The 56,028-nt window shown below is 65.7% G+C and carries 54 protein-coding genes and 2 tRNA genes (1 of these 56 only partly in view); 23 read left to right on the forward strand and 33 right to left on the reverse strand.

What is annotated here, in order from left to right:
- The coding region (locus tag ACREB7_RS05600) for an aminotransferase class I/II-fold pyridoxal phosphate-dependent enzyme (protein ID WP_431591304.1) at window positions 1–506 on the forward strand (506 nt) is incomplete at its 5' end.
- Window positions 507–512: 6 nt separating this feature from the next.
- Window positions 513–1,991 (forward strand): aldehyde dehydrogenase family protein, encoded by a 1,479-nt coding sequence (locus tag ACREB7_RS05605; RefSeq protein ID WP_431591305.1) that lies wholly within the window; start codon window positions 513–515, stop codon window positions 1,989–1,991.
- Here ACREB7_RS05605 and gcvA read toward each other — a convergent pair.
- Window positions 1,975–2,895, reverse strand: a complete 921-nt coding sequence (gene gcvA / locus ACREB7_RS05610; protein WP_431591306.1) for a transcriptional regulator GcvA — start codon at window positions 2,893–2,895, stop codon at window positions 1,975–1,977. The genes ACREB7_RS05605 and gcvA overlap by 17 nt on opposite strands.
- Before the next feature lie 47 nt (window positions 2,896–2,942).
- On the opposite strand from gcvA, the gene manD reads away from it, so the two are divergent.
- The gene (gene manD, locus ACREB7_RS05615; RefSeq protein WP_431591307.1) at window positions 2,943–4,217 is read left to right on the forward strand and encodes a D-mannonate dehydratase ManD; all 1,275 of its coding nucleotides are present in this window, start codon (window positions 2,943–2,945) and stop codon (window positions 4,215–4,217) included.
- 133 nt (window positions 4,218–4,350) lie between these two features.
- Here the strand turns inward: manD and ACREB7_RS05620 are convergent, their stop codons facing one another.
- The 4 genes from ACREB7_RS05620 to ACREB7_RS05635 are packed head-to-tail and all read right to left on the reverse strand — an operon-like array spanning window position 4,351 to window position 8,408.
- Complete coding sequence (locus tag ACREB7_RS05620; protein ID WP_431591308.1) at window positions 4,351–5,295, reverse strand: sugar kinase; 945 nt, start codon at window positions 5,293–5,295, stop codon at window positions 4,351–4,353.
- 13 nt (window positions 5,296–5,308) lie between these two features.
- On the reverse strand, window positions 5,309–5,593 hold the full coding sequence (locus ACREB7_RS05625) for a hypothetical protein (RefSeq protein ID WP_431591309.1): 285 nt from the start codon (window positions 5,591–5,593) through the stop codon (window positions 5,309–5,311).
- A gap of 19 nt (window positions 5,594–5,612) precedes the next feature.
- Window positions 5,613–6,773, reverse strand: coding sequence for a nitrilase-related carbon-nitrogen hydrolase (locus ACREB7_RS05630; protein ID WP_431591310.1), 1,161 nt, complete (start codon window positions 6,771–6,773; stop codon window positions 5,613–5,615).
- 21 nt (window positions 6,774–6,794) lie between these two features.
- Window positions 6,795–8,408, reverse strand: a complete 1,614-nt coding sequence (locus ACREB7_RS05635; protein ID WP_431591311.1) for a phytoene desaturase family protein — start codon at window positions 8,406–8,408, stop codon at window positions 6,795–6,797.
- 157 nt (window positions 8,409–8,565) lie between these two features.
- On the opposite strand from ACREB7_RS05635, the gene ACREB7_RS05640 reads away from it, so the two are divergent.
- Together ACREB7_RS05640 and ACREB7_RS05645 are read left to right on the forward strand one after the other, a co-directional pair.
- Window positions 8,566–9,285: an SDR family NAD(P)-dependent oxidoreductase gene (locus ACREB7_RS05640; protein ID WP_431591312.1), complete on the forward strand. Its 720-nt coding sequence runs from the start codon at window positions 8,566–8,568 to the stop codon at window positions 9,283–9,285.
- A gap of 30 nt (window positions 9,286–9,315) precedes the next feature.
- Window positions 9,316–10,443 (forward strand): DUF819 family protein, encoded by a 1,128-nt coding sequence (locus tag ACREB7_RS05645; RefSeq protein ID WP_431591313.1) that lies wholly within the window; start codon window positions 9,316–9,318, stop codon window positions 10,441–10,443.
- A gap of 375 nt (window positions 10,444–10,818) precedes the next feature.
- Here ACREB7_RS05645 and ACREB7_RS05650 read toward each other — a convergent pair.
- The 6 genes from ACREB7_RS05650 to ACREB7_RS05675 all read right to left on the reverse strand — a co-directional run bounded on the left by ACREB7_RS05650 (window position 10,819) and on the right by ACREB7_RS05675 (window position 16,522).
- Window positions 10,819–10,894: transfer RNA gene (locus ACREB7_RS05650), tRNA-Lys, on the reverse strand.
- A 123-nt stretch (window positions 10,895–11,017) separates the two neighbouring features.
- The gene (rodA, locus tag ACREB7_RS05655) at window positions 11,018–12,124 is read right to left on the reverse strand and encodes a rod shape-determining protein RodA (protein WP_431591314.1); all 1,107 of its coding nucleotides are present in this window, start codon (window positions 12,122–12,124) and stop codon (window positions 11,018–11,020) included.
- Window positions 12,121–14,040 carry a penicillin-binding protein 2 gene (gene mrdA, locus ACREB7_RS05660; RefSeq protein WP_431591315.1) on the reverse strand — a complete coding sequence of 640 codons (1,920 nt, stop codon included), beginning with the start codon at window positions 14,038–14,040 and terminating at the stop codon, window positions 12,121–12,123. The genes rodA and mrdA overlap by 4 nt, the downstream gene beginning before the upstream one ends.
- Before the next feature lie 6 nt (window positions 14,041–14,046).
- On the reverse strand, window positions 14,047–14,571 hold the full coding sequence (locus ACREB7_RS05665) for a rod shape-determining protein MreD (RefSeq protein ID WP_431591316.1): 525 nt from the start codon (window positions 14,569–14,571) through the stop codon (window positions 14,047–14,049).
- The gene (gene mreC, locus ACREB7_RS05670) at window positions 14,568–15,455 is read right to left on the reverse strand and encodes a rod shape-determining protein MreC (protein ID WP_431591317.1); all 888 of its coding nucleotides are present in this window, start codon (window positions 15,453–15,455) and stop codon (window positions 14,568–14,570) included. Before mreC ends, ACREB7_RS05665 begins: the two co-directional genes overlap by 4 nt.
- Window positions 15,456–15,475: 20 nt before the next feature.
- Window positions 15,476–16,522 (reverse strand): rod shape-determining protein, encoded by a 1,047-nt coding sequence (locus ACREB7_RS05675; RefSeq protein ID WP_431591318.1) that lies wholly within the window; start codon window positions 16,520–16,522, stop codon window positions 15,476–15,478.
- A 188-nt stretch (window positions 16,523–16,710) separates the two neighbouring features.
- Here ACREB7_RS05675 and mutL point away from each other — a divergent pair, with 188 nt between their 5' ends.
- Window positions 16,711–18,531, forward strand: a complete 1,821-nt coding sequence (gene mutL, locus ACREB7_RS05680; protein WP_431591319.1) for a DNA mismatch repair endonuclease MutL — start codon at window positions 16,711–16,713, stop codon at window positions 18,529–18,531.
- A gap of 69 nt (window positions 18,532–18,600) precedes the next feature.
- Window positions 18,601–19,074 (forward strand): hypothetical protein, encoded by a 474-nt coding sequence (locus tag ACREB7_RS05685; protein WP_431591320.1) that lies wholly within the window; start codon window positions 18,601–18,603, stop codon window positions 19,072–19,074.
- Between the two features lie 6 nt (window positions 19,075–19,080).
- Here the strand turns inward: ACREB7_RS05685 and ACREB7_RS05690 are convergent, their stop codons facing one another.
- Window positions 19,081–20,646: an alkaline phosphatase D family protein gene (locus ACREB7_RS05690; RefSeq protein WP_431591321.1), complete on the reverse strand. Its 1,566-nt coding sequence runs from the start codon at window positions 20,644–20,646 to the stop codon at window positions 19,081–19,083.
- A 168-nt stretch (window positions 20,647–20,814) separates the two neighbouring features.
- Between ACREB7_RS05690 and ACREB7_RS05695 the strand changes: the two genes are divergently transcribed.
- The gene (locus tag ACREB7_RS05695) at window positions 20,815–21,852 is read left to right on the forward strand and encodes a DUF2167 domain-containing protein (RefSeq protein ID WP_431591322.1); all 1,038 of its coding nucleotides are present in this window, start codon (window positions 20,815–20,817) and stop codon (window positions 21,850–21,852) included.
- Between the two features lie 6 nt (window positions 21,853–21,858).
- Here the strand turns inward: ACREB7_RS05695 and ACREB7_RS05700 are convergent, their stop codons facing one another.
- Entirely contained in the window at window positions 21,859–22,590 is a 732-nt protein-coding gene (locus tag ACREB7_RS05700; protein WP_431591323.1) for a MauE/DoxX family redox-associated membrane protein, read from the reverse strand.
- 41 nt (window positions 22,591–22,631) lie between these two features.
- Between ACREB7_RS05700 and ACREB7_RS05705 the strand changes: the two genes are divergently transcribed.
- On the forward strand, window positions 22,632–23,036 hold the full coding sequence (locus ACREB7_RS05705) for a MerR family transcriptional regulator (protein WP_431591324.1): 405 nt from the start codon (window positions 22,632–22,634) through the stop codon (window positions 23,034–23,036).
- A gap of 27 nt (window positions 23,037–23,063) precedes the next feature.
- Here ACREB7_RS05705 and ychF read toward each other — a convergent pair whose 3' ends face one another.
- Window positions 23,064–24,161, reverse strand: a complete 1,098-nt coding sequence (ychF, locus tag ACREB7_RS05710) for a redox-regulated ATPase YchF (RefSeq protein WP_431591325.1) — start codon at window positions 24,159–24,161, stop codon at window positions 23,064–23,066.
- 146 nt (window positions 24,162–24,307) lie between these two features.
- On the opposite strand from ychF, the gene ACREB7_RS05715 reads away from it, so the two are divergent.
- Window positions 24,308–24,976: a CAP domain-containing protein gene (locus ACREB7_RS05715; RefSeq protein ID WP_431591326.1), complete on the forward strand. Its 669-nt coding sequence runs from the start codon at window positions 24,308–24,310 to the stop codon at window positions 24,974–24,976.
- A 48-nt stretch (window positions 24,977–25,024) separates the two neighbouring features.
- Here ACREB7_RS05715 and ACREB7_RS05720 read toward each other — a convergent pair whose 3' ends face one another.
- The 9 genes from ACREB7_RS05720 to ACREB7_RS05760 form a co-directional block, all read right to left on the reverse strand.
- Window positions 25,025–26,908, reverse strand: coding sequence for a PhoX family protein (locus ACREB7_RS05720; protein WP_431591327.1), 1,884 nt, complete (start codon window positions 26,906–26,908; stop codon window positions 25,025–25,027).
- Between the two features lie 162 nt (window positions 26,909–27,070).
- On the reverse strand, window positions 27,071–27,583 hold the full coding sequence (locus ACREB7_RS05725) for a topology modulation protein (protein WP_431591328.1): 513 nt from the start codon (window positions 27,581–27,583) through the stop codon (window positions 27,071–27,073).
- Window positions 27,584–27,589: 6 nt separating this feature from the next.
- Window positions 27,590–28,159, reverse strand: a complete 570-nt coding sequence (gene pth, locus ACREB7_RS05730) for an aminoacyl-tRNA hydrolase (RefSeq protein ID WP_431591329.1) — start codon at window positions 28,157–28,159, stop codon at window positions 27,590–27,592.
- 63 nt (window positions 28,160–28,222) lie between these two features.
- A complete protein-coding gene (locus ACREB7_RS05735) occupies window positions 28,223–28,849 on the reverse strand; it encodes a 50S ribosomal protein L25/general stress protein Ctc (protein WP_431591330.1) in 627 nt (208 codons plus the stop codon).
- A gap of 109 nt (window positions 28,850–28,958) precedes the next feature.
- Entirely contained in the window at window positions 28,959–29,864 is a 906-nt protein-coding gene (locus ACREB7_RS05740) for a TraB/GumN family protein (RefSeq protein WP_431591331.1), read from the reverse strand.
- Complete coding sequence (locus tag ACREB7_RS05745; RefSeq protein ID WP_431591332.1) at window positions 29,861–30,784, reverse strand: TraB/GumN family protein; 924 nt, start codon at window positions 30,782–30,784, stop codon at window positions 29,861–29,863. The genes ACREB7_RS05740 and ACREB7_RS05745 overlap by 4 nt, the downstream gene beginning before the upstream one ends.
- Before the next feature lie 65 nt (window positions 30,785–30,849).
- On the reverse strand, window positions 30,850–31,290 hold the full coding sequence (locus ACREB7_RS05750) for a hypothetical protein (RefSeq protein WP_431591333.1): 441 nt from the start codon (window positions 31,288–31,290) through the stop codon (window positions 30,850–30,852).
- Window positions 31,283–31,495 (reverse strand): helix-turn-helix transcriptional regulator, encoded by a 213-nt coding sequence (locus ACREB7_RS05755; protein ID WP_431591334.1) that lies wholly within the window; start codon window positions 31,493–31,495, stop codon window positions 31,283–31,285. The genes ACREB7_RS05750 and ACREB7_RS05755 overlap by 8 nt, the downstream gene beginning before the upstream one ends.
- A gap of 205 nt (window positions 31,496–31,700) precedes the next feature.
- Window positions 31,701–32,024: a UrcA family protein gene (locus ACREB7_RS05760; RefSeq protein WP_431591335.1), complete on the reverse strand. Its 324-nt coding sequence runs from the start codon at window positions 32,022–32,024 to the stop codon at window positions 31,701–31,703.
- A 234-nt stretch (window positions 32,025–32,258) separates the two neighbouring features.
- On the opposite strand from ACREB7_RS05760, the gene ACREB7_RS05765 reads away from it, so the two are divergent.
- From ACREB7_RS05765 to ACREB7_RS05790, 6 genes are all read left to right on the forward strand, one after another.
- The gene (locus tag ACREB7_RS05765) at window positions 32,259–33,182 is read left to right on the forward strand and encodes a glycine--tRNA ligase subunit alpha (RefSeq protein WP_431591336.1); all 924 of its coding nucleotides are present in this window, start codon (window positions 32,259–32,261) and stop codon (window positions 33,180–33,182) included.
- 112 nt (window positions 33,183–33,294) lie between these two features.
- On the forward strand, window positions 33,295–35,565 hold the full coding sequence (gene glyS / locus ACREB7_RS05770) for a glycine--tRNA ligase subunit beta (protein ID WP_431591337.1): 2,271 nt from the start codon (window positions 33,295–33,297) through the stop codon (window positions 35,563–35,565).
- Window positions 35,566–35,677: 112 nt separating this feature from the next.
- On the forward strand, window positions 35,678–38,338 hold the full coding sequence (gene ppdK / locus ACREB7_RS05775; protein ID WP_431591338.1) for a pyruvate, phosphate dikinase: 2,661 nt from the start codon (window positions 35,678–35,680) through the stop codon (window positions 38,336–38,338).
- 22 nt (window positions 38,339–38,360) lie between these two features.
- The gene (locus ACREB7_RS05780; protein WP_431591339.1) at window positions 38,361–38,936 is read left to right on the forward strand and encodes a DUF1214 domain-containing protein; all 576 of its coding nucleotides are present in this window, start codon (window positions 38,361–38,363) and stop codon (window positions 38,934–38,936) included.
- Window position 38,937: 1 nt separating this feature from the next.
- Window positions 38,938–39,465 carry a DUF1254 domain-containing protein gene (locus ACREB7_RS05785; RefSeq protein ID WP_431591340.1) on the forward strand — a complete coding sequence of 176 codons (528 nt, stop codon included), beginning with the start codon at window positions 38,938–38,940 and terminating at the stop codon, window positions 39,463–39,465.
- A 44-nt stretch (window positions 39,466–39,509) separates the two neighbouring features.
- Window positions 39,510–39,586: transfer RNA gene (locus ACREB7_RS05790), tRNA-Arg, on the forward strand.
- 256 nt (window positions 39,587–39,842) lie between these two features.
- On the opposite strand, the gene ACREB7_RS05795 is transcribed toward ACREB7_RS05790, so the two are convergent.
- Entirely contained in the window at window positions 39,843–40,700 is an 858-nt protein-coding gene (locus ACREB7_RS05795; protein WP_431591341.1) for a class I SAM-dependent methyltransferase, read from the reverse strand.
- Between the two features lie 147 nt (window positions 40,701–40,847).
- Between ACREB7_RS05795 and ACREB7_RS05800 the strand changes: the two genes are divergently transcribed.
- The 3 genes from ACREB7_RS05800 to ACREB7_RS05810 all read left to right on the forward strand — a co-directional run bounded on the left by ACREB7_RS05800 (window position 40,848) and on the right by ACREB7_RS05810 (window position 44,174).
- Window positions 40,848–41,819 carry a glucokinase gene (locus ACREB7_RS05800; RefSeq protein ID WP_431591342.1) on the forward strand — a complete coding sequence of 324 codons (972 nt, stop codon included), beginning with the start codon at window positions 40,848–40,850 and terminating at the stop codon, window positions 41,817–41,819.
- Between the two features lie 76 nt (window positions 41,820–41,895).
- Entirely contained in the window at window positions 41,896–42,837 is a 942-nt protein-coding gene (locus ACREB7_RS05805; RefSeq protein WP_431591343.1) for a DUF808 domain-containing protein, read from the forward strand.
- 20 nt (window positions 42,838–42,857) lie between these two features.
- A complete protein-coding gene (locus tag ACREB7_RS05810) occupies window positions 42,858–44,174 on the forward strand; it encodes an aspartate aminotransferase family protein (RefSeq protein WP_431591344.1) in 1,317 nt (438 codons plus the stop codon).
- On the opposite strand, the gene ACREB7_RS05815 is transcribed toward ACREB7_RS05810, so the two are convergent.
- Window positions 44,171–45,400, reverse strand: a complete 1,230-nt coding sequence (locus tag ACREB7_RS05815) for an ATP-binding protein (RefSeq protein ID WP_431591345.1) — start codon at window positions 45,398–45,400, stop codon at window positions 44,171–44,173. The genes ACREB7_RS05810 and ACREB7_RS05815 overlap by 4 nt on opposite strands.
- A gap of 149 nt (window positions 45,401–45,549) precedes the next feature.
- Here ACREB7_RS05815 and ACREB7_RS05820 point away from each other — a divergent pair, with 149 nt between their 5' ends.
- Together ACREB7_RS05820 and ACREB7_RS05825 are read left to right on the forward strand one after the other, a co-directional pair.
- Window positions 45,550–45,975, forward strand: a complete 426-nt coding sequence (locus ACREB7_RS05820) for a hypothetical protein (protein WP_431591346.1) — start codon at window positions 45,550–45,552, stop codon at window positions 45,973–45,975.
- 61 nt (window positions 45,976–46,036) lie between these two features.
- Window positions 46,037–47,038, forward strand: coding sequence for a fumarylacetoacetate hydrolase family protein (locus ACREB7_RS05825; protein WP_431591347.1), 1,002 nt, complete (start codon window positions 46,037–46,039; stop codon window positions 47,036–47,038).
- A 60-nt stretch (window positions 47,039–47,098) separates the two neighbouring features.
- Here the strand turns inward: ACREB7_RS05825 and ACREB7_RS05830 are convergent, their stop codons facing one another.
- From ACREB7_RS05830 to ACREB7_RS05860, 7 genes are all read right to left on the reverse strand, one after another.
- Window positions 47,099–48,124: a type II secretion system F family protein gene (locus ACREB7_RS05830; protein WP_431591348.1), complete on the reverse strand. Its 1,026-nt coding sequence runs from the start codon at window positions 48,122–48,124 to the stop codon at window positions 47,099–47,101.
- A 13-nt stretch (window positions 48,125–48,137) separates the two neighbouring features.
- A complete protein-coding gene (locus tag ACREB7_RS05835; RefSeq protein ID WP_431591349.1) occupies window positions 48,138–49,106 on the reverse strand; it encodes a type II secretion system F family protein in 969 nt (322 codons plus the stop codon).
- Between the two features lie 66 nt (window positions 49,107–49,172).
- A complete protein-coding gene (locus ACREB7_RS05840; protein WP_431591350.1) occupies window positions 49,173–50,450 on the reverse strand; it encodes a pilus assembly protein CpaE in 1,278 nt (425 codons plus the stop codon).
- Window positions 50,447–51,091: a CpaD family pilus assembly protein gene (locus ACREB7_RS05845; RefSeq protein WP_431591351.1), complete on the reverse strand. Its 645-nt coding sequence runs from the start codon at window positions 51,089–51,091 to the stop codon at window positions 50,447–50,449. The genes ACREB7_RS05840 and ACREB7_RS05845 overlap by 4 nt, the downstream gene beginning before the upstream one ends.
- A 25-nt stretch (window positions 51,092–51,116) precedes the next feature.
- The gene (locus ACREB7_RS05850) at window positions 51,117–52,595 is read right to left on the reverse strand and encodes a type II and III secretion system protein family protein (protein WP_431591352.1); all 1,479 of its coding nucleotides are present in this window, start codon (window positions 52,593–52,595) and stop codon (window positions 51,117–51,119) included.
- A 1-nt stretch (window position 52,596) separates the two neighbouring features.
- Window positions 52,597–53,634, reverse strand: coding sequence for a Flp pilus assembly protein CpaB (gene cpaB / locus ACREB7_RS05855; RefSeq protein WP_431591353.1), 1,038 nt, complete (start codon window positions 53,632–53,634; stop codon window positions 52,597–52,599).
- A 47-nt stretch (window positions 53,635–53,681) separates the two neighbouring features.
- Window positions 53,682–54,170: an A24 family peptidase gene (locus ACREB7_RS05860; protein WP_431591354.1), complete on the reverse strand. Its 489-nt coding sequence runs from the start codon at window positions 54,168–54,170 to the stop codon at window positions 53,682–53,684.
- Window positions 54,171–54,265: 95 nt separating this feature from the next.
- Between ACREB7_RS05860 and ACREB7_RS05865 the strand changes: the two genes are divergently transcribed.
- Together ACREB7_RS05865 and ACREB7_RS05870 are read left to right on the forward strand one after the other, a co-directional pair.
- On the forward strand, window positions 54,266–55,396 hold the full coding sequence (locus ACREB7_RS05865) for an NAD(P)/FAD-dependent oxidoreductase (RefSeq protein WP_431591355.1): 1,131 nt from the start codon (window positions 54,266–54,268) through the stop codon (window positions 55,394–55,396).
- Between the two features lie 89 nt (window positions 55,397–55,485).
- Window positions 55,486–55,662 (forward strand): YegP family protein, encoded by a 177-nt coding sequence (locus ACREB7_RS05870; protein ID WP_082545046.1) that lies wholly within the window; start codon window positions 55,486–55,488, stop codon window positions 55,660–55,662.
- A gap of 18 nt (window positions 55,663–55,680) precedes the next feature.
- On the opposite strand, the gene rnhA is transcribed toward ACREB7_RS05870, so the two are convergent.
- Window positions 55,681–56,028, reverse strand: the 3' portion of a protein-coding gene (rnhA, locus tag ACREB7_RS05875) for a ribonuclease HI (protein ID WP_431591356.1). The gene runs 120 nt beyond the window's last position; 348 of the gene's 468 nt are visible here — the last part of the coding sequence; its start codon lies beyond the right edge, outside the window; its stop codon occupies window positions 55,681–55,683.

A 56,028-nucleotide genomic window follows, 5' to 3' on the forward strand; every position in this document is an offset into this window, starting at 1 on the left:
ATGCGGATGATTTTGACGCTGGCGAGCATCTGGTCGAAACGCGCGCGAACGTGGTAATGACGCGCACCTTCTCGAAGCTCTACGGCCTCGCCGGGCTGCGGATCGGCTGGATGTACGCGCCGCCCGGCGTCGTCGATGCGGTGCAGCGGATCAGGACGCCGTTCAACGCCAACGCTGCGGCTCTCGCGGCGGCGGAGGCGGCTGTGCGCGATACGGCGCACGCCGATTTCGTGCGGCGCGAGAATGGTATCGAGCTGTCGCGGATCGCCGCCGCCTTCGCGGGCAGCGGGATCGAGTTCATCCCCTCGGCGGCCAATTTCTATCTCCTGCGCTTTGCGGGCGAGGGGCATGATGCTGCCGGTGCGGCGGCTTTTCTGGAAGCGAACGGCATCATCCCGCGCCCGGTTCATGCCGGCGGCCCCGCCGGATGCTTGCGCATCACCGTCGGACGGCCGCATCAGAACGACAGGGTGATTGCCTCGTTGCTCTCCTACATGCAGGATTGATCGCATATGCACCAGTTGTCCGCGTCGACGATCGACTTTCTCGCTTCGACCCGCCCGTTCCTCGTGAACGGGCGATGGCAGGCGGGGCGGCAAGGCGGCCTGCTGCCCTGTTTCGATCCGGCGACCGGGGATCGGATGGGCGAGGTGCACATGGCGACCGCTGCCGATGCGAATGACGCGGTCGGCGCGGCGCGCGCGGCGTTCGACGACCGCCGCTGGCGGGGCAAGACCCCGGCCGAGCGGCAGGCGATCCTGTTGAAGGTCGCCGACCTGATGATGCGCGACGCGCAGATTCTCGCCGAACTGGAAACCGCCAATGGCGGCAAGCTCTATGGCGGGGCGCTGCACGGCGAGATCCCGCATGCCGCCGAAACCTTCCGCTATTATGCCGGCTGGGTGACCAAGATCGGCGGGCAGCTATTCGAGCCATCGGTGCCGGGGCGCCAATATCATGGGTTTGTGCGCGACGATCCGGTCGGCGTCGCCGCGCTGATCACGCCGTGGAATGGCGCGCTGGTCTCGGCGGCGTGGAAACTTGCCCCTGCGCTGGCTGCGGGCTGTTCGTGCATCCTGAAGCCTGCCGAACTGACGCCGCTTTCCTCGCTGTATCTGGGCGCTCTGCTACAGGAAGCAGGGGTTCCGGACGGCGTCGTCAATATCCTGCCCGGGGCGGGGCGCGACGTCGGTGCGGCGCTCGTTCGCGATCCGGGGGTCGCGAAGGTTTCGTTCACCGGGTCAACCGCCGTCGGGCGTGGCCTGCTCGCCGACAGCGCCCAGAATGTGACGCGCCTGTCGCTCGAACTCGGCGGCAAATCGCCTTTTATCATCTTCGCCGACGCCGATCTCGACGCGGCGCTGCCGGCGGCGGCCGAGGCGATCTTCTCCAACGCCGGACAGGTCTGCGTCGCGGGTTCGCGCATCTATGCCGAGCGCGCGATATTCGACCGCGTGGTCGAGGCGCTTCGCGCCGCAGCCGACGGCTATCGGCTGGGGCCGGGCTTCGACCCCGCCAGCACGATGGGCCCGCTGATCAGCGGTGCGCATCGCAGCCGCGTCGATGCCATGGTCGGGCAGGCACGGGCGGACGGCGCCGACGTGGTGACCGGCGGGCGGCCGGTCGGCGAGTGCGGATATTTCTATGCTCCGACCGTCATCGTCGGCGCGGCGCAGGACAGCGCGATCGTGCAGGAAGAGGTGTTCGGACCCGTTGTGGTCGTGGCGCCGTTCGACGGCGACAGGGAAGCGATCGCGCTTGCCAACGACAGCGGCTATGGCCTCGCCGCGAGCCTGTGGACGCGCGACACCAGTCGCGCCCTGCGCCTCGCGGGAGAGATCGAAGCCGGGATCATCTGGATCAACGACCATGGCATTCCCGAACTGGCGATGCCGATCGGCGGCGTCAAACGCTCGGGAATCGGGCGCGAGCATGGGCTCGAAGGATTGAAGGCCTTTACCGAGCCACGCTCGGTCATGCTGCGGCTGTGATCGCCTTCGCCCCCAGCGTTTCGACCTCGTCCATCAACCAATAGGAAAAGGCCTTCACCGCCGCCGTGTCGGCGTCGTCGTGCCGGCAGACGATGTAATAGGACTGGTCGGACGGCATAGCTTCCGTGAAGGGCCGCACCAGCTCTCCGCGTTCGAGCGGTCCGCTAACCAGCGCCTCGCGACCGAGCGCGAAGCCGTTGCCCGCGATGCAGGCCTGGATCACCAGATGCGAGTGGCTGAAACCGAAGCCGCGCCGGACGTTGATCGAGGTGACGCCGAAATTCGCCAGGAAATGCTGCCAGTCGATCGCCATGACATCGTGCAGCAGGTCGAAGCGCGCGAGGTCGGCCAACCCGACCGGCGGGTCGCATCCCTCGAGGATCGAGGGGCTGCACACCGGAAAAATATCCTCACGCAGAAATTCGTAGACATGCATTCCGGGCCAATGCCCCTGACCGTAGCGGATCTCGACATCGGCATCACCCGCTGCCAGGGCATCCTCCTCCATCGGTCGCGCGACGAAGCGCAGATCGATGTCGGGAAAGCGCTGGTGGAAATTGGCGAGCCGCGGAAGAATCCACGCGCTGGCGAAGCTGTCGAGAACCGCGACGTTCAGCACCTGTCGATCGTCGCCAGCCGCGACGTCGGCGGTGACGTCGGCCATCGAGTCAAAGGCACTGGTTAACGGCCCGACCAGCCTTTCGCCGGCTTCGGTGAGCTTGAGCGCGCGGTTGAGGCGGCGGAACAGCGGCTGACCGAACCATTCCTCGAGCGCGCGGATCTGGTGGCTGACGGCGGCCTGCGTGACGCACAATTCCTCCGCCGCGCGCGTGAAGCTCAGGTGACGCGCAGCGCATTCGAACACGCGGAGCGCCAGCAGGGGAGGGAGTTTTCTCGACACCATTCAACCGTCCATGAGGGGAGCTAATTGCCCCGATAAATAACTGCCGTTTGTCAACGCCACGGTGGCTTCATAGGCATCGGAAATCGTCATACACAAAGTGGTCGGAGCGTCCCATGAAAATTACTCGCGCGAGCGTCATCGTCACCTGTCCCGGACGCAATTTCGTGACCCTGAAGATCGAGACAGACGACGGTGTGTATGGCATCGGCGATGCGACGGTGAACGGGCGCGAGCTGGCCGTGGTGTCCTATCTTGAGGACCATGTCATCCCCTGCCTGATCGGGCGCGATGCGCATCAGATCGAGGATATCTGGCACTATCTCTATCGCGGGGCCTATTGGCGCCGCGGGCCGATCACGATGGCGGCGATCGCGGCGGTCGATACCGCGTTGTGGGACATCAAGGCGAAGGCGGCGGGGATGCCGCTCTATCAGCTTCTCGGCGGCAAGAGCCGCGAGGCGGTGATGGTCTATGGTCATGCGAACGGTCGCGACATCGAGGAAACCTGCGACGAGGTCGCGAAATATATCGACCTGGGTTACAAGGCGATCCGCGCCCAGTCGGGCATTCCGGGCCTCGCCTCCACCTATGGCGTTGCCAAGGACAAAATGTATTATGAGCCCGCCGACGCCGCGCTGCCGACCGAAAATATCTGGTCGACTGAAAAATATCTCGATCATACGCCCAAGCTGTTCGAGGAACTGCGCAGCCGCTTTGGCTTCGACCATCATCTGCTGCACGATGTCCATCACCGCCTGACTCCGATCGAGGCGGCGCGGCTTGGCAAGTCGCTCGAACCCTATCGCCTGTTCTGGATGGAGGACGCGACCCCGGCAGAAAATCAGGAGGCGTTCCGCCTGATCCGTCAGCATACCGTCACGCCGCTCGCGGTCGGCGAGATTTTCAATACGATCTGGGACTGCAAGGACCTGATCCAGAACCAACTCATCGATTATATCCGCGCAACGGTCGTTCATGCCGGCGGGATCACGCATCTGCGGCGGATCGCTGATCTGGCGTCGCTCTATCAGGTGCGGACCGGTTGCCACGGCGCCACCGACCTGTCGCCGGTGTGCATGGGCGCGGCGCTGCACTTCGACATATGGGTGCCGAACTTCGGGGTTCAGGAATATATGCGCCACACCGAGGAAACCGACGCGGTCTTCCCGCATGCCTATCGCTTCGACAAGGGCATGCTCTATCCCGGTGACGTGCCCGGCCACGGTGTCGATATCGACGAGACGCTGGCTGCCAAATATCCGTACCAGCCGGCCTATCTGCCCGTGAACCGGCTGGCGGACGGAACGCTCTGGCATTGGTGATGGTGAACGGCACGCGATAGGTGCCCATCGCGTGAGCGGCCGCGCTCTATGCGGTGCCGGATAATCCGGACGCGATGGTGTTCCTCGTCATGCTCGCCTTTCGGCGATGGCGACCCGACGGGCGGCTGGCCCGTCAGCTGGCCCCCACAACCTCGCGTTCGGTCAGGGTGCTGAAATCGCCTGGAATGCCATGTTTCAGCTGACAGGCCCGATGCGCGAAGCGAAGCGCGTCAGCGTCATCCCATCCGCGCGCGAGCCCATGGAGCAGGCCGGCGGCAAAAGCGTCGCCGGCCCCGACCCGGTCGACAAAGGGCGTAATCGGGCTCGGCGCGATCCTATTCATCCCGTTGCGGGTGGCGAGCACTCCACCGAGATGGTCGGTATCGCCGTGCCGGGTGCGATCGGTCGAGGCGACCCATTGCACCGACGGGAGCGCGCAAAGCAGGTCGTTCGCTGTCGCCTCACCGCCCAGAAGAAGCCGGGCGTCCCAGTCGCTTGCAAAGAGGAGGTGGGAGGCTCCGGCGAACTCGCGAAGCAAGGACGCGGCCTCATCGTCGCGGCCCTGCCACAGCAGCGGGCGGAAGTTGCAGTCGAAGGAGATGGGCAGGCCATGTCTTCTTGCGCCAGCAACGGCGTTGCGCATCGCTGCCACCGCGCCATCGCCGAGCGCTGCCGTCAATCCCGACAGGTGCAGCCATGTCGCACCGGCGAGCGCGCGGTCCCAGTCGAGCGCGGCCGCTTCGCGGGCGAAGGCCGATCCCGCCCGGTCATAGAAGAACCCGCCTTCTCGTCCCGCGCGCGGCGATTCGATATAGAACAGCCCCATGCGCCCGGGCCGCCGAAGGCAGGCGGTGGTGTCGACCCCGTACCGGGTCAGCGTGTGCAGCGCCCGCGTTCCGAGCGCATTGTCCGGTAACACGGTCGCCATGCGCGCTGCAGTTCCGAGCGAAGCCAGCGAAATCGCGACATTCGCTTCGGCACCGGCGACGTGCAGCGTCAGGCCATCGGCTTCGCCCAGCGCCGTGCCGCCAGCGGGAGCAAGGCGCAGCAGCATCTCGCCAAAGCAGACGATCGTCATGCCGCCGCCCGGATTACCACGGCTTGTTGAGGCCCGTGCGGCGGCGCCTTTCTGCCCAGGCGTCACCCTGGCCGGGCGCAGCGCGCCGGGACGACGCGAAGGGCAATGTCACGAGGAAGCGCCAGACTGAGGGACTGGTCAGCAACGCCCCGATCGAACGCCGCGCGTCGGCCGGGGTGACCGTGACCTTGGTCGCGATGGTGCTGTCCTCGCTGCTTTCGATGACCAGGTCGCCCCCGGCGCGCGCGATGCGGCCGATGGCGAAATCGATGTCGGCGAGCGAACTGACGACGCGCATGAACAATCCTCCCTTGCCGTCAGTCGTCGCGCTTCAGCGTGCCGATGGCCTGCGCCGCCTTGACGCGCCGCTCGTGCTGGTTCGCCATGTCGTCGACGGTCATGCCGGCGGGCGGCGTGAACTGGCCGCGCCCGTAAAGGTCGCGGAACACTTCCTTCACCGGGCCCATCTTGTCGGCGAGCGTGCGCGGCGGCCGGCCACTGGGGAACTGGTTCGCCGGATAGATCGGCTTGTCGTAAATCTGGCGGAACCCCTCGGTGCGGACGTCGACCCACGTATTGTGGTTGCAGCGCGACCGATGCTCGCGCAGCCCCTCGATGTCGATCGTGACGCCGAGCACCTGTTCCTGCGGATAGGGCGCGTGGCGCATCATCATGCCGGTATAGTCGATGCCGAAGCTGCCGCCGGGACAGAAAGCCTTAGGATAAAAGTCGTAATCGACGGTGCCCCAGTTCGACCCGAGGACATAGGCCATATTGTCGTGGGCGCGGGTGCGGCGGGTGAAGACCCAGAAATCCCACGGCTCCGAAACGCCCTCGACTTCCTGTAGTGCGACGGGGTGGCAGATCACCTCGGCGCCGTTGTAACCGAGAGCGCGCGACACTTCGGGCGTGCAGCCGTCGTGACAGGTCATCGTGCCGAGCTTGCCGATCTCGGTGTCTATCACCGGGAAAAGCTGGCTGATGTCGCCGCCGAACACTTCGCGATATTCGTCGAAAATGTCGTGCGGACTGGTGCCGAGGCCGATGGAGGCCGGGATATGCCACTTGTGATACTTCAGCACGACATCGCCCGAGGGGCCGATGATGAAGGCGGTGTTGAACCAGCGGTCGGGGAATTCGGGCACCTGTTCGATCACACCGCCGCCGGCGATGTACATGCCATATTCGCGGGCCTTGTCACCAAGGCGCTGCATTTCGGGGCCGTCGAGCGTGATCGCCTTCTTCATAAAGCTGTCGATGCCATGCTCACCCTTGCCCGGCGTAGTCACGCCCTGCATGAAATATTCGGGGAAGACGGCGAGCTTCGCCGGAAGCTCCCAGAAATAGCCGACGCCGAAATCGATCATGTTCAGCGCCCGGTCGAGGTTCTTCGCGATGCCGTCGCGATCTTCGGCCACGGTAACGTGCGGCTGCATGACGAGCGCCGTATATTTGTCGATCTTCTTGGAAGCGGTCATCGCTTGTTCCTTTCTTGAAAATTACCAGAAATCGGCGGGTTCGATGCCCATGTCGTCGAGCATCACGCGCGCCGTGATCGTGCCTGCCGCCGAAATGCCGCCGCCGGGATGACAGTGCGGGCCGGTCATGTAGAGGTCGCGAACCGGCGCCCGATAATGGGCGTAGCCGGGGAAGGGCCGGAACGAACCGAGTTGCGCCGCGATGCGTTCGCCGCCGTTGGTCGTGCCGTCGACGAAGCTGGGATTGGCGTCCTCCAGCGTGTGGCGATGCTGGACGTGCATGCCCAAAATCGTCTTTTCGTTGATGTTGGGCGCATATTGCTGAAGTTTCGGGATCAGCACGTTGCGGGCGTAATCCTCGCCAATATCGTCCCACGTCTGCCCATCGGCGAGCCAGTTGGAGACATAGGTGTCGACGATCAGCGTATGCTTGCCTTCGGGGGCGCGCGTCGGATCGAGCTTGGTCCAGCAGGCCGACCAGAGGAAGGGATCGCTCGGCGGCTTACCGGTGGCGAGTTCGGCGTAGAAATTGATCATCTGTTCCATCGAATCGACGATCCGGTGAAAGGGGGCGGCGCTCATATCGACGCCGTTGAGGAACTCGGGGGCTTCCGACAAAGCGAGCTGGGCGCGGCAGATGCTGATCTTGCCGAAGGAAAAGCCGCGAACCATCTTGGCGAAACCGGGCTCGAGATGATCTTCGCCGACGAATTTCAGGAAGGTCTGCTTGGGTTCGAGCGCCGACACGACCGCGCGCCGCGAGCGGATGACGCGGCCATCCTCCAGTCGGACGCCGGCAGCACGGTTGTTTTCGATCAGGATCTCGGCGATCGGGGCTTCGCGCAGCACCGTGCCGCCCTTGGACTCGATATAGCGCGCCATCGCATTGGGCAGCTCCATGCTGCCGCCTTCGGGGATCGCCTGTCCATAATAATGGATCGCCGGGATCATAATGTAGAAGGACTGGCCGGCGCCTTCCTGATCGGGAAGAATCTGCGGCGCGAGCGCCCAGTTGAGCATCACCGCCTTGACGAAGTCATTCTCGAAATTCGCCTCGACCCATGCGCGCGCCGACATCGAAAATTCGCGCAGGCGGCGGAGACCCGCCTCGCTCGTCTCGAGCGCGCTTGCGAGCGCCGACGGCGCGGCGGGGGGCGAGAAGAAGGCCTTGATGAAGCCTTCGCGGACCTGCTCGAAATCGGCATAGACGCCGCGATACCGGTCAGCGTCGGCTTGCGAATAGGCGGCGATCGAGGAGCAGGTCTTTTCGATCGATTTATAGATGACGATGCCGGGGCCGCCGTTCTTGTCGGGATGGCCGGTGATATGGTCGTTCGGTTCGATATATTTCAGCCCCATCTGTTCGAGCTCGGGGCGGATTTCCTGAAAATCGGGATTGCACTGAATCCAGACGTGCGAAGATCCGTAAAGATCGTGCTTGAAACCGGGCAGGGTCACTTCGCGCGTCACCGCGCCGCCGCCGACCCACGGGTTGCGCTCAACGACGCAGACATGCAGCCCCTTGCGCGCCAGCGTCGCCGCACAGGCCAGCCCGTTCACGCCGCCACCCGCGATTACAACATCATAGTCCGCTTCTGCCATCGTCTGTGCCGCCTCGTCTGTATCACTGCCCATTCGGGGTTCGGCACGACGGTAGTGCGGCGGCGATGGGCTGAAAAATTAGGCTCCCTCACGGGGGGGATTAGCAATTGTCATCCGAAGTTTTGGGCCTACCGCCCTATGAAAGTGGCCGGTGCGGCGGCGGAAGATCGCCTGCAGGGAAAGGACAGGAATGCCAACGGTATTGATCAGCGGCGCGACGCGCGGGTTGGGTCTGGCGCTGGCCGGTGCTTTTCGGGGCGCGGGGGCTTCGGTATTCTCGGGTGCGCGCGGGATGGTGGGCGCGAAGGATGTCGAGCTGAACGTCCGCTCGATCCCAAGCTGCGAAGACGCGGTTCGCCGGGTGGTCGCGACAGACGGCGGCATCGACATATTGGTCAACAACGCCGGCGTCCATCTGGGCGGCCCCGTGGCATCGCTCGATCAGGATGCGTTCAAAGAAACGCTCGACGTCAATCTGCTCGGCGCCTGGCGTCTGACCAAGGCAGCGGTGCCGCACATGCGGCGCGGCGGGACGATCGCGATGATCTCCTCGCTGTCGGGGCTTGTCGGCCTGCCCGATGACGGTGCTTATGCCGCCAGCAAATTCGCGCTCGAAGGCTTGAGCCAGAGCCTTGCCGCCGAAGTCGCGCCGCTCGGCCTTCGCGTCCTGCTGTTCGAGCCGGGTCGGGTCGCGACCGAATTCGCGGGCGTGACCGACGGGCTCGCTCCCGACATCGCTGCGCGCGACATCGTCGATGCAATCCAGCGCCGCGACACGCCGTTTCGCAACCCGATCGGCGCCGACGCGGTCCGCGTATTCGAAGCGCTGGGTGTCGACCGCGGCGAACGATCAGAGGCTCTGGTCCGCGCGGTCACGGGATGCGACTGGCAGCCGCAGCCGGTCTTATAGGCCGTCGGAAACAAGGATAGGGTAAGCGATATGGCGTTGATCGCATCGGACAATCATGCGGCCTTGTTGACCATGCTCCTCGCGCTGGTTTTCGTCGGCCTCTGGAGCGAACGGAACCGGATAGCTTCCAAAATCCCCGCCGTCGTGTGGGTTCTCGGCGGTGGCGTGCTGCTGTCGAACCTTGGTCTGATCCCGCACCAGGCGCCAGCCTATGACTTCATCGGCGGGATCATCATGCCGATCGCTATTCCGCTGTTGCTGTTCAAGGCGACCTTCACGCGGATCCTGGGCGAAAGCGGCCGCGTCCTGCCGCTGTTCTTTATCGGTGCGGTCGGAGTCTGCATCGGGGCGATCGTCGCCGACATGCTCATCGACCTCGGTCAATATGGGCCGCATATTGCCGCCACTTATGCTGCGGCCTGGATCGGCGGCATGACCGATATGGTGGCGATGGCCGAGATTACCGACCTGCCGCCCGACGTGTTCGCCGTCGCGGTCAGTGCCAGCGCGCCGGTCAGCATCATCGGCCTGATGATCCTCGTGTCGCTGCCGAATATCGGGCTTGTTCGGCGCCTGCTTCCCTCGCCGATCGTCGATGCGCAGGCCGAGGCGGACGCGGCGGTCGAGGAAGCCCGACCCGAGTTCGACCTCGTCCACATCAGCTTTGCGCTGGCGCTCAGCGCTGCGATCTGCTGGGCCAGCGCTTGGATCGCGCAGGCGACCGGATTTGGCCATTACAGCCTGTTCATCGTTACCCTGATCGCCGTGGCTATCGCCAATATCTTCCCCGGACCGATGCGGGCGCTGAAAGGCGACTTCGAACTGGGCATGTTCGTCATGTATATCTTCTTCGCGATGATCGGGGCGACGACCGACATGACCGCCTTCGTGACCTCGGCACCGGTCTATTTCCTCTTCGGGCTGGTGATCATCCTCGTTCACGTTTCCGTCGTCCTTGCGGCTGCAAGACTGCTGCGCTCCGACCTTGCCGAGGCGATCATCGGTTCAGGGGCGAATATCGTCGGCGCCGCCGCAGCGGCGGGTATCGCGACGTCAAAGGGATGGAAGTCGCTGGTAACCCCCGCGATCGCGACCGGCATGCTGGGCAAGGCGATCGCCAATTTCTTTGGCGTGGCGGTGTTTCAACTCTTGCATTGATCGCCCGGTTGCTGAGCGATGGATAACGCGATTTGGGGATGTCGCTGCCGAAGGACTGGCGTCCCGTTGCCAATGGCAGGATCGCCCTCAAAAGGAGCTCCGCAGCATCGGGTGCTTTGACGCCGGTTTCACCATGGGGGTCGAATTGTCTTGTAAGGATTATCGGGCTGCTACCGTCACGAATGTGACCGTATCCGCTTTCGCCGTCGATGATTGCAAAGCGGATGAGGTGGATGGCGGAGCAGAGTGACGCTAGCGAACCAGCCGGATAAGCCAATTTTCCCGAATTGCAGACTTTATAGGTCTTTATAAGATTTAAGTCGCGGCTGATTTCATCTGCTGCGTTGAGCAAGCCTTTGAGATCATGTTGGAAAATGGTGGACGCACTAGGGCTCGAACCTAGGACCCGCTGATTAAGAGTCAGCTGCTCTACCAACTGAGCTATGCGTCCACTGCCGTTTTCCGGCGCGCTTTGGAGCGGGGGGCAGGGCCCTTTGCTGCGAAGCGAGCGGCCCGCTATCATGGCCTTGCGGGGATGGCAATGCCCCATGCGCATTTTTATCGATAAACTTCGTCAGCTCAGGCGGCTGCCCTGTTTTTTGCTGTCATTCTCGATCGCCAGGACGATGCCGACGCAGGTCATAATCGTCAGCATCGACGAGCCGCCATAGGAAAAAAGCGGCAACGGGATACCAACAACCGGGGCGAGGCCCATCACCATCATCAGATTGATGGCGATGTAGAAAAAGATCGTCATCGTGAGGCCGGTCGCGGTCAGCTGCCCGAAGCGCGTCCGCGCCTTCAGCGCGACCCGGGTCGACCAGCGGAGCAACAGGAAGAAGCCGAACAGCAGCCCGAGGCCGCCGATCAGCCCCCATTCCTCCGCCATCGTCGCGAAGATGAAGTCCGTGTGGCCCTCGGGCAGATAGTCGAGATGGCTCTGCGAGCCGTTGAGGAAACCCTTGCCGCTGATACCGCCCGACCCGATCGCGATCTTCGACTGGCTGATATGATAACCGGCGCCGAGCGGGTCGCTTTCGGGGTCGAGGAAGATCAGCACGCGCTTCTGCTGATAATCGTGGAGCATCGAAAAAAGCACCGGCAAGGCCGCGATGCCGGCGGCGGCCGTGCCGCCGAACCACCAGAAGGGAAGGCCCGCGCAGAACATCACGATCACGCCGCCGACGCAGATGGCGAGCGCGGTACCGAGATCGGGCTGGAGCATGACCAGTGCCGCCGGCAGGCCGATCATCACCAACGCCGGCCATAGCGCGGTCCATGTCCGCGTATTGCCCGGGGGGAGCTGGGTATAGAAGCGCGCGAGCGCGAGCACGATCGCGACCTTCATCAGTTCCGATGGCTGGAGGTTCATGAATCCCAGGTTGAGCCAACGCTGGCTGCCCCCGCCGACAAAGCCGAGCAGCTCGACCGCGATCAGCAATATCAGCACGCCGATATAGCCGAGATAGGCGAAGTTCTCGAAAATCCGGATCGGGAAGCGCCCGATCACCAGCGCGACGCTCAGGAAGACGAGGAAACGCACCCCTTGCTGCCACGCCCAGGGCGACCAGCTGCCCCCGGCCGCCGAATAAAGGACGAGCAGGCCGAAACCGGTAATTCCGGACAGGATGGCGATCAGTTTCCAGGGGATGCGCTGGACCGCTGGGGGGACGGGGATCATTGCGGCACTCCGGGATCGGGGTCGCTCGACGCACCGGATTTCCACACCGCATAGTCGCGGTCCATCCGCTCCTTGATCGTGCCGCCCCATCCGGCCTCGAAGGTGTCGAGCGCCTCCATCGCCTTCTCCCGGTCGAAGAGAAAGGTCATAAAATCCTTGGCGACGGGCGCCGCGGCGCGCGATCCGCCCATGCCATGTTCGATGACGACGGCGGTGGCGTAGCGCGGATTATCGACCGGCGCGAAGCCGATGAACAATCCGTGATCGCGAAATTTCCAGGTCCCGCCCTTGCCGTTGCCGGTGTTGAGCCCGCGCACCTGCGCGGTGCCGGTCTTGCCCGCCATTGCGATGCCGTCGAGCGGCAATTTGCTGCGCCCGGCTGTTCCGCCCGGCCCGTTGACGACAAGGTCCATGCCGTGGCGGGCGGTCGCGAGCGCCTCCGGCGAGAAGGGCAGCGCTTCATTCTTGAATTCGCGGTTGATCAGCCGCGGATAGAGGCGGCGGCCCGAGGCGATCCGCGACGCCATCACCGCGAGCTGCAGCGGATTCACGCTGACATAGCCTTGGCCGATGACCGCGTTCAGCGAATCCGACGCCGACCATGGCTGGTGATATTTGCGCATCTTCCATGCGCTGTCAGGAATCGTGCCGTAGCGCTGGCTGCTGCCGGCGAGCTGAAATTCCTCGCCGAGGCCCATCAGCTTGGCGGTCGGCGCGATCGCATCATAGCCGAGCCGATGCGCGACCCAGTAGAAATAGCTGTTGCAGCTTTTCATAATCGCCGACGGCATGTCGAGGCTGCCGTGGGTGCCGAGGCAGCGGAAGAAGCGGTTGCCGAGGCGATAGCCGCCGATGCAGGTATGACGCTCGCTCGGATCGATGCCATGTTCGATCGCGGCGATCGCGGCCATCGGCTTCAGCGTCGACCCCGGCGGGTAAAGCCCGCGCGTCGCCTTGTTGATCAGCGGTTGGTGATCGTCGGCGCGCAGCCAGGCATATTCGCTGTTGCTGATCCCGTCCGAAAAGCTGTTCGGGTCGAAGCTCGGCATCGAGACGAAGGACAGGATGTCGCCGTTGGTGCAGTCGATGACCACGGCCGCGCCCGACTCGCGTCCCATCCGCCGCGCGACATATTCCTGCAGGTCGGCGTCGATCGTCAGATGGACGGTCTGGCCCTGGATATCGGATTTGGTGTCGAGATCGCGCACCACCTTGCCGCGCGCGGTGACCTCGACGCGTTTCGCGCCGGGGGTGCCCTTCAGCATCGGCTGGAAATATTTTTCGAGCCCGTCCTTGCCGATCTTGTACCCCGGCGTGATGTAGAGCGGGTCCTTATCTTTCTGATATTCCTCGGCATTCGGGGCGCCGACATAGCCGATCAGATGGCCGACCGCCGCGCCGGTCGGATAGTTGCGCGCAAAGCCGCGCTGCGGCGCGATGCCGGGCAGGTCGGGCAGGCGGACGAGGATCGAGGCATAATCGCCTTCCGACAGATCCTCGGCGACCGCCACCGGCTGAAAGCCCGATGCCGCCTTGAGGTCGCGATTGATGCGCTCCATCGCGTCGCCGTCGAGCCGCAGCAAAGTGCGGAGCTGGCCGAGCACGAGCTCCTTGTCGTGCAGCCGGTCGGGAATGATGTCGATGCGCAGGGACACGCGGTTGTTGGCAAGCGCCTTGCCGTGCCGATCGACGATCCAGCCGCGACGCGGCGGGATCAGGGTCAGGTTGACACGATTGCTTTCGGATTCCAGCACATAGCGGTCATTGTCGATGACCGAGATATAGGCCATCCGCGTCGCGAGCGCGGCGCCGATGGCAACCTGACCGCCGCCGACCAGCAGCGCCCGGCGCGTGAAGGTCAGGCCCCGCCAGGCTTCGGTAATCGGAAGGCTTTTCTTGTTCTTCTTGAACAGCATGGCGATTTATCGGCGTTTCAGGCGGAAATTGTCAAACAGGCCGGTCAGGCGCATGAACAGCGGCACGAGCAGCGCCGAGACGATGATCTGCGGCGCGACGAGGCCGAGGACCTTGCCCGTATGCGCGTCGGGATGCGCGATCAGCGCGGCGAGCGACTGGATGATCGCGACGAGCAGCGCGGCGATCGCCCAGTCGTGGAAAAAGCCGCGCCAATAGATGCGCTGCGAGAAATATTGGATCGCGATGCTGGCAAAGGTCCAGAGCGCGATCGCCGAACCGATCGGGGCGCCGCTGAACAGATCGTCCCACAGCCCGAGAGGCAGGCCGATCCACACCGGCCACATCTCGATCCGCAGCAATTGCCAGCAAAGGAAGAACAGCAGGCCGAGCGGCGGCAGCACCGGCGAGCTTGCAACCATCGGCAGCATCAGCGGCAGGGCGGAGGCGATCATCACGCTGGCGATGGGCACGATCCGCATCCGCCACAGCGATGCCGGTTCGCCCAGCCGGCGCGTGTCGGCGCGGTTCATGGGGCGGGCGCGGGGGCGGGGGCCGCCTGCGCCTCGATATTGTCGGGGGTGTAGGCGCGCAGAACCGACACCGCATCGACCTGTGCCGGGTCGGCGAGCGGGCGGGCGAGGGCGCCATCGGGCGTGCGCCGCACGACGATAGCGACCGGGATATTGGGCGGGTACAGTCCGCCGGTCCCCGAGGTGACGAGGATATCGCCGGGCTTGAACGGGTTGTTGGCGATGTTGAGGGTGCGGATATCGAGGTCGCCGTTGCCGCGGCCGTTGGCGAGCGCGGGCAGGCCGTCGCGGGCGCGGCGGATCGGGACGATATTGTCGATGTCGGTGAGCAACAGCACCTGCGACACCGACGGGCCGCTCGACAGCACCCGCCCGATCAGGCCGTCGGCGCCGCGCACCGGTTGCCCCGACGCGACGCCCAGATTGCGCCCGATGCTGAGCAGCGCGATGCGCTTGCTGCTCGTCGAGGTCGAGGTCAGCAGATAGCCGTTGGCGAACGCGGCCTTGTCGGTGTCCTGCAGCTTGAGCAGGACCTTGAGCTGCCGGTTTTCTTCCTGAAGTGCGCTCGTCGCGACGAGCTGGCGCCGCGTCTCGGCCAGTTCCTTGCGCAGGCGGCGGTTCTGCGATCCGGCGCCGACATAGGCCGACACCCAGTCGTCGATGCCCGATATAGACCCGATGACCGAACGGCTGCCGCGCGCGACCGGCGCGGTCACCTCATGGCTCGCGACGCGCAGCGCCGCGAAACCCACGGGGTCGGCAACCGACAGGATCGCCAGCAACAGGCCCGCCACCGCCCCGGTCACCGCGATGACATAGGCAATGAACAGGCTCGTCTGCGCCTTGCGGGATTGCCCCGGACGTCGATGTGCCGGGCGGACCATGGAGCAGCGCTACCCTTCGATCAGGCTTGCTGGAGCACGCCGCGGAAGGCGGGGTCTTCCATCGCACGGCCGGTGCCGATCGCGACGCAGGTCAGCGGGTCTTCGGCCACCGTCACCGGCAGGCCGGTCGCGTCCTTGAGCAATTCGTCGAGCTCGGCGATCAGCGCGCCGCCACCGGTCAGCACGATGCCCTGGTCGACGATGTCGGCGGCGAGTTCGGGGGCGGTGTTTTCCAGCGCGATGCGCACGCCCTCGACGATCGTGCCGATCGGTTCGGACAGGGCCTCGGCAATCTGCGCCTGGTTGATCGAAATTTCCTTGGGCACGCCGTTGACGAGGTCGCGGCCCTTGATGTGGATCGTCAGGCCAACGCCATCGGCGGGAATGCGCGCGATGCCGAAATCCTTCTTGATCCGCTCGGCGGTTGCTTCGCCGATCAGCAGATTATGGTGGCGACGCACATAGGAGACGATCGATTCGTCCATCTTGTCGCCGCCGGCGCGCACCGAGGTGGTGTAGGCGAGACCGCGCAAGCTGAGCACCGCGACTTCGGTGGTGCCGCCGCCGATGTCGACGACCATCGACCCGATCGGTTCGGTCACCGGCATGTCGGCGCCGATCGCGGCGGCCATCGGCTCCTCGATCAGCCACACTTCGCTCGCGCCCGCGTTCGATGCGGCGTCGCGGATCGCGCGGCGCTCGACGCTGGTCGAACCCGACGGCACGCAGATCACGATTTCGGGGCTGCGGAATGCGTTGGGCTTGCCGCCATGCACCTTGGTGATGAAGTGCTTGATCATCTGTTCGGCGACGTCGATGTCGGCGATGACGCCGTCGCGCAGCGGACGGATCGCTTCGATGCTGTCGGGGGTCTTGCCCATCATCAGCTTGGCGTCGTCGCCGACCGCCTTGACCCGCTTCACCCCGTTGATCGTCTCGACCGCGACGACCGAAGGTTCGTTCAGCACGATGCCCTTGCCGCGCACATAGACGACCGTATTGGCGGTGCCGAGGTCGATCGCCATGTCTTGGGAATTGAACTTAAGCCAACGCGATAAAAAGGACATTGATGGTCATTCCTGTACTGCGTGCGAACGGACCGCCCCGTCGCCATCATGGAAGGCGCTTTCCCGTCCGCGGGCAGGACCAAATCTGGGGGAGATTCCGGCTCTACCGGGGGGCGGCGAGCTGGACGGGAAGATCGGGCTGTGCGGGTGGGTCGCGATTTGCGTTCGACTGCGCTAGGAGAGGGATTATGTCAATACGCCGCCTGCCGGAAACCCTCGTAAATCGGATCGCAGCCGGTGAAGTGGTCGAAAGACCGGCTGCGGCGCTCAAAGAACTGGTTGAAAACGCCATCGATGCGGGTTCGGGCCGAATTTCGGTGCGAATCGCCGACGGCGGAATCGCCCGAATCGAGGTCGAGGATGACGGGTCGGGAATGACCCCCGCCGACATGGCGCTGGCGCTCGAACGTCACGCGACATCGAAGCTTCCGGACGATGCGATCGAGGCGGTCACCACGCTCGGTTTTCGCGGCGAGGCACTGCCGTCGATCGCCAGCGTCGCGCGGCTGACGCTCGAAAGCCGGATGCCCGGCGCCGACGGATGGAAACGCGTCGTCGACAATGGCGCGGTGGTGGCCGAAGGGCCTGCGGCGCTTGCCAAGGGCACGCGGGTGCTGGTCGAGGATCTGTTCGCGCGGGTGCCCGCCCGGCGCAAATTCCTGCGCAGCGGGCGCAGCGAATATGCCGCCTGCCTCGACGTCGTGAAACGGCTCGCGATGGCGAACCCCACAGTCGGCTTCAGCATGGAGCATGACGGGCGCCGGGTGCTCGACGTGCAGGGTGGACAGGACCGGCTGGCGCGGGTCGCGGCGCTCACCAACCGCGACCTGGCCGCGAACAGCATCGGGGTCGATCTCGATCGCGGCGACGTGCATCTGGGGGGCGTCATCAGCCTGCCGACCTACAATCGCGGCGTGTCCGATCACCAATATCTGTTCGTCAACGGCCGCCCGGTGAAGGACCGGCTGCTCGTCGGGGCCCTGCGCGGCGCTTATGCCGACCTGCTCGCGCGCGACCGTCATCCGGTCGTCGCGCTGTTCCTCGATGTGCCGTCGAGCGAGGTCGATGTGAACGTCCATCCCGCCAAGACCGAGGTACGTTTTCGCGACCCGCAGCTCATTCGCGGGATGATCGTCGGGGGCCTGCGCCGCGCGCTCGACGAGCATGGCTTTCGCAGCGTCCAGCGCCCGGCCGAGGCGGCGCTCGCGGCGTGGCAGCAGGAACCGGTCGCGCCCGCACCGACCACCGGCTTCCTGTTCGGCAATGCGCCGCGCAGCGAACCGGCGGTGCATCTGTTCGGCGCCGACATCGCGCCCCAGGCCGACGATGTGGCGCGGGTCTATGATCGCCTCATGCCCTTCGCGGGCCCATCGGCCCCCGTTGCCGGCCGCGCCGAGATCGCGACCGCACCGGTGCCACAGGCCGAGGCGCATCCGCTGGGCATCGCGCGCGGGCAGATCGCCCGCACCTATATCGTCGCCGAGGCCGAGGACGGGCTCGTCATCGTCGACCAACATGCCGCGCACGAGCGGCTGGTGCTCGAACAATTGCGCGGCGGCATGACCGGTCGCGCGGTCTCGTCGCAAGGCCTGTTGCTCCCCGAGGTCGTCGAACTCGACGAACCGGCGTGCGACCGGCTCGAGGCGGCGGCGGGCGAACTCGCGACGCTCGGCGTCGAACTCGAACGCTTCGGCCCCGGCGCGGTGATGGTGCGCGCGACCCCGGCGATGCTCGGTACCATCGACTGCACGAAACTCGTCACCGACATCGCCGACGATCTGGCGGGTTATGACGCGGCGCTTGGCCTCAACGAAAAGCTCGAACTCGTCGCCGCGACGATGGCCTGCCACGGCTCGGTCCGCGCCGGCCGCACGCTGAACGTTGCGGAGATGAACGCGCTGCTGCGCCAGATGGAAATCACCCCCCATTCGGGCCAGTGCAACCATGGCCGCCCGACGTGGGTGAAGCTGGCGATGGACGACGTCGAACGGCTTTTCGGGCGGAAATAGAATTTTTTGTTCGGCTTTTGAATGGAATCGAGGGTAGGGGCCAAGTCCCCCCTCCAAGGAGTTTCATCAATGAAGTTGACGATTACGGCGCCGTTCGGCGTCGCTCTTTTCCTCGCCGCCTGTTCCAGCCAGCCGCAGGCCGAAAAGCCCGTCGCGCCGGTGGCCGAAAAGGCCGATCTCCCTGACACCGGCGCCGCTGCGCCGATCGAACTCGCGGCGATCGGCAAAGGCGAACTGCTCGCGCTCCAGGGCAAGCTGGGCTGCAGCTTCACCATTGCGGGCCAGGATGCGCCCGCCCTCGTCGTCAAGACCGACGCCGATGACGCTGCGACCGCGCAGGGCGCGGTCAAGGTCGGCAGCCGCGTCCAGCGCATCGCGGGCCCGGGCGGGTTCGACGAGTTGAAAAAGGGCATGGCCCTTTCGGGTCCGGGCCTCAGCCTGACCGTCGAACCGTCGGCAGGCGGCGCGAAGGCCAAGCTGGCCGCCAGCCGGCCCTTCGGCAGCCCGACCAGCTTCGAGGGTGACTGGAGCTGCGACGCCTGAGGCGTCTCAGCTCATCTTGATCCCGGCGACGCCGTTCTCGACCACGCCGGTCGCCCGCTTCGACAGCGTGTTGACCGGCGTCGTCACCTTGTCGACGACCATGAAATGCGTCTGCCACGCCTCGCGGCCCACCTCGCAGACCAGATAGCCGCGCTGGTCGTTGGCGAATTTCAGCTCCGGGTTGAGCGCCAGCCATTCGTCGGTGCCCTTGCGCTTGTCGCTGCCGTCGCCGCCGCTGCTGATCGAGGTGCCGACGAATTCGGCGCCGACGACCTTGTCCTTGAGGACCAGGTCGCCGCAGAAATTCTGATGCTCATCGCCGGTCAGCACGACGCAATTTTTAAGCCCGCCCATCCGTGACAGCACGCGCTCGCGCGGCGCCTCATAGCCCGCCCAGCTGTCGAGATTCAGGACCTTCTTGGGCTCGTCGGGCTGGCGCCGCCGGTCGAGCGACATCATCGTGACCTGCTGCGCCAGCGTGTTCCAGGTCGCGCCGCCCTTCGCCAGATTGCGGCCGAGCCATTCCTCCTGCGCCCTGCCCAGCACTTGCGCATCCTTGGCGAACACCTCCGGGCAGGCGGGCTTGAATCCGTCGCCGCAGGGTTGGTCGTCGCGATATTGCCTTGTGTCGAGCAATTGCATCGCCATCAAATCGCCATAGCGAAACTCGCGGTTCATCGCGACCATGCCGCCGCGCGGCAGCAGCGATTTGCGGACCGGCATATGCTCGTACCACGCCTGCATCGCGGCCTGTTTCCGCAGCATGAAGACCTCGGGCGGCGCGGCGTCGGGATCGTTGACGTCGAGGTTCATTTTCCAATTGTCGATATCCGACACCCAGTCGTTGCGGATTTCATGGTCGTCGAAGCTCGACAGAAAGGCATGGACCGACCGCGCCGCCTGCAGGTCGATATCGCCGAGCTGCTGGCTGTAGGCGATGCGAAAATCGTCGAGGTCGATCAGGTTGCGGAAGGCGTGCTGGCGCACCGGGCGCGTCGGCAGCCCGGTGTTGAACAGATATTCCTCGCTATATTCATAGATGAAGTCGCCATAATGATAGACGAAGGCCAGGTCCTCGCGCGCGAGGTGGCGATAGGCGCCGAAAAATCCCGCCTCGAAATGCTGGCAACCCGCGACCCCGAATTTCAGCACCTCGGCCTTCGCGCCGGGGGCGGGCAGGGTGCGCGCACGGCCGCGCAGGCTGCGCTCGCCGCCGGCGGTGAAGCGGTAATAATAGGGTCGGTCGGGCTGCAGCCCCGCCACCTCGACATGGACGCTGTGCGCCAATTCGGGGCGCGCGAGTTCGGTGCCCTTGGCGACGATTTCACGAAATCCGCTATCGGGCGATACTTCCCAGTCGACCGGGATATTGGTCAGCGGCATGCCGCCGTGCGGCGCCATCGGTTCGGGGGCGATGCGGGTCCAGATCACGAACCCGTCGCTCGCCGGGTCGCCCGCCGCGACGCCCAGTTTGAACGGAAAGTCGCGGAATAGCCCCTGCGCGCGCACGATCGCGGGCGCGGCGAGCCCGGCGAGCGTCGCTCCGGCGAGAAAAGAGCGGCGATTATACATGGCGGTTCCCACTATCTGATGATTCGGCGTCGCGCCGGGCATAGCCCAGCCGCTCGGGAAATCCCATGCGCGGCTATGATGACAAAAGGGTTGCGGAGCGCTTGCGATCGGGGTTGCGGAAGGCCGGCCTTTCTGGAACAAATGACGCGTCTGTCCGGGGGGAAGATTATGATCCAGTTGCCGAAATCGCGTATTGCCCTGTCCATCGCCGGCGCCGTGGCACTGGCCGCGCTGATGCCCGCCGCCAGTGCGACCACCGCGCCCAGCCCGGTGTCCGAACAGGCGGCGATCGCGGCGCAGCGCGCCGCCGCGGACCGGCTGACCCAGACGATGAAGCGCCAGACGGGAACGGTCCATATCGCCTCGGCCAATGCCGACCTCAATCTCGGCGACGCCTATTATTTTGTCGGTCCCGACGATGCGCGCACGATCCTCGTCGATGTCTGGCGCAACCCGCCGGGCGCCGCGACCGGGGTGCTCGGCATGGTCTTTCCCAAGGGCAAGAGTTTCATCGACGATACATGGTCGGCGGTGATCACCTTCGAGGACACCGGCTATGTGTCCGATGACGACGCCAAGACGATCGACTACAACGAGATGCTGGCGAATATGAAGGCCGCCGACGAAGAACAGGCGCCCGCCACCCGCGCCGAAGGCTATCCCGCCGGCATCCTCCAGCGCTGGGCGCAGGCACCGACCTATGACGCGCAAAAACACTCGCTGGTCTGGGCGCGCGACATCAAGTTCGACGGCATGGCGCAGGACACGCTCAACTATGACATCCGTCTGCTCGGCCGCTCCGGGGTGCTGAGCATGAACATTCTCGCCGATATGGGCCAGCTCGCCGAGGTGCGCGAGGCCGCCAAGACCTTCGCCAATGTCGGCAGCTTCAAAGCCGGCGCGCGCTATGCCGATTATAACGCATCGACCGACCGGAAGGCCGAATATGGCATCGCCGGGCTGGTCGCTGCGGGCGGCGCCGCAGCGGTGGCAAAGAAGGTCGGGCTGCTCGCGGTCCTGGCCAAATTTGGCAAATTCATCGTGATCGGCCTCGTTGCGCTGTTTGCGGCGTTTCGCAACGCGATCGGCGGGTTGTTCGGGCGCAAGCCCGCGCTCGACGCCGCCGAATGGCAGGACGACCATCATATCGCGTCCGCCGAACCCGCCGCAAGCGACGATCCGGCCGCGAAACCCCCGGAGCAATAATCGCGGTCAGGCGGCCAGCATCCACAGCGCCATGCCGATCATCGCGAGATTTTCGGTCAGCGAGACAAAACCGAGCGGCACCTTGCTGCTGCCGCCGACGCACGCGCATTTGAGCGCGCGTTTGTCGATATAGACCGCCTTGAATACCGATACGGCGCCGATCGTGCCGATGACCAGCGCGATCGGGATCGACAGCCAGGGCAGCGCGTGCGCAGTCATCAACACGCCCGCGATCCCCTCGGCAAAGGGATAGACTTTGCCATAGGGCACCCAGCGTTTCGCGAGCAGGTCATAGTTCAGGAACATCGTCGAAAAACCGTCGATGTCCTGCAGCTTGAGCAGCGCCAGCACGACCATGCTGAACGAGACGAACCACAGGGCCGCCTGCGCCGTAAGCGCATTGCCGAACGCGGCATGGCTGGCGGCCATCGCCATCAGCGCGGTCATCGCGAACAAGGCGATCACCGGGCGGTAGCTGACCGCATCGGGGTCGGCGACCTTCAGGCCGAAGTGGCGGCGCAAATCGTCGTGGCCGCCGATGCGGACGCCGTCGATGAAGGTCTGCGGCGTCGTCCTGACCGCATGTTCGGCCTTGAAGGCATCGACTGCCTCGCGCGTCGTCAGCCAGCGGTCGTCGACCGCGAGGCCCTTCCGCTCGAGCAGATATTTGGCCTTCAGGCCATAGGGGCAGGTGTGGCCGGGCATGACCATGCGATAGAGGGTTGCTTGCGGTTTCATGCGCCCCATATGGCATCCGTACCATGGTACGGAGTCAAGCGATGCAGATCACCATCGGGAAACTGGCAATAGCGGGCGGCGTTGGGGTCGAGACGATCCGCTATTATCAGCGGCGCGGCCTGCTCGCGACGCCGGCGCGCAGCGGCGGTGACGGTTGGGGCGGGGGTATCCGCCGCTATGATGCCGACGACCTGCGGCGCCTGAAATTCATCCGCGCCGCGCAGGGCGCGGGCTTCACGCTCGAAGAGATCGGCGAATTGCTGGCGCTGGAGGCGGGCGACGACCGCGTCCAGGTACGCCATCTCGCACGCCAACGCATCGATGCGCTCGACGCGAAGATCGCGCAAATGACCGAAACCCGCGCCGCGCTCGCGCGCCTCGCCGACCAATGCGCGGCAAGCGACAAGGGGCCGTGCCCGATATTGGCGGCGTTCGAGCAAAACTGATCCCTTCCCGCCTGCGGGAGGGGAGAATTAGCTGTGCAGGAAATGCATCACGTCGCCGTCGTGGACGACATAGGCCTTGCCTTCGGCGCGCAGCTTGCCGGCTTCGCGGGCCTTGGCTTCGCCGCCCAGCGTGACATAATCGTCATAGGCGATCGTCTCGGCGCGGATGAAGCCCTTCTGGAAATCGCTGTGGATCTCGCCCGCCGCCTCGGGCGCGGTCGCCCCGGTGTGCACGGTCCAGGCGCGCGCTTCCTGCGGTCCGACGGTGAAGAAGGTGATCAGGTGGAGCAGTTCGTACCCGGCGCGGATGACGCGCGCGAGCCCGGTTTCATGCAGCCCCATTTCCTCGAGGAACTCGAGCCGGTCGGCCATGTCCATCGTCACCAGCTCGCTCTCGATCGCGGCCGACACGACGACGGCCTGCGCGCCTTCGGCGGCGGCCTTCGCGAAGACCTTTTCGGAAAAGGCGTTGCCGTTGGCGGCGCTGGCTTCATCGACGTTGCAGACGTAAAGGACCGGCTTCGAGGTCAGCAGCTGTGCGGTGCGCAGCGCGCGCGCTTCTTCCTCGTCGCGAGGGTCGGTCAGCCGCGCGGGCTTGCCTTCGCGCAACAGCTCGAGCGCCTGGCCGAGCACCGAGGCGGCGACTTTCGAGTCCTTGTCGCCCTGCGCGGCCTTTTTGGCGAGCGCCGGCACGCGCTTTTCGAGGCTTTCGAGGTCGGCGAGCAGCAGCTCAGTCTCGACCGTCTCGGCATCCGCGACGGGATCGACGCGATTTTCGACATGCTGGATGTCGTCATCCTCGAAACAGCGCAGAACATGGACGATCGCGTCGACCTCGCGGATATTGCCGAGAAACTGGTTGCCGAGCCCTTCGCCCTTCGACGCGCCGCGCACCAGCCCGGCGATGTCGACGAAGGCGAGCTGGGTCGCGATGATCTTCTTGCTGGTCGCGATTGCCGCGAGCTTTTCCAGCCGCGCGTCGGGCACCGCGACATTGCCGATGTTCGGCTCGATCGTGCAAAAGGGATAGTTGGCCGCCTGTGCCGCCGCCGTCTCGGTCAGCGCGTTGAACAGGGTGGACTTGCCGACGTTGGGCAGTCCGACGATGCCGCATTTGAAACCCATATAAACTCCGTGATGCCGGCGGGCCTGGTGAAGGGGGGCCGGGGTTGCACGCGCCCCTAGCGCCAAGTCGGGGTCAGCGCCACCCTTTGCCGTCGATACGAAAGCGGTTGCGGCACGTTCAGCGATCGGCCTGTATCGACGATGTGATGAAACGAACGATCAGATGGGCGGCCTTTGCGACCGTCGCGGCGCTGGGCGCCACCGTCGCGAGCGCCGCCGCGAGCAAATTCGAAAGCGCCGTATTTGCCGAACTCAACCGCTTTCGCGGCGATCCCGCCGGCTATGCCGCCATGCTCCGCCCCTATCGCCCGCGTTTCGAGGGCAAATTGCTGGTCGGCGAAGGCGGCGACGAGATCGATATTTTGACCAACGAAGGCGTCGCGGCGGTCGACGAGGCGATCCGCGACCTCCGCCCCGCCAAGCCGCTGGCCCGGCTGCAGTGGAGCGACCTGCTCGCGCGCGCCGCCGCCGATCATGTCGCAGTGCAATCGCACTCGGGCGCGGTCGGTCACTATACGGGCAACCGCGGGCCGGGCGAGCGTGTAAAGGCGCGCGGCGGCGGCCCCTATGTCAACGAGGTCATCACTTACGGTCACCACAGCCCGGCGTCGGTGATCCAGCAATTGCTGATCGACGACGGCGTGCCCGATCGCGGGCACCGGCTCAGCCTGCTGCGCGAGAGCCATCGTTACGCCGGGATCGCCTGCGGCACGCACAAGATCCATCGCACCATGTGCGTCATTATGATGGCGCGGACCGCCGACGGCTTGCCGGCGCCAGCGCCGGTACGCAAGCCGGCGGCCAAGCCGCGCTGACGCTGCCGCCGGTTCCCGTCTGTCGCGGCGGGAACCGGCGGCGCGCGGTCAGTTGCCGACCGGCTGGTTGTCAGTGCGGCGCACGACGATCGTCGACGAGCGCGGCTGCTGGCCCGAAACCGGCCAATTGCCCGTCGGATGCTGGATATTGACGAAGAAGGTGCGCAGGTCGGGCGTATAGGCCAGGCCCGTAATCTCGCAGCCGACCGGGCCGACCAGGAAGCGCTTGGACTGTTTGCTGCCCTGATCGACATAGAACATCGCATTGTGACCAAAGGCCTGATCCATCGTCCGGCCCGACACCCCCGAATTGCCCGGGACGCTATGGTCGGTCTGCACCCACAGGCGGCCCTGCGGGTCGATGCGGATGCCGTCGGGGCTGGAGAAGGTGTCGCCGTTGATATTGCCGACCAGGTTGGCGCCGCCCGAAGACAGCGCCGGGTCACCCGCCTGCAGGAAGATTTCCCAAGTGAAGCTGGTGGCCAGCGGGCTGTCGCCGGTTTCGCGCATCTTCAGGATATGACCGTGCAAATTGGTGACGCGCGGGTTGGCGGGGTCGGTGACGCGGCGACCGCTGTTGTTGGTCAGCGTGACGAAGATCGCCTTATTGTCCGGCGCGACCGTGATCCATTCGGGACGGTCCATGACGGTGCCGCCGGCGACGCGCGCCGCCGACTTGGTGTTGAGCAGCACGTCGGCCTGGCTGTTGAAATTGACGATCGTCGGGGCCGGCGGGGTCGTGCTCTGGCTGGTGTTGCCGGGGTCCGACGCACCCGCCGTCAGGCCGTTCTGCCCGACGGTCAGCGCGCGCCACTGGCCGTTTCCGTCGCCGTCGAAACGCGCGACATAGAGCGTGCCATAGTCGAGCAGATCGGTGTTGGCGGCGCGGTTGGTGGCGCTGAAGGCGCGGTCGGGGATGAACTTATAGATGCAGCCCGGGGTGCTGTCGTCGCCCATGTAAAAGGCGACGCGGCGGTCGCTGTTCGCCATGAAGGCGACATTTTCATGGTCGAAACGGCCCATCGCGGTGCGCTTGGTCGGCGCGGCGAGCTCGTTTTGCGGATCGATCTCGACAACCCAGCCATAGTTGCGTTCGGGCTGCGTCGGGTCGAGATAATTGTCGGTCGTTTCTTCGCAGGTGAGATAGGTATCCCACGGGGTCCGGCCGCTCGCGCAATTGTTGAGCATGCCCTTGATCGGGCTCGACAACAGGCCTGCAGCCGGCCCGCCCGCGCGATAATTGCTGTTGCCGGTATAGCGTTTGTTGAACGCCGAACCGGCCTTCACGCTCCACTTGCCGTCGCTGGCTTTTGTCACTTCGACGACCGCGATGCCGACGGCCGAGAGCGCCAGCGCCTTCTGGTCGGCGGTCGCGGTCGCGGCGTTATAGCTGCCCGCCATCAGGATGTTGAAATCGGGATATTCGAAGTTGATCGCCAGCAGCCCGCCGCTGTTCGCATCGACGCCCGGCAGTGCAAAATATTCCATGCCGTCATGGTTGCCGCCGGCCCATTTCTCGGCGACCGCGGGGCTTGCCGGGAAGCTGCCCGAATAGGCGGTGCCGGTCTCGACCGAATCGCCGGCCTTCAGCAGCACGTCGACGCTATAGCCCGCCGGGACGGTGACCATGTCGTTCTGGTTCGCGGCGACCGAGGTGAAGTTGACCGCGAAGGTCGGCGGCGGGGTCGGCGTGGGCGTCGGGGTGGGGGTCGGCGTCGGGGTGACGGTGACCGGAGGCCCATCGCCATCGCCGTCGCTGTCGCATCCTGCAAGTACGGCGGCGGGAATGATCGACAGGCCGAACAGTCCGCCGCGCAGCAGCGAGCGGCGCGTCGGGTTCTTGGCGACAATCGCCTCCAGGCTGTCCGGTGCAAAACCGGCTTCGGTGTCGCCGCGATAAGGCGCGCGGGCGTCGTCGGTAAGATGTGACATGCAGTTTCCCCTGTTCTCGGTTGGCCCCGGGACTTGGTCGTCCCGAAATGAGGTGGCCCCCGATTGCAGAGCGGCATGTCAGCCGCATGGCTTCACCATGTCACAAAGAAAGGAGTTATATTACAGAGTTTTGACAGGTAGGCCGTTTCTCACGGAAACGCGTCAGTAGCTCAGCACGGGAAACGCATCGAGCCAGCGTTCCAATGCTTTCGGCGACGTCAATCGCACGATTCGACCGCTGTAGCCGTCGAGTCTTGCCTCGGTGCGGGGGCGTGGTCCGCTGTTCCACATCATCAGATAGAGGAAGAAATCGAGGTCGAAACGTTCGGGGCAGCCCTCGGTCATGTCGGGGCGCGTGCGGCCGCGATAGCGCAGGATGCGCCGCGTCACCCGCCACAGGCACAAGCGGATCGGATAATCGAGATAGACGACGGTATCGGCACGGGCGAGCCGCTCGGCCAGTGTGCCGCCATAATTGCCGTCGATCAGCCACCGGTCGGTCGAGACAATCGCCGCCAGCTCGGTGCGCAGTTCATCGTCGCCGCATTCCATCCAGCCGGGCCGCCATTTCAGCTGGTCCATATGGTGCACCGGCAGGCCGAGCCGCTGTCCGAGCTCTACCGACAGCGTCGATTTGCCCGCGCCGCATGGGCCGATGACCAGCACCCGCTTCACGCGGGCTCAGTCCTGCAGGCGCAGCGCGATATCGCTGACGAAGCGGGCGTCGTCGCCGTCGGCGAGCCATTTCGCCTCGGCGGCAATCGCGCCGAGCAGGTCGACCAGCGGCTCCATTTCGCTCTTGTGATAAGTGCCGAGGACATGGCCGGTGACGCGGTCCTTGTGTCCCGGATGGCCGATGCCGATGCGCACGCGGCGGAAATCGTCGCCGATGTGCTGGATCATGCTGCGGATGCCGTTATGCCCCGCCGCGCCGCCGCCCTGTTTGACCTTCACCTTCATCGGCACGAGATCGAGCTCGTCGTAAAAGACGGTGACGTCCTGCGGCGTCAATTTGTAGAAATCGAGCGCGGCGCGCACGCTGCGGCCGCTTTCGTTCATAAAGGTGCCGGGTTTCAGCAGCAGGATGCGCTGCGATCCGATGCGTCCGTCCTGGATCCAGCCCTGGAATTTCTTCGCGGGGGCGGGGAAGTCGTGGACGTCGGCGATGACGTCGGCGGCCATGAAGCCGACATTGTGACGGTGCATCGCATATTGGGGCCCGGGATTACCGAGGCCGACCCAGAGCTGCATGATACTGCCTTTCCCGGGGTCCGGAAGGGGCCGCCCTCGCAAGCGAAGGCGGCCCGATCAGATTCAGGCTTCTTCGGCGGTTTCGCCGTCATCCTTGGTCGTGTCGCCGCCGCTCGACTTGAGCGCCGACGGTGCGACGATCGTCGCGATGGTGAAATCGCGGTCGGTGATCGCACTTTCGCTGCCCTTGGGCAGCTTGACGTGGCTGATGTGGATCGAATCGCCGACGTCGAAGCCGGTGACGTCGATCGCGATGTCGTCGGGAATGTTCGCCGCGTCGCACACCAGTTCGAGTTCATGGCGAACGATGTTCAGCACGCCGCCGCGCTTCAGGCCCGGCGAGGCTTCTTCGTTGGCGAAGGTCACCGGAACCGCGACATGGACCTTGGCATCCTTGGTGATGCGCAGGAAGTCGGCGTGGATCGGGCGATCCTTGACGGGGTGGAAAGCGACGTCCTTCGGCAGGGTGCGAACCTGCTTGCCATCGACCTCGATCATCACGACCGAGTTCATGAAGTGACCCGTCATCAACTGCTTCATCAGCAGTTTCTCTTCGACGTGGATCATCAGGGGTTCTTCTTTGCCGCCATAGACAACGGCGGGGACGCGGCCATTACGACGCAGTTCACGCGAGGCTCCCTTGCCTCCGCGATCACGCGTCTCGGCCGACAGCACCAGCTGGTCGCTCATCATTTTTCTCCGAAACAGATTACACAGTTCCGCCACGCCTCCAGGGATGACCATGGACGGAAGCGGCGGCGCTTAGCGACGAAATGCCGGAAATGCAAGCGCTGCGGCGCTATTGTACCCGCGTCACCTTCAACCCTTGGGCTGTCAGCAAGGCGGGCAGCCCGTCGGCGCCGACCAGATGCCCCGCACCGACGGCGACCAGCACCGTCCCCGGTTTCGCCATCCGCTGCTTCGCCCAAAGGCTCCAGCGCCGGTTGCGCTCGGTGATGATCGCGGCGCGCGCCGCCGGGACCGCGTCGACATCGTCGTTGATCATCGCCTCCAGCGCCTTCTCGTCGCCGCGCGACCAGGCGGCGGTCAGCGCGTCGACGTCGGCGACAGCCTTGCCCGCGCCCGCCGCGGCCCTGGTCAGCAGCGCGCGCTGGGTCGCCGCGTCGAGCGTTTCGAACAGCATCAGTTGCTGGTGCGCGGTTTCCAGCCCGGCGATCGGCTTGCCGGCCTCGGTAAAGCGGGCGGTCAATCCGGTCTCGACGCCGTTCGAGGGCAACAGCCGCGCATTTTGCGCGACGCGCTGGCCCATCACCACCATCACCGCCCAGTCGTCGAGCGCATCGCCGCCGAAGCTCTGGCCCGCGCCGCTCGCTTCGAGGGTGCGATAGGCGGCGAGCGCGGTGGCGGGCAGGCGCTGGTCGATCGGCAACGGCGTGTTGCGCGGCGCCAGCCGCTGGAATTCGGCGCCCGCCGCCGCGAGCTGTTCGGGCGACAGTTCGAGGATCAGCTCGTCGGCCGCCGCGATCGCCTTGCCGACCGCGCCCTCGTCCCAGTCGGTCGCGGCGGGCAGCGCGTGCATCGTGCCGAGCAGATAAAGGCGTGTATCGTCATCCTCGACCAGCCACATCGCAGGTTTCGCCCGTTGCGGTTCGGGGGCGGGAGCGCAGCCGGCGAGCAGGCACGCGAACAGGGCCGCCGCAAGGCGGCGACCCCGTCCGGGCGCAAGGCGCGGCCGGTCGATCAATATTTGACCCGCTTGGCGGTCAGGCCGCGCGCCTTTAGATATTGCTGCACGCTCTTGTCGCCCGCCAGATGGCCGGCGCCGACCGCGACGAACACGGTTCCCGGCTGCGCCATCCGCGCCTTGATGGTGTCCGCCCAGCGCTGGTTGCGATCCCAGAGCAAAGTCTTGGCGAGTTCGGGGGTGGCTTCCATGCTTTCGTTCATCGTCTGGGCGAGCGCGGCCGGATCGCCCTTCGCCCATTGACCGACCATCTTGTCGAGCATCGGCCCCAGCGTGTCGATGTCGCGGACGACCGCGTTCAGGAAGGCGACCTGCGACGCTTCGGGCAGCGCGTCGAAGAAGCCGAGCTGTTCCTCGAGCGTTTCGAACCCGGCGATCGGCTTGCCGGCGGCCTTCGCGGCGGCGGTCAGCTGCTTTTCGGCGCCCTGTTCGGGATCATAGCCGAGCTTGGTCAGCGGCAGCACCGACAGCGTCATCGCCGGAAACCAGGGTTCGAAATTGTCGAAGGCGTTGGCGGGCAGGCCGATACCGGTCATCGCCGCCTGATAGGCCTTCAGCTCGTCGGCGCTCAGCCGCGAGGGCAGCGTCTTGCCCGTGGTGTCCATCGCCAGCGGCATCATCGTCTTCGCGACTGCGGCCTGATCCTCGGGCATCACCAGTTCGAGCATCAGCTGGTCGGATTTGTCGAACGCGTCCTTCACCGCCTCGTCGAACCAGCTGAGGCCGGGTTTCAGCACATGGACCGAACCGAACAGATAGATGGTGGTGTCATCGTCCTTGACCACCCACAGCGCGGGGTCGGCATCGACCGTCGCGGCGGGGGCCGGGGCCGCCTGGGGCGCCGGCTCGGCCGCCTGGACGGCGGGAGCGATGGCGAGGATCGCGCAGGTCGCGGCGAGCGTGTGGAACCATTTTTTCATGGGAGATTGCCTTTCATGTTCGGCTTTTTGACCGGGAGGAGCGGGAAAAGAAAAGGGGAAATGCGTCAGCGGAATTTGAGCCAGAGATAGACGATCGCATTCACCCCCATCGACAGGAGGAACAGCAGCATGGCGTCGGCGGGCGGCGCCAGACCGGCGCGGTGCAGGACCCACCAGACCGGCGTCGGGACGATGAAGGCGTACCAGCCGGCCAGTCCCGCCCACAGCCAGGCGCGTTCCTCATGGTCGTCGATCACGCGGTGATAGAGGATCATGCACAGCGCGAGCCCGATCGTCCAGAACAGCGATGCGCCGATCGCGAAGCTTTCGCTCAGCGAGCCGCTGCTCGCCATTTCGATCGCGTTGCGTCCCGCGGGTTGGTCGGCGACGGTCCAGCCGCCGATGATGCCGCCGATCACGCCGGCGGCGCCCAGCGACAACCAGTATTTCTTGCGGCGCGGCGACATCGGCCGCCGGGTCTTTTCGGTGCTGCCGGTGTCACGCATCGCCGTTTCCTTCGGTACCATCGTCAAAAATTTCCTCGATTTTCATGTTGAACAGCCGCGCCAGTTTGAAGGCGAGCGGCAGCGACGGGTCATATTTGCCCGTCTCGATCGCGTTCACCGCCTGCCGTGACACATCGAGCCGGTCGGCCAGTTCGGCCTGGCTCCAGTTGCGCATCGCGCGCAGCACTTTCAGCTTGTTGTTCATCGGTGCCTCGCCAGCGTCGTCATCGGCCCGGTCATAGCGGGATTTCGACCGACGGAAAGTGCCGCGTTCGTCTTCCGGGCGACTGGCCGGCAAGCCGGCCAAGAGACTGGAGCGCCGGCACTGCGGCGGGCGCTCCAGCTCAGGTCGCTGACCGACACCGGGGAGCATCGGTCGAGACGAAAGCGCGAAACCTGCGATGCGGTCATCACCGCGCCGCACGGATCATCAGCAGCGCGAGCTGGGTGCCGCCTTCGGCGCGGGCGATGGCGCGTTCGGTCTGCGGCTTGGCGTTGGACAGCGCGGCTTCGATGCACTGCGACTGAAGGGCCATTTCGGCGAGACCGCGCGCGCCGGTGCTGCACAGGCGCCGCGCCGCGCTCTTCACCCGCGTTTCGAGGCGCTGCTGCCCCTGGGCGGTCGTCAGGTCGAGGTCGGCGATGCGGACTTCGGCGGTGGGCTGTTCGGCGGCGAGCGCGGGAACGCCGGTCAGGCCGAGCGAGAGGGCGAGGATCAGGGTGCGGGTCATCATGTCTATATCTCCTTGGCTACGAGGTGTTGGTCATGCCCACCTGTCTTTGTGTCAGGTGTTATTGACTATATGTCGCGATTCGCTGACTATGTCAACAACACCTGACAAAAAGTTTTGCGAGCCTGACAGGGGCCGCAGTTTCGCGAGGCTTTGGCGGGTGCGGAGCCTTGACCCTCGCGCCCCGCTGCGCCAAGGGCGGCGGCGATTGTTGCACCCCGAGAAAGATGGCGAAAAATGGCCGACGCGGCGGAAAAGGCCCCCCTCAGCTTTCAGGACATGATCCTGACGCTGCATAATTATTGGGCGGCGCGCGGCTGCGCGATCCTGCAGCCTTATGACATGCGCGTCGGGGCGGGCACCTTTCACCCCGCGACGACGCTGCGTAGCCTCGGTCCCGAGCCGTGGAACGTCGCCTATGTCCAGCCGAGCCGCCGACCGACCGACGGCCGCTATGGCGAGAACCCGAACCGGCTCCAGCATTATTACCAGTATCAGGTGATCCTGAAACCGTCGCCCGCCGACCTGCAGGACCAATATCTGGGCAGCCTCGCGGCGATCGGCATCGACCCTCTGCTCCACGACATCCGCTTCGTCGAGGACGATTGGGAATCGCCGACGCTCGGCGCGTGGGGGCTGGGCTGGGAAGTCTGGTGCGACGGCATGGAAGTCACCCAGTTCACTTACTTTCAGCAGATGGGCGGCTTCGACTGCAAACCCGTCGCGGGCGAACTGACCTACGGGCTCGAACGCCTCGCCATGTATATCCAGAATGTCGACAATGTGTACGACCTCAGGTTTTCCGACGCGGTCGGCGACGTCGCGGCGGTCAGCTATGGCGATGTGTTCCTGGAGAATGAACGGCAGTTCTCGAAATGGAATTTCGAGGTCGCCGACACCGACTCCTTGTTCGCGGGCTTCAAGGCCGCCGAAGAGGAGTGCAAGCGCGCGATCGCGGCGAATGTCCCGCTCGCGGCCTATGACCAGGCGATCGAGGCGAGCCATTTGTTCAACCTGCTCCAGGCGCGCGGCGTGATCAGCGTGCAGGAACGCGCCAACTATATGGGCCGCGTCCGCGACCTGGCGAAGGGCAGCTGCAAGGCGTGGATCGACAGCCAGTCGGACAAATGGACCCAAAACTATCCGGGGTGGACGCTGTGACCGAGGGGGCAATAAATAGGGACAGCCCCTATTTAATTATCGCGCGCGCTGTGTGCCGTGCCGTCAGTTTGCGATTAAATAGGGACTGTCCCTATTTATTGAGGGATGCGCTGTGACCGACTTTCTTCTCGAACTGCGCAGCGAGGAAATCCCGGCGCGAATGCAGGCCGGCGCGCGCGCCGAACTCGAAAAACTGTTCCGCGCCCAGATGGCCGCCGCGGGCCTTGAAACGGGCGACCTTACCGTCTGGTCGACGCCGCGCCGCTTGGCGCTGATCGCCAAGGGCCTTCCCGACGCGACCGCCGCCGTCAGCGAGGAGCTGAAAGGCCCGCGCAGCAGCGCGCCGCCGCAGGCGCTCGAAGGTTTCCTTCGCAAGACCGGTCTGACGCAGGACCAGCTCGAGGATCGCGACGGCGTGTATTTCGCCGTGATCGACAAGCCCGGTCGCGCGACCGCCGACGTGCTGGCCGAGGCGATCCCCGCGATCGTTCGCGCCTTCGCCTGGCCCAAGTCGATGCGCTGGGGCAAGGCCAGCGCGAGCAGCGAAAGCCTGCGCTGGGTCCGCCCGCTCTCGGGCATCGTCGCGATCTTCGGCGAAGAGTTGATTCCGTGTGAAGTTAGCGGGATTTCCGCGGGTTTCGCGACGCGCGGTCATCGCTTTCACTGCCCGGGCGAGATCACCATCGGCTCGGCCTCTGACTATGCCGAAAAGCTCCGCGCCTGCCATGTCATCGTCGACCATGAGGAACGGCAGAACATTATCCGCGACGGCGCCGCCAAGGCCGCGGTCGACGCCGGGCTGACGCTCGTCGAGGACGAGGGGCTGGTAATCGAGAATGCCGGGCTCACCGAATGGCCGGTGCCGCTGCTCGGCCGCTTCGACGAGGCGTTTCTGGAGGTGCCGCCCGAGGTCATCCAGCTCACCGCGCGCGTGAACCAGAAATATTTCGTCGTGAACGGCGCCGACGGCAAGCTCGCCAACGGCTTCGTCTGCACCGCGAACATCGACGCGAAGGACGGCGGCGCCGAGATTATTGCGGGCAACCGCAAGGTGCTGGCGGCGCGGCTTTCGGACGCGCGCTTCTTCTGGGATCAGGATCGCAAGACGAAGCTGGAAGATCACGCGAAGAAGCTCGACCGCATCACCTTCCACGAAAAGCTGGGCACCGTCGCCGACAAAGTCGAGCGCGTCGCGAAACTCGCCGAATGGCTGACGAGCGAAGGCATCGTCCCGAACTGCGACCCCGCGCTCGCGCGGCAGGCAGCAGAACTGGCAAAGGCCGACCTCGTCACCGAAATGGTCGGCGAGTTCCCCGAATTGCAGGGCCTGATGGGCGGCTATTACGCCCGCGCCGAAGGCCTGCCCGACGCGGTCGCCGACGCGATCCGCGACCATTACAAGCCGGTCGGGCAGGGCGATGATGTACCTACGGCGCCGGTGACGGTGGCTGTGAGTTTGGCGGATAAGTTCGACAATCTATTTTCATTTTTCGCTATCGATGAACGGCCAACAGGATCTCGCGATCCCTTTGCTCTTCGTCGAGCGGCGCTTGGCGCAATTCAGCTCGTGTTTTCTTCCGAGCTGCGCCTTTCTTTCGAGGCGCTGAAAGAGAGGGCGCTTGACGAGATAATCGGAACCGTCGCTGGTAAAATTAATCAGGAGACCGATGCTAAGCTAGAGGAAGCGATATCTAGCTTGGCTCAGCCTCAGGGCTTCAACGAGACCAATTTCGTCAATAACGAAGATTTCACTAGCTTCGCCGCCCATCGCGCGGCGCAAGGCTTGATGCTGCACATCGAAAATGCGTTTCCCTTTGTCGTCGATCGCCTCAAAGTCCAGCAGCGCGAAGCCGGCGTCCGCCATGACCTGATCGACGCGGTGTTCGCGCTCGGCGGCGAGGATGATCTCGTTCGCCTGCTCGCCCGCGTGAAGGCGTTGCAGGCGTTCATGGCGACCGAGGATGGCACCAACCTGCTCGCGGGTTACAAGCGTGCGGCGAATATCCTGAAGCAGGCTGGCGAGGTGTCCCCCTCCCGCCTGCGGGAGGGGCTAGGGGAGGGCATGTCCGATGGCTCTTCCGACGAAACAGGCCCTCCCCCGACCCCTCCCGCAAGCGGGAGGGGAGAATTGGATCCCGCCGAAGCCGCCCTCCTTACCGCCCTCGACACCGCCCAACCCGCGGCCGCCGCCGCCGTCACCGCAGAACGCTTCACCGACGCCATGGCCGCGCTCGCCAGCCTTCGCGCACCGATCGATGCCTTTTTCGAGGGCGTGATGGTCAACGATCCCGACGAGGCGGTTCGCGCCTATCGCCTCGGCCTGCTGGCGCGATTTACCGGCGCGGTGCATGGCGTCGCCGCTTTCTCGAAGATCGAGGGCTGACGCGGCCGTTATGTGCCGCAGCTTATAACGAACGAAGTAATTCTGAATCGACCAATTACGATTGCATACCTACCCAGCCGCAACCTCCTCCCCGGGGCAGCAGGAGCATGACATGACGACGATGGTGCATCTTTTCGGCGGCGACGCGACAACAGCCGAGCGGTCGAAGGAATTGCTGGGCGGCAAGGGATCGAACCTCGCCGAAATGGCCTCGATCGGCCTGCCGGTCCCGCCGGGCTATATCGTCACCACCGAAGTCTGCACCGCTTATTATGCGCAGGGCGAGCAGTTCCCGACCGCGCTCGGCGAACAGGTCGCGGCGGGCATCGCGCATATCGAGCGCGTTACCGGCAAGAGCTTCGGCGATCCCGCCAACCCCTTGCTCGTCTCGGTGCGCTCGGGCGCGCGCGTGTCGATGCCGGGCATGATGGACACCGTGCTCAACCTCGGGCTCAACGACGCCACCGTCGTCGGGCTGGCCGAGGCGTCGGGCGATGCGCGTTTCGCGTGGGACAGCTATCGCCGCTTCATCCAGATGTACGCCGATGTCGTCATGGGCCTCGACCATGGCGATTTCGAGGAAGCGCTGGAAATCGCCAAGGAAGATCGGGGTTTCTACCTCGACACCGACATGTCGGCCGAGGACTGGCAGGCGCTCGTCGCCGAATATCAGGCGATCGTGCAAAAGGCGACCGGCGCGCCCTTTCCGCAGGACCCGCAGGATCAATTGTGGGGCGCGATCGGCGCGGTCTTCACCAGCTGGGAAAGCGACCGCGCGCGGGTCTATCGCCGGATCAATTCGATCCCCGGCGAATGGGGCACCGCGGTCAGCGTGCAGGCGATGGTGTTCGGCAATATGGGCGACACCTCGGCGACGGGCGTCGCTTTCACCCGCGACCCCGCGACCGGCGCCAACGCCTGGTACGGCGAATGGCTGATCAATGCGCAGGGCGAGGACGTCGTCGCGGGCATCCGCACCCCGCAGTACCTGACCAAAGCGGCGCGCGAGACCGCCGGGGCCAAGCCGCTGTCGATGGAAGAGGCGATGCCCGAAACCTTCGTCGAGCTTGGCCAGGTCTTCGACCGGCTCGAGGGCCATTACCGCGACATGCAGGATATCGAATTTACCGTCGAGCGCGGCAAATTGTGGATGCTCCAGACTCGCTCGGGCAAGCGCACCGCCAAGGCGGCGCTCAAGATCGCGGTTGACATGGCGGCCGAGGGGCTGATTTCAGAGGAAGAAGCCGTTGGCCGCGTCGATCCGGGCGCGCTCGACCAGTTGCTCCACCCGACGCTCGACCCCGCCGCGCCGCGCGACGTGCTGACCAAGGGGCTGCCCGCCAGCCCCGGCGCCGCGTCGGGCAAGATCATGTTCACCGCCGACAGCGCCGAAAAGGCTGCCGAAATGGGCGAAGCGGTGATCCTCGTCCGCGTCGAAACCTCGCCTGAGGACATTCACGGCATGCACGCGGCGAAGGGCATTTTGACCGCGCGCGGCGGCATGACCAGCCACGCCGCCGTCGTCGCGCGCGGCATGGGCCGCCCCTGCGTCTCGGGCGCCGGCGGGCTCAGCATCGACGGCAACGCCCGCGTGCTGCGTGTCGGCGGGCGCGAACTGCGCGAGGGCGATATCCTGACGCTCGACGGTTCGACCGGCGAAGTGATGGCGGGCGAGGTTCCGACCCTGCTCCCCGAACTGGTCGGCGATTTCGGTACGCTGATGGTGTGGGCCGACAAGGTTCGCCGCATGAAGGTGCGCGCCAACGCCGAAACGCCCCAGGACGCCCAGGTCGCGCGCGATTTCGGCGCCGAGGGCATCGGGCTGTGCCGCACCGAGCATATGTTCTTCGACGCCGCGCGCATCACCGCAGTGCGCGAAATGATCCTCGCCGACAGCGAGGAGGGCCGCCGCGCCGCGCTCGCCAAGCTGCTCCCCGAACAGCGCGGCGACTTTGCCGGGATTTTCCAGGTGATGGCGGGGCTTCCGGTCACTATCCGCCTGCTCGACCCGCCGCTCCACGAATTCCTGCCGACGCGCGAGGAGGATTTCGCCGATGTCGCCGCCGCAGCCGGCGTGGGCATCGAGGCATTGAAGGCGCGCGCCAACGAGCTGCATGAATTCAACCCGATGCTCGGTCATCGCGGTTGCCGCCTCGGCGTCACCTACCCCGAAATCTATGAGATGCAGGCGCGCGCGATCTTCGAGGCGGCGTGCGACGTCGCCGCCGAAACCGGCGCCGCGCCGATCCCCGAGGTGATGATCCCGCTCGTCGCGACGCGCCGCGAGTTCGACCTGATGAAGGCGGTTGTCGACGCGCAGGCAAAGGCGGTGTTCGCCGAAAAGGGCCGCGAGATCGCCTACCTCGTCGGCACGATGATCGAATTGCCGCGCGCCGCGCTGATGGCGGGTGAGATCGCCGAGACGGCGGAGTTCTTCAGCTTCGGCACCAACGACCTCACCCAGACGACGATCGGGATCAGCCGCGACGACGCGGGCCGCTTCCTGACCCAATATGTCGACAAGGGCATCTTCCTGACCGATCCGTTCGTCAGCCTCGATGTCGAGGGCGTGGGGCAATTGATCGAGATCGCCGCCGATCGCGGTCGCAAGACGCGCCCGAACGTCAAGCTCGGCATCTGCGGCGAGCATGGCGGCGACGCGCCGAGCATCCATTTCTGCGAAGCGACCGGCCTCGACTATGTCAGCGCCTCGCCTTACCGTGTGCCCATCGCCCGGCTGGCGGCAGCGCAGGCTGCGCTGAAAAAAGGGTAAGCACAGAGGGAGAAGGCCGCGCATGAAGAGCTGGCACCGCTATGCGATCACCCTGGTGGGCGGATTGGCGGTGGGGCTCGGCACGGCTTGGGCGCTCACCAGCGGCGGGCTCGGCGACGGCGGCATCCGCAACGGGCCGTGGACGACCTCGCTCGGTTACGGGACCAGGGCGACCGATCCGCTGACGCGCGCGATGGTCGCGCGCTCGGGGCTGCTCGCGCTGCCCGCGACCGAAACCGTCTATTGGATGGCGAAGACCGACGCGGCGGGCGCGCCGCTCGACGGCAACTGCCGCTACAGCCTGTCGGGCCAGACGCTCGACGCGCGCTGGTGGAGCGTCACCGTCTATGACGAAAAAGGCTATCTGGTCGACAACGCGGCGCGGCGCTGGTCGGTCAACGGCGCCAATGTCGCGCTCGATGCGAAGGGCGAGTGGCGCGTCACCATAGCGCCCGACAAGCCCGCCGACGCCGCATGGCTCCCGGGCATCAAGGGGCAGCCCTTCCAGCTGACGCTGCGCATGTATAATCCGGGCAAGGCGTTCCGCGCCGATCCGACAAAGGCCGTGCTGCCGCGCCTCGTCAAGGAGGGCTGCTGAGATGCGGCGCTGGCTCGGCCCGGTCCTGTTCGGCCTGATCGTCGCGGCCGCGACCGCTTGGGGTGCGATCGCCTATGCGCCCTATGGCCTGATGAATGTCGCGATGGAGCGGCTGGGGCAGGGTGGGGTGAACACCATGTCTTACGGCAATCTCGCCACCCCCGAACGCCAGCCGGTCGTGCGGCCGAGCCCCGACCTCGCTTATTCCAGCTGCCCCTATGACCTGTCGGCCGGGCCGCTCGCGATCGATCTCGCGCCGGTCCCCGGTCGCTACAGCTCGCTCAGCATCTTCGATGCGGCGACCGATGTCATCTTCGTCCGCAACGATGTCGCGGCGGGCGGCAAGCCCTATCGAATCATCGTCGCGCGCGACGGGCAGGCGGTGCCGGCGGGCGTCGAGGTCGTGCGTACCGGCCATGATCGCGGCATCGCGCTGATCCGCCTGCTGCTCAAGGACCCAAGCGAAATCGGCGGGCTTGAGGCGGCGCGGCGCGAGTCGTCGTGCGCACCGGTCACAAAGCTGAAATAGGGGGTTGCGCCCCCGCGCATCGCCCCGTAAAGGCGCTGCTCCACGCACCCGTAGCTCAGCTGGATAGAGCATCAGACTACGAATCTGAGGGTCGGACGTTCGAATCGTTCCGGGTGCGCCATTTCCTTCACGACAGTCGGATGGCCGCTCAAGGCGCCGCTCAGCGGCCGCCCAGGCGCCGATCTGGCGGCCTGGCCGCGAGGCCCGATGCAAGTGGATGAATACCCCGGGCAATACGTCCGAAACGTCTCGCGGTTGGTGATCGCGGGGCCTGTTATACCCCCCAGGCAGACGTCCGTGGCCGCACCCGCGATCACGCCTATCATAGCCTGATTCGTGGTCGACGGACAGCGCCGTCATCATGCCGTCCGGCGATTTTATTTCCTGTTTTTCGCGGTCACGATCCACGCCGCGCCGTCCAATAAAAGCGATGTTTCGCCGGGCCGTTCGGCAAGGGCGGCGCGCACTGCGGCGGCGGCTTTTTCCCTGATATCATCGGGTTGATCGGCCAGCGCTCGCGACAGCGGGCCGACCGCCGAGGCGAGCCGCACCGCGTCGTCGATCGCCTCCGCGCGCGTCGCGCCCCAGCCATAGGGAATGACCGCATCGAACGGCGCCATTTCGATGTCCGCAAAGCCCGCAGCGGTCAGGATGGTTTCGACTCGTTCGCGGTCGGCAAAGGCGAAGGGACCGGGGGCCAGCGGGTCGGTCGGCGGCGGCGTGACGAGGGGCCGGATCGCCGCCATCGGCAGCCGCACCCAGTCATTGTCCGCAGGCGCGCGCCAGCACGCGAAGGCAAGCCGGCCGTCCGGTCGGAGCGCCGCGCGCATATGGGCGAAGGCCGCGACCGGATCGTCAAAGAACATCACCCCAAAGCGTGAAAAGATCAGGTCGAACGCCGCAGGCGGGAGCGCCGCCGTCGCGGCATCGGCGAGCTGGAACAGGACCGGCGCGCCGGCCGGGGCGCTGGCCCGGGCGCGCGCGACCAGCTGCGGCGAAATATCGACGCCGAGCACCTGGCCGTCAGGGCCGACCCTCTCGGCGAGGGCGAAGCTCGTCGCGCCCGCGCCGCAGCCGATGTCGAGAATATGGTCGGCGGGGGCGATCCCGGCGGCGGCGATCGCGGTCTCGCCGAACGCCTCGAGCATCAGGTCGAGCCGTTGCTGATGGACGACCCAATTGTCGCCGCTCGCGCCCGCCCATTCATGGGTGCGGGAAGGTGGGGCGCTGGTCATGGCGATGCTCCTTATTGCGATTTATTCTCAAGTACCGAATATCCGGCGCGAGGGCAAATCCCCCGCATAGCTATGCCCTGTTGCCAGCCGCGGGGCCATGCGACAGTCTCGCGACCAGATTGCCGCGCAACGCCGTCAGGGAGAGATATGAGCGAAACCATCGTCACGGTCGATATCGGCGGCACCCATGCGCGCTTCGCGATCGCCGAAGTCGCGGCTGGCCGCGTCCTGTCGCTCGGCGAAGCGACGACGCTGCATACCAGGGATCATGCGAGCTTCCAGACCGCGTGGCAGGATTTCGCGGCGCAACAGGGCGGCAGCCTGCCGCGCGCCGTCGCGATCGCGATCGCCGGGCCGACGCGCGGAGAGGTCATTCGCTTCACCAACAATCCGTGGATCATCCGCCCCGCGCTGATTAGCGAAAAACTCGGGGTCGACCGGTCGGTGCTGGTCAATGATTTCGAGGCGGTCGGCCATGCCGTGGCGCAGGCCAACGCAGGCTATTTCGAGACGCTCTGCGGTCCCGACATGCCGCTTCCCGATACCGGGACGATCAGCATCATCGGTCCGGGCACGGGGCTCGGCGTCGCGCATATCTGGCGCGACGGCGGCGATTATCGTGTCCAGGCGACCGAGGGCGGGCATATCGACTTCGCGCCGCTCGACAGCATCGAGGATGCGATCCTCGCGCGGCTGCGCAAACGCCACCGCCGCGTGTCGATCGAGCGCATCGTGTCAGGGCCGGGCATCGTCGACATCTATGAAACGCTCGCGGCGATCGAGGGGCGCGCGGTGACTCCGCTCGACGACCGCACGATCTGGACCAACGGCGGTAGCGGCGCCGACAGCCTTGCTGCCGCCGCGATCGATCGTTTCTGCCTGTCGCTTGGTAGCGTTTCGGGCGACCTCGCGCTGGCGCAGGGCGCCAGCGGCGTGGTGATCGCGGGCGGGTTGGGGCTTCGCATCAAGGACAGTCTGGTGAAATCGGGCTTTCCCGAACGCTTCGTCGAAAAGGGGCGGTTCGAGGGTTTTATGGCGGCGCTCCCGGTCAAGCTGATTACCCATCCGCAGCCCGGCCTGTTCGGCGCGGCCGCAGCTTTTGCGCGCCAGCATCTCTGATGCGGTGCAACATCCCCTTTCGCATGGCGCTCCGGCTCGATAGAGCGGGGGAAACCGCAACGGGGATCAAACTTTTATGCCTTCAGGACTTTTCGCGCTGCTCGACGATGTGGCGACCATCGCCAAGGTCGCGGCGGCGAGCATCGACGATATCGGTGCGGCGGCATCGAAGGCCGGGGTGAAGGCTGCGGGCGTCGTCGTCGACGATACCGCAGTGACCCCGCGCTACCTGACCGGCTTCACCCCCGACCGCGAACTGCCGATCATCTGGCGCATCGCCAAGGGGTCGATCAAGAACAAGCTGATCTTCATCCTGCCGGTGCTGCTGCTGCTGTCGTCGCTCGCGCAATGGGCGATCACCCCGATCCTGATGGTCGGCGGCGCCTATCTCTGCTTCGAGGGTGCAGAGAAGGTCTGGCACAGCCTGACCGCCAAGGATCATCCGCTCGAGGAAGATGTCGCGCTGGTCGCCGACAAGAATCACGAAGAGGAAATGGTGTCGGGCGCGATCCGCACCGATTTCATCCTGTCGGGCGAAATCATGGTGATCGCGCTCAATGAAGTTCTGTCGGAACCGCTCGGCATGCGCGCCGCGACGCTCGCGGTCGTCGCGATCGTTATCACGATTGCGGTATACGGCGTCGTCGGCCTGATCGTGAAGATGGACGACATCGGGCTGCACATGAGCAAGGGCAAGGCCGCCGCCGGGCGCGCGATCGGGCGCGGGCTGGTCGCCTTCATGCCCAAGCTGTTGGCGGCGCTCGCGGCGATCGGGACGGCGGCGATGCTGTGGGTCGGCGGGCAGATCGTGCTGCATGGCCTGCACGACCTTCATCTGGTCAACCTGTCCGAACCGCTCGAGCATTTTGCCGAACGCCTGTCCGGCGGCCTGCCGTTGGCCGGCGTGTGGGACTGGCTGGTCAACGCCGGCGGCGCGGGCATCTTCGGGCTGGTGCTCGGCGCGATCATCGTCGGGGCGATCCATCTGATTCCGGGCCGCAAGCAGGCCGCGCATTAAAACCGAGAGGAGAGGCCGACATGCAGGGTGAAAATGATCCGCTGGCGGCCTTCTGGATGCCCTTCACCGCGAACCGGGCGTATAAGGCGAACCCGCGCCAGCTCGTCTCGGCAAGCGGCATGTTTTACCAAAGCGCCGACGGCCGCGAAATCCTCGACGGCACCGCAGGGCTGTGGTGCTGCAATGCCGGCCATTGCCGGCCCGAGATCGCCGAGGCGATCGCTCAAACCGCGCGGACCCTCGATTTCGCGCCGACCTTTCAGCTTGGCCACCCGCTCGTCTTCGAACTCGCCAGCCGCGTCGCGGCGCTGATGCCCGACGGTCTCGACCGCATATTCTTCACCAATAGCGGCAGCGAATCGGTGGATACGGCGCTGAAAATTGCGCTCGCGGTGCAGCGTGCGCGCGGGCAGGGGAGCCGGACGCGGCTGATCGGGCGCGAGCGCGGCTATCATGGCACCGGCTTTGGCGGGATCAGCGTCGGCGGCATCGGCAACAACCGTCGCGCCTTCGGCCCCGGCCTGCCCGGCGCCGACCATATCCGCCACACCCACGGCGTTCCCGGCAACGCCTTCGCGCGCGGCTTCCCGCCGCAGGGCGCCGAACTCGCCGACGACCTGCAACGCCTCGTCGACCTCCACGGCGCCGAGACGATCGCGGCGGTGATCGTCGAGCCGATGGCGGGCTCGACCGGGGTGCTGATCCCGCCAGTCGGCTATCTGCAGCGCCTCCGCGAAATCTGCGACCGCCACGGCATATTGCTGATCTTCGACGAGGTGATCACCGCCTTCGGCCGCGTCGGGGCCGCCACCGCGGCCGAGGCGTGGGGCGTCACCCCCGACATCCTGACCATGGCCAAGGGGCTGACCAACGCCGCGGTCCCGATGGGCGCGGTCGCGGTGAAGCGCGACCTTCATGACGCCGTGATCGACAGCGTCCCGGGCGGGATCGAGCTGTTCCACGGCTACACCTATTCGGGTCACCCGCTCGCCAGCGCCGCCGGCCTCGCGACGCTCGATCTCTATGCCCGCGACGGCCTGTTCGACCGCGCCGCCGATCTCGCCGCCTATTGGGACGACGCCGCGCACAGCCTGAAGGGGCGGCGCCATATCATCGACATCCGCACCATCGGGCTGGTCGCCGGCATCGAACTCGAACCGCGCCCCGGCGCGCCGACCGCGCGCGCGACCGAGCTGTTCCACGCCGCCTTCGACAACGGCCTGCTCGTCCGCGCCACCGGCGACATCATCGCGCTGTCACCGCCGCTGATCGTCGAGCGGGCGCAGATCGACGAAATATTCGGCAAGCTGGGCGATCTGGTCGAGACGATCGCCTAACCGGCGAGCGGAAACGCCACCGACACCCGCGTCCCCTTGCCGACCTCGCTTTCGATATCGAGCTGGCCCTGGTGGCGCTCGCTGATGTGCTTGACGATCGCCAGGCCCAGCCCCGTCCCGCCCACCGACCGGCTGCGCGCTTCGTCGACGCGGTAGAAACGTTCGGTCAGGCGGGGCAGGTGGTCGGGCGCGATGCCTTCGCCCTCGTCGCGGACCGACAGCCGGACGCGCGGGGCTTCGCGCAGCAATTCGACCGTCACTGGCGTGTCGGTGCGGCCATATTTCATCGCGTTGGAGATGATATTATGCGCCAGCTGGCCGAGCTGCGCCTCGTCGCCGAGCATCGGGAAGGCGCTGTCGTCGAACGCCGCCACGATATCCTTCGCTCGCGGGCGTTCGCTGTCGCGCAATTGCGCGATCGTCGTTTGGACGATCGCGGTCAGGTTCACTTGCGCGGTCGGGCGTCGGAACCGGTCAGCCTCGACCCGCGAGATCGACAGCAGATCGATGACGAGCTGCTGCATCCGCCGCGCCTCGCGCTCGATGATCGACAGGAAACGGTGGCGCGTCGCGCTGTCGGCTTCGCCGTTCATGTCTTGCAGCGTTTCGACATAGCCGAGGATGGCGGCGAGCGGCGTGCGCAGTTCGTGGCTGGCGTTGGCGACGAAGTCCGACCGCATCCGGTCGGCGGCGTCGATCGCGGCGCGATCGGCGAGGAAGATGATCTTTTGCCCGCCCGACAGCGTCGCGATGCGCATCGTCCAGCGCTGGCCGGGGCGCGGAAAATCGACGAGGTTGATCGGCTCGGGCGTCTCGGGCGTCGCGCTGCCCGACAACCATTCGGTCGCGGCGGGATGGCGGATCGCGGTACGGACATCGGCGCCGACGATATGGCGGCCCAGCAGGCGGATCGCGGCGTCGTTGGCCAGCGTGACGATATTGCCGTCGCAACCCAGCAACGGTTCCTTTTCCTGGTCGGCCCAGAGCGCGAAATCGGGATGGCGAAGCAGCGATGTCGGCGGCGGGGCCGGCGCCTGCACGGCGTCGGTGCGGGTTTCGACGATGACCGCGCCGGGCAGCGCGGAATAGACGATCGCGGCGGCGGTGACCCCGGCGAGCGCGACGATCGCGATCGTCAAAGCGTTGCCGCCGGCCAGCGCGGCCAGAATCGCCGCGATGGCGACCAGGGTCAGCGCGACGACGAGGCTGGAAAGGCGGTCGAACATCGGCTCTGCGCCTGACACGAAGCGGGCCTTTTGCGCAAGGGCGTTCGCGGCGATTAACGCTTTGTCGGCGAATGTCCCGAAACGGGATGCGGCGGCGAGCGCGCGGTGTTTTGCTTTTCCCCGCGTCCTCCTTGGTTTATGCGCCGACCATGGAACAGGACGATATGCCGACCGGCGCGGGCGCACCCGATTCCGACAATGCGATCGAAGCGGTGCCGACGCGTCGCCGGGCGCTGATGCTCGGCGCGGTCGGTGTGTCGGCGGCGCTGACGATCCGTCCCGCCTTCGCCCAGACCGCCGTGTCGGTGATGAACTGCCAGATTCCGGTCCCCGACGTCTCGGGGGCTGGCAAATATATCGACGCCAAGGGCAATCTGGTCGCTGCCGGCACCAAGGACGCTTTCCCCGGCTCGCCGCGGCCCTTCACCGGCGAAGAAGTGAAGCGCGCATTCCGGGGGCAGACGCTGCCCGGCACGACCTATAATCAGTCGCAGGCCTATCTTCAGTATATCCGGCGCTTGCAGGCGGGGCAGAGCGGCTTTACCTGTTTCGCATCGATCACGATGCAGCGCTGATCATCGCCCTTTCGTCGGCGGTGGCGGCCTTTCCCCCGCATCGCCAGACAAAGGAATTTCTGTGAAACTAGCCTCGCTGAAGAAGGGTCGCGACGGGCGGCTCGTCGTCGTGTCGGACGATCTCGCCTGGTACGCCGACGCGGGTCACATCGTCCCGACGTTGCAGGCTGCGCTCGACAATTGGGCCTATGCCTCGCCGCGGCTCGCCGCGCTGGCCGAGGATCTCAACCATGATGCGATCCCGAAGGAGCGGTTCCACGAACGCGACGCGGCGTCGCCCTTGCCGCGCGCCTATCAATGGGCCGATGGCAGCGCCTATGTGAACCATGTCGCGCTGGTGCGACAGGCGCGCGGCGCCGAGATGCCCGACAGTTTCTGGCACGATCCGCTGATGTATCAGGGCGGCAGCGATGCGTTCCTTGCCCCGCGCGACCCGATCCCGCTCGGCGATCCGGCATGGGGCTGCGACATGGAGGCCGAGGTGGTCGTGGTGACCGGCGACGTGCCGGCCGGCGTCGACGCGGTCGCGGCGCGCGATCATATCCTGCTTGTCGGGCTGACCAACGACGTCTCGCTGCGCGGACTGATCCCGGCCGAACTCGCCAAGGGGTTCGGCTTTTTCCAGGCGAAACCGTCGAGCGCGATGTCGCCGGTGTTCGTCACCCCCGATGCGCTCGGCGATCGTTTCAAGGACGGTAAGCTGCACGGCACCCTCTGCGTCGACCTCAACGGCCAGCCGCTCGGCCGCGCCGATGCGGGGGTCGATATGACCTTCGACTTTGGCGCGTTGATCGCCCATGCGGCGAAGACCCGCGATCTTGGCGCGGGAACGATCATCGGGTCGGGCACGGTGTCGAACCGCGACGCGGACGGCGGGCCGGGCAAGCCGATCGCGCAGGGCGGACTTGGTTACAGCTGCCTCGCCGAAGTACGCACGGTCGAAACGATCCTGGGCGGCGAGGCGAAGACGCCCTTCATGCAAAAGGGCGACACGGTCCGGATCTGGATGGACGACGAGCGTCATCACAGCATCTTCGGGGCGATCGAGCAGTCGGTGGCCTGACGACGGCGGATGGTGCGACGACATGGCGAACCCCCTCCCGCGGACGGGAGGGGGCGCCTTTTACATGTCGATCAGCGCGTCCTTGAGCGAACAGGCGGCCGGGCCCAAGATCACGATGAACAGGCACGGCAGGATGAACAGGATCAGCGGCACGGTCATAATCGCGGGCAGGCGCGCGGCCTTTTCCTCGGCGCGCATCATGCGTTCGTTGCGGAATTCGGCCGACAGGACGCGCAGCGCGCTGGCCAGCGGCGTACCATATTTCTCGGTCTGGATCATGGTCGTGACCACGCCCTTCACCGACTCCAGATTGACGCGATAGGCCAGGTTCTCGAACGCCTGGCGGCGCTCGGTCAGGAAGCCGAGCTCAATCGAGGTGAGCGCGAATTCCTCGCCCAGTTCGGGATAGGCGCGGCCGAGTTCCTTGGACACCCGCGAAAAGGCGGAGTCGACCGTCAGGCCGGCTTCGGCGCAGATGACGAGCAGGTCGAGCGCGTCAGGCAGGCCCTTGCGGATCGCGTCGGTGCGTTTCGAGCGCTTGTTGTCGACGAACAGGTCGGGCGCCTTATAGCCCAGGATCAACGAGAGCATCGTCGCGGCCGAGCGCTTGAACGGGGTCAAAGTCGGCCAGAAATCGATGCCGTAAATCAGGAAGGCGGCGATGCCGCCGAACACGATCGGCAGGACCAGACGGCCAAAGATCACAGCAACCGCCAGATCCTTCGAGCGGATACCCGCCTGCGCCAGCTTCTGCTGGACCTCCTTGATCTGGCCTTCCTGCAGCACCTGCAGCTTGCCGAGGAAGGTCCGCATCTTGTCGGCGGTCTGGTTCTTGCGGACCAGCTTGGCGCGACGCTTCGCGGTCGAGGCGGTGATGCCGGCCTTGAGTTGCTCGCGGCGTTCGTTGAGCGCTTTGACGCGCTTCGCCATCGGGTCGCGGACGGTCAGCGCGCCATAGAGCGCGACGAGCACCGCAGCGACGCCCAGCGCGGCCAGCGTGGTGGCGACCCAGATGACGTCGATGCCGAGGACGGTCGGACCGGCGGTCGCGCCGGTGAAGGTGGCGAGGAGCAGGTTGCTGTTCATTTCGTCGTGCCCCTCAGATTTCGAAGCTGATCATGCGCGACATGATGAACGCACCGATGCCCATCCAGATCAGCCCGCCCAGCCCGGTGATGATCAGACGCTCTTCGTAAAAGAAGCCGCCCAGATATCCGGGGTTCATCGAATAGACGACGCCGAACACGAAGAAGGGCAGCGCACCGACGATATAGGCCGACGCCTTGGCTTCCGACGACATGGCGCGGATCTTCAGCTTCATCTGCGCGCGCTTGCGCAGCACGTCGGACAGGTTGGCGAGCGTCTCGGCCAGGTTGCCGCCGGTCTCGCGCTGGATCGCGATCGTGATGCAGAAAAACTGGAATTCGGGGGTGCCGAGCATTTCGGCCGATTCCTGCAACGCAGCTTCCATCGTGTTGCCGATGCGAATGCGTTCGATGACGCCCTTGAATTCCTCGCCCACGGGCCCCGGCACTTCCTGGCTGACGATCTGGAAGGTTTCGGTGACCGGCAGGCCCGACCGCAGGCCGCGGACGAGCAGGTCGATCGCATCGGGGAAGCGGGCGTTGAATTTGGCGACGCGCTTCTTGATGATGCTGCCGACGACAAAATAGGGCAGGCCGAGTGCCGCCGCCAAACCCACCAATCCCGCGAGCAGGAACGGGCTGCGGACCAGCAGCAGCAGGCCGGTGACCCCGACGAACAGGGCCATCGACGCCATCATATACTGGCTGACGGTCCAGCTCTTGCCGGTCCGGCGCAGGCGCTTTTCCATTTCTTCGCGGCGCGGCATCAGATTCGAAATCTTGGTGTTGCCGCGGCCGCCGACCGCCTGGATCGTCTTGCGCATCTGCGCCGCGACGACCGCTTCGGTCGAGGCGGCGTGGCGATCCTTCACCATCGCCAGGCGGCGTGTCTTTGCCTTGCCCGCCGATGGGCCGGCGAACAGGACAAGCATGGTGAAGGCCAGAAAGGCGCCACCGGCGACAAGGATGACTGTCAGGTCCATGATCGGCTTTCGTCCGCTTCTTGTCCGAGGGGCAGGCGGCGGCCGATCACCCGGCCGCCGTCTCCCTTATTTCGCGCCTTTTTTGGCCATCATGCCGCCGATGCCGCCCAGCTTGCCGAGCAGCGAGCCGCCCGATTTGGCCTTGGCGGCGGGGCTGACGACCTCTTCGGGTTCCGAATCCGCGCCGTCGAGGATCAGCCGCATCAGCTGGTTCCACACGGCGCTCGCCTTGGTGCCCTTGCAGATTTCGGCATAGGATTTGCCGAGCTTTGCCGACTGGCTGACCAGTTTCGGATCGAACGGAATGACGATGTCGATCTGGCGCTCGATCGACGATTCGAATTCCTTGCGCGACAGCTCGCCGATCGCGTTCTGATATTTGTTCGCGACCAGGATCACGCGGGCGCCCGGAACATTCTGTTTGAACCACGACAGGATGCGGATCGTGTCGCGCGCCGAGGCGAGCGTCACGTCGCTCACCAGCAGGATCGTCCCGACTTCCGACACCAGGTGGGGGAAGGGGATCAGCACGTGGCGCGGGATGTCGACGATCGTCATCTCGAACGCGTTGCGTAGCTCCTCCTCCAACTGGAAGAAGGCCGACCCGTCGGTCATCACCGGCTGGTGAATCGGTGCTTCCGCCGACAACAGGCTCAGCTTGTCCGACGCCCGCACCATCGCGCGTTCGATGAACAGGCCGTCGATGCGGCTCGGGTTGTCGATTGCGTCGATCAGGCCGCGGCCGGGCTCGAGGTCGAGCGTCAGCGCGCCGGTGCCGAAATGGACGTCGAGGTCGAGCAGCGCCGTCTGGCGGCCGGCCTGTTCGCTCATCGCCCAGGCGAGCGACGTCGACATCAGCGAGGCACCCACGCCGCCGCGCACCCCGACCACCGCCATCATGTGATGCGGCTTGTCGTCGGACATCTCGGCATGTTTCGGCGCCGACAGCATGGCTTGCGCCATGGTCAGCGATTCGCGGACCTGGTCGAGCGACAGCGGCTTGAGCAGATAGTCCTGAATGCCGCTGGAGAGCAGGTCACGGTACAGGCGGACGTCGTTGACCTGCCCGGCGGCGATCACCACCGTGCCAGGTTCGCAGACTTCGGCCAGTGCGTTGATGTCGTTGATCGGATCACCCGATTCGGACATATCGACGAACAGGATGTTCGGGCTTGCCGAGACCGACAGCGACTGGACGGCGTTGCGCAGCCCGCCCTTGTTGCACTTTTCGATCGGCCAGCCCATGTCGTTGGCGGCGGCGCGGATCAGCTCCAGCGTATCGTCGTCGCACACAAAGGCGTTGAAGGGCTCACGCAAGCCGGCGGCTTTGAAGGGCGCGTTCACTGATTGCCTCCCTGGCTGGTTGCTGTCTTGTTGAGCTCGCCGGCGCCGGTTTGCGGCTTTTCGCGATAGGTCTTGATCGCGCGCGTCGCCGAGCTTGGATCGTGGCGTTCGTCGCTGGCGCCCTTGATCAGGTCATTGGGGTCGGCGACCATCGCGGCGAGATTGCTGTTCGTCGCGCAGCCATAGTTGGACGAGGTCGCGTTGTTGAAATTGATCGCCGACTTGCTCGACCAGTCGGGGCAACCCGGGACCGAGGCGGACGCGCGGGTGACCACCACGCGCAGGCTGCCCGGCGCGACCGAACCCGTGGTGACCGGCGCCGCGTCGCTGAGCAGCAGCCCACGGCGTTCGACGATCGCGCGGACCGACGCGCGCGCCTGGGCGGCGCCATAGGGCGAGGGATCCTCGATCGAAATGCGGTCGCCGTAACGCACCCCCATCGCGTCGAGCCAGCCCTGCAGGCGGCCCTGTTCGCTGGGCGGCAGTTCGCCGCCGCTGGTCGCGACGTCGAACTGATAGATGCTGTTGCGGACGATCGGTTGGTGTACCGATTCCAGGCTCGTGTTGCTGTTAGCGCTGCCCGTGCAGCCGGCGAGCGTGGCCGCCAGTGCGAGGGTCGTCCAAGTTGCGATTTTCTTCATAATCCTGCTCCTGAAAACCAGCGCGTCACTTGATGCTGAAGCCCGGCGACACGTCCGCACCATCGCGCAGGCGATCGGCGTCGCCCGGCGAGGTGTCGAGGCGCGGCTTGGGCCGATCGCCACCGGTCACGCCGTTGCTCGTCTGATTGAGCAGCAGTCGCGACAGGTCGTTGGCGTCCCGATAGGCGTCGGTCGGCAGCTTGATGTCGTTCGCCGACACCGGCTGGACCAGATAGGGCGTCACGATGATCACCAGCTCGGTCTCGCCGCGGCGGAAGCTGTCCGACTTGAACAAGGTGCCGAGGATCGGCACGTCGCCCAGGCCCGGCATCTTGTCGATCGCGCCGATCGAGCGGTTGTTCATCAGGCCTGCGATCATAAAGCTTTCGCCTGACCCCAGCTCGACCGTCGTCTCGGCGCGGCGGATCGTCAGCGCGGGGATCTGGAAACCCTGCATTTCGATCGCGCCTTCAGTCGACAGCTCCGACACTTCGGGGCGGACACGCAGGCTGATGCGGCCGTTCGACAGCACCGTCGGCGTATAGGCCAGGCTGACGCCATATTTGCGATATTCGATCGTCGTCGCGGCGAAGTTGCCGGGGATCGGGATCGGGAATTCGCCGCCCGCCAGGAAGTCGGCGGTTTCGCCCGAAATCGCGGTCAGGTTCGGCTGCGCCAGCGTCGCGACCATGCCCGAGCGTTCGCCCGCATCGAGCGAGGCGATCAGGTCGAGGCCGAACAGGCGTCCGGCGCCGGCCAGGCTGCGCGTTCCTGACGGGGTCGTGATGTTATAGGTGGTGTTCCCGTTCGCATCGGTCGTGATCGAACCCGCCGAGCGGCCACCGAACACGCCGCCGAGAAAGCCGTTGCCCATCGGACCGTCGGTGTCGCGCGTCAGCAAATTGCCGCTGATTTCCTTGACCAGCGAGCGGTTCACTTCCGCGATGCGGACCTGCAGGTTGACCTGCAGCGGCGTCGCGGTGCGCAGGCGCGAGAGCACTTTGGTCTGGTCGCCGACGAAGGCCTGTACCAGCCGTTCGGCCTCGGCCGCGTCGTCGGGCGACTGGACGGTGCCGGTGAGCAGCACGAAGCCGTTCATCGTGTTCGCGGCGATCGTCGCTTCGGGCATCGCCAGCGAGAGCATCTGATCGATGGTCTCGATATTGTTGCCGACGCGGGCGACGGTCGAATAGACAACCCGGCCGCTGGCGTCGGTCGCATAGATGCTCGTCTCGCCCGGCTTCTTGCCGAAGATATAGAGCTGGCGGCTCGAACGGACCTGGACGTCGGCGACGTCGTCGTTGGCGACGAAGACGTCGGTCATCGCGGCGGGCAGGCTGATCAGCCGGCCGCGACCGACCGACAGGTCGACGCTGCTGCTGGCGTTCTGGACCGCCTGCGCCATCGCCTGATGGGCGGGGGCGGTTACCAGCGTGGCTGCGATCAGGCCGATGGCCAGGGTGCGGGCCAGCGCGGTCGCCTTATACTTGGGTTTGCTGTTCATCTTACTTACCCCCAACCGGCACTTCGGTGACCTTTTCGCCGCGCGTGACGCGGACGACGGGACCTCGCGGCGCTGCCGGTGCGGCGCCCCCATAATTCGAGTTCTGCGCGCCGTAGTTGTTGGCGGGCTGCTGGCGCGGCGCCGAGACGCGGCCGCTGACCGGGACCCAGAAGCGCGACACGTCGCCGCCAGTCGTCGCCGACCCACGGCCTGCCGTCGGGCGCGCAGCGGCTTCGGCCATCATCTTTTTCTCGGCGGCGGTGCCGCCCTTGGTCGGGACATTGATTTCGCCCGATGCGATGGCGGCGTCGAGTTCGCCGGCGCTTTCGGCCAGCGGGCGCAGGGCGAGCGACAATTTGCCCATATCCTGTGCGACGGCGATCTTTTCGGCGATCTCCGGCGTCGCTTCGAGCGTCACCGAGCCAAAGGTGCGAACCGGGGTCTTGCCCGTTTCATCTTCGGCGTCATAGCGCTGGTCGGTGGCGAGCACGCGGACATTGCGGACGATCGTTTCGGCGGTGAACAGCTGGTCGTCGGGATAGGCGCTGCCTTCCTTGACCTTCAGTTCCTGCGCCAGCACGACGTCGACGCGGTCGCCCGGGAAGACGAAGCCGGCGACGCCCTGTTCCTGGCTGACCTTGACCGTCACGGCGCGCATGCCCGGGCCAAGCGCCGCGGCGAGGAAGCCGCGGTCGTCAGGATGGACGAGCGCGCCCTGCGTCAGCGGCTGACCGGCGGTGATAGGATAGCGGACGACGGTACCGACCAGCGTGTTCACGTCGGTCTTTTCTTTCAGGAAATAGGCCTTTTCGACCAGTTCCTTCGGCCAGGGCTGGAAACGGAAGCTGTCGGGACCGATAATGGTCCCGAGCGGCAGCTGGCGCGTGGCGACCAGGATCATCGGACCCTGGGCCTCGGGTGCTGCGGCAGCGCGTGCCTGCGGCGCCGATGCGCCACGCATCATCTGGTTGACCCCGAATGCGGCGCCGATCGCAATGACCAGCGCGCCGACGATCAGCATTATCTTTCGCGTATCCATGACGATTTTTCGCCTCCTGCACACGCCAGACGCGGCGGTGCTTGCCCTCAACTCGATGCGATAGACTGAAACTGGTTAAAATATTGTTGGTGAAGCGCCCAAAGCCCCGCAACGGCGATCGCGACGCCATAAGGAACCTCGACCGGCTTGTCGGACGGACGCATTTTGATGTGGATCAGCATGACGGCGGACAGGATGCCGCCGGCGATGGCCATGACCGTCAGTGTCGGCATGAACAGGGGCAGCGGGATCCACAGCATCATCGCGCCGATCATCTTGACGTCGCCGCCGCCCATGCCGCCGAGGAAGAAAAGCCCGGCGAACAGCAGGAAAACCAAGACTGCGGCGCCAATCTGGACCGTCATGTCGGGCCATGCCGACAGGCCGGATACGAGCCAGAAGGGGATCGCGAGTAGCGCGATGGTGCCGTTGAGGCCGTTCGAGATGGTGCGCGAGCGCAGGTCGCTGACGGCGGCGGCAATCACGAGCACGGCGAGCATCGCCATCAAGCCAAGAGAGATCGAGCCGCTGTCCATGGGCTTCCTCCTAGCCGGCATGGCTTACCAAATAGTAACCATGTCGGCGGCCAGGCGCGCTTGCATTCCGGGCATCACAGGATATGCGGCGACGCATGACCGGCGCGCTCCCTTCCGACATCGACGTCCTGATCGTCGGCGCCGGCATCGCGGGCGCCAGCCTCGCCGCCGCACTCGCGCCGCATCGCCGCGTTCTGATGATCGAGGCGGAGGATATGCCGGGCTATCACGCGACGGGGCGCTCGGCGGCTTTCTGGCAGGAAAGCTATGGCGGGATCGGCGTCCAGCCGCTGACCGCCGCGTCTTTCGACACGCTGATGAACCCCGATCCGGCCTTTTCGGACCATGCTTTCCTGTCGCCGCGCACCGCCGTGATGATCGGACGGCGCGACGAGGCGGCGGCGGTGGAGGGCTTTGTCGCCGAATTCGCGGCGCAGGGGGTGGAGGTGTCGCGTCTGTCGCCAGCCGCGCTCGCGGGCCACATACCCGGCCTGAATCGCGATTGGAGCGAGGCGGCGTTCGAGCCGTCGTGCCGCGACATCGACGTCGGCGCGTTGCATGCCGCCTATTTGCGCGCGGCCAGGCGGGCGGGGGCCGCATTGTCGGTCCGCGCGCCGTTGCTGTCCGCGCGGCGCACGCGTGACGGTTGGGCGATTGAAACCGGACAGGGGCCGCTTCGCGCCGCGATCATCGTCAACGCTGCCGGCGCCTGGGCCGATCATGTCGCGATCGCCTGCGGCGCGGCGGGGGTCGGGATCCAGGCTTACCGGCGGACCCTGGCGCAGGTCCGGCTTGGCGTGCCGACGCCCGCCACGCTGCCGCTGATCGGTCACATCGGCGGTGATTTCTATTTCAAGGGCGAGGGCGAGGGACGCATCTGGCTGAGCCCGCACGACGAAACGCCGAGCGATCCGTGCGACGCCGCGCCTGAGGAGATCGACGTCGCGCTCGCGATCGACCGGCTGCAGTCGGTTGTCGACTGGCCGATCGCGGCGGTGGAGCGCAAATGGGCCGGGCTGCGCAGCTTCGCGCCCGACCGGCTGCCGGTTTTTGGCCCGGACCCGCATGTGCCGAGTCTGGTCTGGTGCGCGGGGCAGGGCGGCTTTGGTATCCAGACTGCGCCCGCGATCGCGGCCTTGCTGGCGCGGCAGCTTGGTGCGCCCGCGCCCGGCGGGGCGCTTGGCGACATCGATCCAGCGCCTTATGCGCCGTCGCGCTTTGCCTGATAGCGTCAACGGCGCGCTTGCGCATGGCCGCTACCGGGCTAACATGGGTTAGCCGCACGGACCGGCGGCTGCATCATGGAGGACCCCCAATGGCCCATTATTTCGAAATCAAGAAGAACAAGGCCGGCGAGTTTGTCGCCTATTTCAAATATAACAGCGAAACCATGTTCTGGACCGAGGGCTATTCGAGCAAGGCGTCTGCGGTGAACGCCATCGAATCGATCAAGAAAAACGGTCCCGGCGCCGAAACCAAGGAAGCCGAATAAGCGATTGGGCGCGGGCGTTCAGCGCGCCCGCGCCTTTCGCATGATCTCCAGCGCGGCGTCGCTGGCCAGCTTGTCGGCGATCTCGTTGTCGGGGTGGCCGGCATGGCCCTTGACCCACAGCCAGTCGATCTGGTGTCGCGCCGCCTCGGCGACCAGCCGCTGCCACAGGTCGGCATTGGCGACGGGCTTTTTCGCGGCGGTCTTCCAGCCGTTCTTCTGCCAGCCGAAGACCCATTTGGTGATGCCGTCGCGGACGTAGACGCTGTCGGTCGACAGTTCGATCTTGCAGCCGCGCTTCAGCGCCGCCAGCGCCTCGATCGCCGCCATCATTTCCATGCGGTTGTTCGTCGTATCGGGCTCGCCGCC

It is taken from the genome of Sphingopyxis sp., assembly GCF_050725615.1.
Lineage (GTDB): Bacteria > Pseudomonadota > Alphaproteobacteria > Sphingomonadales > Sphingomonadaceae > Sphingopyxis.

Coding starts and splice junctions, on each gene's coding strand:
- ACREB7_RS05605 (WP_431591305.1), top strand. CDS start 513: ATGCACCAGTTGTCCGCGTCGACGATCGACTTTCTCGCTTCGACCCGC.
- gcvA (WP_431591306.1), bottom strand. CDS start 2,895: ATGGTGTCGAGAAAACTCCCTCCCCTGCTGGCGCTCCGCGTGTTCGAA.
- ACREB7_RS05620 (WP_431591308.1), bottom strand. CDS start 5,295: ATGACGATCGTCTGCTTTGGCGAGATGCTGCTGCGCCTTGCTCCCGCT.
- ACREB7_RS05625 (WP_431591309.1), bottom strand. CDS start 5,593: ATGCGCGTCGTCAGTTCGCTCGCCGACATCGATTTCGCCATCGGCCGC.
- ACREB7_RS05630 (WP_431591310.1), bottom strand. CDS start 6,773: ATGACCGCTTCCAAGAAGATCGACAAATATACGGCGCTCGTCATGCAG.
- ACREB7_RS05635 (WP_431591311.1), bottom strand. CDS start 8,408: ATGGGCAGTGATACAGACGAGGCGGCACAGACGATGGCAGAAGCGGAC.
- ACREB7_RS05640 (WP_431591312.1), top strand. CDS start 8,566: ATGCCAACGGTATTGATCAGCGGCGCGACGCGCGGGTTGGGTCTGGCG.
- ACREB7_RS05645 (WP_431591313.1), top strand. CDS start 9,316: ATGGCGTTGATCGCATCGGACAATCATGCGGCCTTGTTGACCATGCTC.
- rodA (WP_431591314.1), bottom strand. CDS start 12,124: ATGATCCCCGTCCCCCCAGCGGTCCAGCGCATCCCCTGGAAACTGATC.
- mrdA (WP_431591315.1), bottom strand. CDS start 14,040: ATGCTGTTCAAGAAGAACAAGAAAAGCCTTCCGATTACCGAAGCCTGG.
- ACREB7_RS05665 (WP_431591316.1), bottom strand. CDS start 14,571: ATGAACCGCGCCGACACGCGCCGGCTGGGCGAACCGGCATCGCTGTGG.
- mreC (WP_431591317.1), bottom strand. CDS start 15,455: ATGGTCCGCCCGGCACATCGACGTCCGGGGCAATCCCGCAAGGCGCAG.
- ACREB7_RS05675 (WP_431591318.1), bottom strand. CDS start 16,522: ATGTCCTTTTTATCGCGTTGGCTTAAGTTCAATTCCCAAGACATGGCG.
- mutL (WP_431591319.1), top strand. CDS start 16,711: ATGTCAATACGCCGCCTGCCGGAAACCCTCGTAAATCGGATCGCAGCC.
- ACREB7_RS05685 (WP_431591320.1), top strand. CDS start 18,601: ATGAAGTTGACGATTACGGCGCCGTTCGGCGTCGCTCTTTTCCTCGCC.
- ACREB7_RS05690 (WP_431591321.1), bottom strand. CDS start 20,646: ATGTATAATCGCCGCTCTTTTCTCGCCGGAGCGACGCTCGCCGGGCTC.
- ACREB7_RS05695 (WP_431591322.1), top strand. CDS start 20,815: ATGATCCAGTTGCCGAAATCGCGTATTGCCCTGTCCATCGCCGGCGCC.
- ACREB7_RS05700 (WP_431591323.1), bottom strand. CDS start 22,590: ATGAAACCGCAAGCAACCCTCTATCGCATGGTCATGCCCGGCCACACC.
- ACREB7_RS05705 (WP_431591324.1), top strand. CDS start 22,632: ATGCAGATCACCATCGGGAAACTGGCAATAGCGGGCGGCGTTGGGGTC.
- ychF (WP_431591325.1), bottom strand. CDS start 24,161: ATGGGTTTCAAATGCGGCATCGTCGGACTGCCCAACGTCGGCAAGTCC.
- ACREB7_RS05715 (WP_431591326.1), top strand. CDS start 24,308: ATGAAACGAACGATCAGATGGGCGGCCTTTGCGACCGTCGCGGCGCTG.
- ACREB7_RS05720 (WP_431591327.1), bottom strand. CDS start 26,908: ATGTCACATCTTACCGACGACGCCCGCGCGCCTTATCGCGGCGACACC.
- pth (WP_431591329.1), bottom strand. CDS start 28,159: ATGCAGCTCTGGGTCGGCCTCGGTAATCCCGGGCCCCAATATGCGATG.
- ACREB7_RS05735 (WP_431591330.1), bottom strand. CDS start 28,849: ATGAGCGACCAGCTGGTGCTGTCGGCCGAGACGCGTGATCGCGGAGGC.
- ACREB7_RS05745 (WP_431591332.1), bottom strand. CDS start 30,784: ATGAAAAAATGGTTCCACACGCTCGCCGCGACCTGCGCGATCCTCGCC.
- ACREB7_RS05750 (WP_431591333.1), bottom strand. CDS start 31,290: ATGCGTGACACCGGCAGCACCGAAAAGACCCGGCGGCCGATGTCGCCG.
- ACREB7_RS05755 (WP_431591334.1), bottom strand. CDS start 31,495: ATGAACAACAAGCTGAAAGTGCTGCGCGCGATGCGCAACTGGAGCCAG.
- ACREB7_RS05760 (WP_431591335.1), bottom strand. CDS start 32,024: ATGATGACCCGCACCCTGATCCTCGCCCTCTCGCTCGGCCTGACCGGC.
- ACREB7_RS05765 (WP_431591336.1), top strand. CDS start 32,259: ATGGCCGACGCGGCGGAAAAGGCCCCCCTCAGCTTTCAGGACATGATC.
- ppdK (WP_431591338.1), top strand. CDS start 35,678: ATGACGACGATGGTGCATCTTTTCGGCGGCGACGCGACAACAGCCGAG.
- ACREB7_RS05780 (WP_431591339.1), top strand. CDS start 38,361: ATGAAGAGCTGGCACCGCTATGCGATCACCCTGGTGGGCGGATTGGCG.
- ACREB7_RS05785 (WP_431591340.1), top strand. CDS start 38,938: ATGCGGCGCTGGCTCGGCCCGGTCCTGTTCGGCCTGATCGTCGCGGCC.
- ACREB7_RS05795 (WP_431591341.1), bottom strand. CDS start 40,700: ATGACCAGCGCCCCACCTTCCCGCACCCATGAATGGGCGGGCGCGAGC.
- ACREB7_RS05800 (WP_431591342.1), top strand. CDS start 40,848: ATGAGCGAAACCATCGTCACGGTCGATATCGGCGGCACCCATGCGCGC.
- ACREB7_RS05805 (WP_431591343.1), top strand. CDS start 41,896: ATGCCTTCAGGACTTTTCGCGCTGCTCGACGATGTGGCGACCATCGCC.
- ACREB7_RS05810 (WP_431591344.1), top strand. CDS start 42,858: ATGCAGGGTGAAAATGATCCGCTGGCGGCCTTCTGGATGCCCTTCACC.
- ACREB7_RS05815 (WP_431591345.1), bottom strand. CDS start 45,400: ATGTTCGACCGCCTTTCCAGCCTCGTCGTCGCGCTGACCCTGGTCGCC.
- ACREB7_RS05820 (WP_431591346.1), top strand. CDS start 45,550: ATGGAACAGGACGATATGCCGACCGGCGCGGGCGCACCCGATTCCGAC.
- ACREB7_RS05830 (WP_431591348.1), bottom strand. CDS start 48,124: ATGAACAGCAACCTGCTCCTCGCCACCTTCACCGGCGCGACCGCCGGT.
- ACREB7_RS05835 (WP_431591349.1), bottom strand. CDS start 49,106: ATGGACCTGACAGTCATCCTTGTCGCCGGTGGCGCCTTTCTGGCCTTC.
- ACREB7_RS05845 (WP_431591351.1), bottom strand. CDS start 51,091: ATGAAGAAAATCGCAACTTGGACGACCCTCGCACTGGCGGCCACGCTC.
- ACREB7_RS05850 (WP_431591352.1), bottom strand. CDS start 52,595: ATGAACAGCAAACCCAAGTATAAGGCGACCGCGCTGGCCCGCACCCTG.
- cpaB (WP_431591353.1), bottom strand. CDS start 53,634: ATGGATACGCGAAAGATAATGCTGATCGTCGGCGCGCTGGTCATTGCG.
- ACREB7_RS05860 (WP_431591354.1), bottom strand. CDS start 54,170: ATGGACAGCGGCTCGATCTCTCTTGGCTTGATGGCGATGCTCGCCGTG.
- ACREB7_RS05865 (WP_431591355.1), top strand. CDS start 54,266: ATGACCGGCGCGCTCCCTTCCGACATCGACGTCCTGATCGTCGGCGCC.
- ACREB7_RS05870 (WP_082545046.1), top strand. CDS start 55,486: ATGGCCCATTATTTCGAAATCAAGAAGAACAAGGCCGGCGAGTTTGTC.